The sequence below is a fragment of the Hydrogenophaga sp. H7 genome (assembly GCF_002025745.1).
GTDB lineage: Bacteria > Pseudomonadota > Gammaproteobacteria > Burkholderiales > Burkholderiaceae_C > Hydrogenophaga > Hydrogenophaga pseudoflava.
This window is the reverse complement of sequence record NZ_MCIC01000016.1, coordinates 1-57,671: the sequence shown is the minus strand read 5'-3', so window position 1 is coordinate 57,671 and position 57,671 is coordinate 1. Positions and strand designations below refer to the sequence as shown.

The window sequence follows — 57,671 nt, the reverse complement described above, 5'->3', positions numbered from 1 at the left end:
GCTGCTGAGTACGAAGCCTGACAGACACGGCTTCCTTGAGTGCTCGGGCCCAGAACTGTTTTCATGTCGTGTCTCTGAAGGAACAGTGGAATATGCAGCTTTGCTCCTTGACGCGGTGGAGAAGGCACTGCCCGAAGTCCAAGCGAAGCTGGTCAAAGGCGAAAAGGCCCTTGAGTTTGAGCATGACGGCCAGCGCGTCTCGTTCCGACTTTTCGAGCAACATTCAAGAGCTGAGGCGCCCGTGCAGGACCCGTTCTACAAGCGCTTGGGAGGCACTGAATATGTCTATACCTTTACCGGGAAGCTGAGCCTAGAAATCACCAGCTACTTTGACGGGCGCAAGAAGTGGGGTGATGGCGCTCGCGAGTCTTTGAGCGACAAACTCGGCTCGTTCGTCCAAGGTCTTGTGGACGCTGCAAGAGCCCTGAAGAAGCGCGCTCAAGAAATGGAAGCGCAACGGTTGAGATGGGCTGAAGAAGCGAGAGTTCGCGAAGAGCGGGAACGCGAAAATCGTGCGTTGGAGGACTTCAGGCAGAAGCTCTTGGCCGAGGCCAGAGCATCGAACGACAGTCAGTTGATGCTGGCGTACCTGCTTCGCATTCAGGAGCGGTTGGCAGAATCAGATACGCCCCTGGAAAAGCACGCTCATGAATGGCTGCAAAGAGCGCAGCGCATAGCTGAACAAGCGAACCCCGAACTTCGTCGTGTCCGGCGACTCACCGCTGGCGGGGAACCGGACCCCTTCAGTGGCTACTTCGGGCGAGCTTTGATTTGACCGTCTGAACCATGCGTCTCAGACGCATGTCTCCCCTTGCTGCGGGCCCGGCTGTTGGTTGCTGATGCTCCAGAGGGCCCTGCGGTAGTACTGGAGCCAACGCTAGTGCAGAAACGAGCCCGCTTCTTTACCTGCTAGGGAATTGAGGTCGCAGTTTCCTTTCCTTTTGCCACTGCGACCTGGGTGCGCGATAGCACTGCTACCCCGTGAAAGGACGCATCTGTACTGCGGGTATCGGAATAAAAACAGATAGCCTCAAAGGTATTTGTTGCTCTCAAACTCGGGCAGCGCATAGAGTCGTTGTCCGATGGAAGGAGCGCGAAATGCGAGTCCCAAACTGGATTTGTGATGACGGAACTGCCATCTCCTTGGTGCAGATGAGCACTGCACACATTCTGAATGCGCGGACCTATCTTCTGACTGGTACTGGCCCACACGGGCCGATGCTTCGCGCCGAGTGTTCTGGCTTCACCAACGCAGAGTGGGTTCGACTGTTTGAAGCAGAGATTCTGCGTCGCTTAAGAACCTCTCCCGCACCCTCTGGTGGCTGCAGGTGAGTTCATCTCAAGGACAAGGGAGTCATGGCGCCTGGAACTGAGCCAGTTTGTGATTCTTAATCAGTGCGACTGCATAGATTTTTTGGTTTACAGCCCATTTTGAAGGGTAATCTATGCAAACTGATAGATATCGTCTCTGGCGGACCATCTCATAGCGGAATATATGCGTAGACATAGAAAATAGTGACTCGGCGGCGCACTTGACGTACTATCTATGCATCCACATAGATAACCTCCATGCGCATTCCCGTCGACTCCCCAGCTCAGATTGGTGCCGTCTTGCGCCTTGTTCGAAAGACCCAGGGCGTACGCTCTGATGATTTGGCTGGCTCTGCAGGTGTCGGGCCGGTTTTCGTGCTCGACGTTGAGAAGGGCAAGCCGACCATCCAGCTCGGCAAGGTGCTCCTCCTACTGCAGGAGGCGGGCATCAAGGTGAACCTGGAAATCCCGGACAACCTCAACCTGGATGCCCTTCCCAAGGGCCCCAAAAAACGCACGGTCTGGCAGAGCTTGATGGCCATCCTTGGTCGAAACGGTTCCGAGGCATGGGCTCAGTCGGTCGCGCAGTCCATTGCCAAGGGCGCACAGGCTGAGCTCGACACGGCGACTTCCAAGAGTTCCGCGCGGGGCGAGCGCCATGACTGAAGAAGCTCGCGCCGCAGCGGAGATGGCCGCAGTACTGCAACCCTTGGCGCCGACCAACGACACAGCGGCGGAGTATGAACAAGAGAGAACGGCTTCTCTCGAGCTCATCGATTTTCTCAAGCGGCGGACCAGCATCTCCAACCACAGCCCTGCATTGCTGGACAGCTTGCAGGCGAGCCTGAACAAGGGTGAACGTCCTCGCGCCCTTGAGCTTCGCATCGACACCAACCGTGTGGGATGGCTTTTCGATGTGAACGACGTCTGGGTCCTCCAGTACGACGTGAGCTGGGTTTCGAAGGAAGGGGCCTTTGCGCTTTCTCCAAGTCTTGGATTGCGCGAGGATGCCTACGTCGACGGGTCGTCAACTCGACCGGTGCAATGGTTTTTCGACAACCTTTTGCCCGAGGAAGAGCTGCGAAAGTCGCTCGCGAAAGAAGCCCAACTGGCGTTCGAGGATGTTTTCGGGCTCTTGCGCCATTACGGGTCGGAGTCGGCCGGCTCACTCGTCCTGCACCCGCTGGGGCGCCCTCCTGCACAGGAGGGCTTGCGTGAGCTCGCACCAGAGGAACTCAGCGCTCGCATCCGCAACCTTCCCATCGCGCCTCTCACGCAAGGGTCTCCAAAGCGCATGTCCCTGGCCGGTGCTCAACACAAAATGGTCGTGGTCGCCTACTCCAACGAAAAGGGTGAGCTCGAGCCAACCCTTTTTGAACCTTTGCCCGCGACGCCATCCACCCACATCCTCAAGCCAAACTCTGTCGCAGCTGCGTATCCGCATTCAGTAGCCAACGAGTACTTCTCGATGAGGCTCGCCCAACGGCTCAAGCTTGACGTGCCCCCGGTGTTCAGGCTGTATGTCCCCGAGCCCGTTTACCTCATCACACGGTTTGACCGCGCGCAGGACAAGCACACGCGCCACGTCTCACGACTGCACGTCATCGATACGTGCCAGTTGCTCAATCGCTCGCGAGTCCTGAAATACGACCTGGCTCGCCTAGAAACTTTGGCTGAAGCCGTTGAGATGACCCGCTCCAAAGCGCTGGCTCGGCGCAAGCTGTTTCAGTGGATGGTCTTCAACACACTGCTTGGCAACGGCGACTCGCACTTGAAGAACCTGTCGTTTCTCGTCACGCGCTCTGGCATAGAGCTTGCGCCTGGTTACGACATGCTCTGCACAGCGGTCTACGACACACCGGCATTCGCGGACCAGAACGCCATTTGGCCCAGGACCGGTCTGGCTACAACTATCCCCGGCGCGAACAGGTTTGACCAAGTCACCTATGCAGGGCTTCTGGAAGCAGGCATTGCACTTGGCCTCGGAGCCGCAACAGCCCAGCGTCTCCTAGATGGAATGCTCGACCGCATTGAGCCAGCGGCCGACTACCTACTTGAGTCCCTAGCAAAGGAGTACGCCGAAACGGTGGCTCGGCTGGGCACTGGTCATCCCCAGGCACCCCAACCCGCCGTCGAAGCGGGTGAGGGGCGTCTGTTGCGTGCCATCCGACACATCGTCATTTCGAGCATGGTGCAACAGGTCCGGCAGAGCCGTCACGCGAAGCAATGAAGTAACGCCCCCGGGCGCTCTGGTGTCTCGACGACCTGAGAGGACTCCGGGTGAAAGGTCAGACCAGTGCAAGGGTCTTGGGAACCACCTGAAATCTGCTCAACCGATTCTGTCTGGGCTAAACAGAGTGCTCACCTCCAGCCCACATTGCATGCAGCAGGGACTCCAAGTAGCCTCTGCGGGAATGAAAGCTAGTGCACGAACCCCCGAAGCATTCGTACAGCAACTGCAGGCTCTTCCGCCGCTGCCGAATGTGTTCAATCCTTGGCGCGACTTCGATGAGGTCAATGACTCAAGTACTTCCGCACCCAGACAGCGTGCGGAGCAACTGAGGAGCTACCTTGCGCAGCGCTTGAGGACCACGCGCTTGGTGCTAGTTGCCGAGGCGCCGTCTTGGCGTGGTGCGAAGTTCACCGGCATTGCGATGACGTCCGAGCGCATTCTGCTCAACGAGCACCCAAACGTTCCCGCGTCTGCAGTGTTGCCTTCCATCGGCGAGAGGACAAGTAGCGAAAGGCAGTTCCCGAGATGTTTGGCGGAGCAGACCGCCACCATCGTTTGGTCGCATCTTTTGAAGAACGAATTCAGGTCCGATGAGTTTGTGCTTTGGAACGCGTTCCCTTGCCACCCCTATGAAGCCGGCAATCCATGTTCGAATCGCAAGCCAGGGCTTGATGAATTGAAGGTCACCGCTGATGTCCTTCCGAGCTTGTTAGCACTGCTCGGCAAGCCTAAGGTGGTGCCCGTGGGCAAGGTGGCCGAAAGGGCACTGAAAAAGCTGGGCGTTTCGGTGCCAGCTGTTCGGCACCCCGCCAAGGGTGGTGCAAAGAGCTTTCGCGACGAAATTACGCAGTTTGTCGAAGACTTCCCACGTCAGGACGTACCCGCAGAGACTCAACGCGCCTAGCGGATGCCAAGCCTGCGTTGGCCTCCACACTGTCATGTGTCTCTCCCCTGTGCCGTAGCTTCGGGCGTCGCGGTAGACAACAACCATGCAGTCACATCCGCCTGAGCTTGCTCGTCAGAGATGCCGCGCTGGGAATCAAGCAACAGCAAGTTCACCGCAGTACCCGAAAATTCCCGTGCGTCGTCGTCGAGCACCAAGTGATGCTCAATCGCTCGGTTCGCCTGTAGCACTGTCTCAATCGCTTGCTCACGTGGAGCACGAGGTGCACTTCCAGCGAACCTCATGCCTAGCGGACCCAGCAATGCACGTAGTTCAGGGTTTGTGTACTCGTAGCGCCAGGTCGAGTGAACAACGATTTGAACGTCATCGTGACCGCTCAACAAGCTAGTGAGAACCGGCAGCCAACAAAATCGCTCGAGCCCCAAAGACTCTGGCTCCAGCGGGTGAAGGACCCCATCAAAGTCGAGAAAAATCAAACGCATGGCTTTTCCAACCTAGTTCGACGTGTCTGTTGGCGGCGCTTGGACGGCCTGTCCGATGCGGACGAGTTCATCCTCAGGGACAGCTTGCTCAACACCCACTAGACCTCGGCAGAAGGGCAGGCACTAGCTCTTGGGAGGTGGGTCTATTGCGGGTCATTCGACGCATGTTGGAAATGCAACAACCTCGTCTTCAGCGCATCGAGCACACCAGGCGCACTGAGTCCAAGAACGCTATCACAGTGAATCAAATGGTCCCTGTACTCTGGCATCCAACCCTCTGCATCGTCGTCTAGCGCCACCCATCGGCGAGGCTTTCTGCGGGCGACATCGTTGAGGACTTGCATGCCCCGTGGGAGCGCTTCAAAGTCGGACCGATTCATCATTGTGTGAAAAGTCGCCCCGATGACCCGCTCTCTCAGTGCGGGGCTGAGGCGCTTGACGGCACGGCTGTAACGGAGCACTCGAACCCAGGACGTCGACAAAACAATGCGAACTGCTGGGAAAGGTGAGAGCGCATCTTCGAGTAAGTCGGTGTGCTCGAACAGCGCATACCCAGGCGTGTTTATGTAGGCGCCGCGGCGCCAGTGCCACCACACGTCCTCGTGGTGGAGCACACCGTCATAGTCTAGATACAGCACCACCTCACCCTTGCCACGCAGTGTTTTCATGTGTACCTCACTTGAAAGCTGTTCATGGACAGGCGTGGTCTCAGAAGTTGTCACGCAACAGGAACGTCAACGACACAGGCGTGCTCGAACGCGATGGCGCCAGCCGCGCGCCCGATGTCACCCGCAAGAACCAGCACATCGGCTTGACGTGCGGGTCGAATCAAGGCTTCGCTTGGGAACTCGCGTGCCAGGTGTTCCAGGTGCAAATCCGAAGCAAGTTGAATCTGCATGGCGAAATTCTTTCTGAGGGGTCCTTTGAACTGGCTGCTCACGCGCAGCGAGCCTCTTCCCTTAGGGCCGGAAGCAGTGCCGCCTGCGCGAGGTCCGAAAGGCGAACGAGTGCTCCGCGCACCGCACCATTTGGCAGAGGCTTTCCGCCGAACGTTTTGATGCTCCCAAGTCGCTCCAATAGCTCAGATGAGCGGGCATTGAGCGAATGAGCCAGCGATGCCAAGGGAACGAAGTTACTGCTAAATTTGATGAGATGTTCTGGCAACACCACCCGACACGGTTGCCCCCTAAGTACCGTTGGGACCGACTCCAGCAGGCCTTCGTCTATCCAGTGGCTGATGGATTCCCACTTCCATCCCGTTGCCTTTGATAGTGCCTGAACCGAAAGACCGGCCTCGACGGCTTTGGAGTCAAAGAACGTTGCCACGTCGGCTTGAAGGAACTCCAAGTCACCAACGGAACCTGAGCGTCCTACAGGCCGGACATCGCCCTTCTCGATTGCCTTGAGCAAGCGAACAATGGCTTGTCTATCCCCGAGCTTTCGAGCATTCAAGTCCCTCAATTGCAAGCGCTCACCATCGCTGCAACCCTCTCTCAGACAACCCTCGGCCAACCGTGTACTAAGGCGCTCAAGGGCGGCTCGCTCAATGGGAGCTCCCCTGCGAATATCTTGGCGCGCAGCGTAGTCAGGAACCACCAGTCCCGCCTGCACGATGCTCTTGAAGACGGATTCCGGTACGTTCAAAAAATCACGGGCATCCCTCTCGCTTATCCACCCCTGTCTGGATGCCGCGATGGCCTCCACTTCAGCAATGGGTATCTCTCTTGCAACACCCTGATTGGCATACGGTCGGATGACTGCGGCGACCTCCCCTGTTGCCACAGCCTTCACCAAAGTGGCTCGATGAACGCCTATGTGGGCGGCTGCCTCCGGGAGCATGAAGTGCGATGCGGTCCGCCCCTCAAGACCAGCCACGTGGTCAAGCGCCAATACCCCGGAGTACTCGTTAGCCGCTACTCGGTGTACGGCGTCCAGAAACGGATTCAAGGCACCCTCCAGACCGACATCCTTGAGCCGCAGATACCACTTGCCGAGTTTGGTGTTGAGGGTTCGACCATTGGGAGGGCCAAATGCAATTCGGTCGCGGACGTGCGCTTCAAACCCGCGAGGCCAGGCGTGAAGCAAGGATTCGAGAGGCTTCAGGAATTCGACCGACTCCTGAACAGTCTTGGGAGCCGCTGCGTTCTGTCGTGTCACCGTGAGTGCCGGGTCAAATAGCTGGCAGAGGTTTCGCACCAGCAGACTGAAGAGGTCGACATGGACGTCCAACAGGGCTGGGAGACAGTCGCCGCTGCCGGCACCCCGCGAGGAGACGATGGAAGCCACCCATAGCTGCGCACTGGTTGCTGGGTTGGTATGGCTTGTCAGAAGGTTGTGACCACACGCGCAAATGCCAATCTGTTCCCTTGTGTCAGACAGGCGCTGTCCGCAGCCGTCACACTTGTCGACGAGCAGCGTTTTGTGGGTCGAACAAGCGACCACGTACACGTGGTCCCAACTTAACCTGATGTGGGGGGACTCCTGGAGGCAGTGTGGGCAGATGGCGTCGAAACCTGCGCGGCGCAAACCTCGCCACCCCAGTGCAAGCTCTTCGCGAGAGCTCGCGGCATGGCAAGCCGCACTGTCAATGCCCAGCATCTTCGCCACATGCTCTGGGCGACTGAATAGGCTGCTGCGTGTACCTGAAACTTCGCTGAGTCTTGCCAGTTCTTTCCAGCCGTTGAGAGCATTGGCCTCAGACAGGCGGCGGTAGTAACCCAGACCCGACTCGTCGTTCAGCGGGGCGAAGGTCTTAAGTAGTCTCGTTTCCATACGGGTGTTCGTTAAATCAGTGGGTTCTTCTGTAGCGCACGCCAGCTTCGTTGAGCACAAAGGTGTGTGCCGCAAGCAATTTGACGGACGCGACGTCCTTTTCTTGAAAGGCAGGGTGGTTGATGTCGCCAGCAGCCTCAATGCGTGCTGCCGAAACTGCGCAATCCTCAAATGAGATGTTCCGGTCTTCCCGGCTCTTCAGGTCATAGGCCAGGCGGGACATGAACTTGGCCACAACGCCTATCAGTCCGCCAGACAACAGGTAGGTGTTGCGCACCAGGGCCTCGAACTCAAACGTGAAGTGGCTTCCCGATTGCTCAAAAATCTTCACGTAGGTGCGGATGCATGCTGCGAACTGTCGTTGCTCCGCGGTGGCGGCCCAGGAATATGGGTTGAAGCGCATGACCGCGCCAGCGCGGTACCGTAGTTGCTCGTTGCTCTCCAGCAGCCGCTCCAGTCGAGGAACACCGAAAAGCACCACGCTGATGTTGAGCTGGTCCATCAGTTGTTTGAACCAGTCGCCCGCCGCGCGGGGCGGCAGTCTGGTGCCAACGTCCACGATGTGACTGGCCTCGTCAAACAGAATGACGCGGGTGTCCGCCAGCCTCAATTGCCTTGCCATGCGCTCGAACATCAGCGCTGTACCTGCCACGGATGTGGGGAGGGGTGCGCCCAGTGCCTTGAGCACGCTGCGGGGCAACTGCTTGGGCGTTGCGGGGGTTGGGACTGGGACCACGAGCACGGGGACGTGGCGAACACCGTCTCGCACCGTTTCAGGAAATTGGCGCGCCAGGGAATGAATCAGCACGGACTTGCCCACGCGAGATGGCCCAATGACCGTGTCAATGGATGGCGGGTACCCTTCCAAGGCATCACAGACTCGCAGTTGCAGTGCCTCCAAGTGCTCTTCGAAGAACGCGTGCGGCAGCTCCCTTTCCTGAATCGCCTTTCGAAGGGCGGTGGCCTGGCTCATAGCAATGCTCCTGTCTTTCGGTCGCGTGGCAACAATTCGTCCACGTCATCCAAACGGATAGGAACAAGGTCACTTGAAGCTGTCGTTTTAGGTTTAGACGGTGGGAGCGGATGCCCTGCTGCTCGCTCTATGGCCTCCCTTTGCCTGGCTTTGTCGACTACCTCCTTTTTGGCGGTGCGACCAGGTGCCTTTTTAGGGCAGCCCGCGGTCGTTCCCTTCTGCATTGACCTTTTGTAAACGTCCTCGGTGAACGCGGCACTCCTTGCCGACTCCAGGTTCTGTTCTTTGATAGCAGCTTTGTTCTCGTTCGCGTACTCGAACGAATATGCGGGCGTGCATTCGCCTGCTGACTGATTGGTGAGTTCGACAAGCTCCCCACCATCAACAACGTACACACGGCGAAAATCCTCTGGGTCGTACAGCACGTCAACTCGCTTTGTCCCAAATCGTTCGATGAGGCGTTGAAGGTTGTCGCCTTTGAACTGGTAGTTCAGATGCGTGATGCCCGTGGACAGGTTGAGCTTGCGCGAGACGGCGTGGTACTTGATGCGAATCCAGTCGTCGCGGTTCGGGGGGAGTGGCAGGGGGTAGCCCAGGCGTTCAACGATGTTTTCATAACGCTGGCGTGGCGTGACGCCCAGGTCGCGGTTTTCAAACACTTCTTCGTCCACAAACCGGTCCAAAACGGTGTCCGCCCATTTGTCGAAATACCAGTGGACAACCCAGCGCTCGAGCTCCTTAAGGTCCATCAAGTCGTCGCCCAGTGCCACAGGGTCCCGTTTTCCGTCCTTACCGTCCATGCGTGTGCATCCAGGGAGGAGCTGCAGAGCCTCTTTCAGAGAGCGATTGAGCCGCTCTATAAACGGCTTCTTCTGCGGGTTACGTGCCTTGCAGTACTCGATGTCGACCGCGAGCTGCGCCAGTCGCCTGTACCGTTCGCCCCGTGCCTCCGCCCCGTTATCAAGTACCAGCAATGCAGGGACGCCATACAAGTCGTGAGAGTCCTCAATCCCGAAGTACGCGAAGGAGGTCCGCTTGGAGAACATGATGGATTCGATGCAACGAAGTCCGTCGGACTCATTGGGTGCCCCAACTTTCAGATGCCACCCGACAACGTTGCTGGTGGCACAGTCGATGGCATGAACCAGCCAGACGTCTGAGCAAGGACCATCCGGGGTCTTGACGACGAAAGGCAGGTGCACTGCATCTTGTTCGACTCGCTGAAGAATGCCCTCGATGCGGATTCGGTGACTGGCCACCGACGCCTTGGCAGCCCGGTCTTTGCTCAGATAGCGAGCGACCTCTGGCATGGCGTGGAGCCGGGTCTCGATGATTTTGCGGACGAACTTCTTGCTGAGAGGAGCTGTCGCACCGAGCAGTCCATTCGCAATGGCGGTCCTCCGGCTCTTGTCTGTCAGCGCATTGAGAGTCCATTGAGAACCCTCTTTCAGAAAGGTCGCTTCGGCCAGCGCGCAGATGAGTTCAACAAGCTCTTGCGAATGGCGCTCGGTCCGATTCCCTTTCAGGTGGTTCGGCATGACCAGCGGCGCATGGCATTTGTCCCGCTCAAGCAGGCGATAGACCGTAGCCAAGGAGGGGAACTGCCAGTCTGTGCACTCGGTCTCGAACTGCTTTCGCACTTCGGCGTACGCAGCATATGCGCTGACTTTGTGTCGCTTGCAGTATTCATTCAATGCGCGAACGATGCGGGTGGCGCGCGCAACAGAGGAAAGGTAGGAGTCTTCTGTCGACCCTGGCAGGCTCTGACGTGGTACCTTGCGCTTGCAGGTGGTCGGGTCTTTGCGGTCGAAGAAAACCGCCAAAGTGGGGTTGCCCTTGCGGCGGACTTCCAGTTCACCCTTTTCAATCTGGGCTCGAATTTCCTCGTAGGGAATCCATCGCTCTGCCTCGGCATTGACTTCCAGTACACGGACACGACCCAGCGTCTGTTTTGAGCTTGTGACCTCCATGGCCACGCATTTGGCTTTTGGGTCAAAGAGCTCGTCTCCAAGGTCCAGCGTTTTCATTGGGCGAGCCTCCGGACGAGTTGGAGATGGCTCAGGTCACCAAAGGCTGGGCCCGCAGGTGTTGCGTAGCAAAGGGCTTGTTCGACCACGTCCGCTCTGAGGAGACCAGACACGAGCAGCAGAGGGGACATGCGCGCGTCCAAATCCAATCCGCTGAGAAATGCCCCCATAGTCTCGGCTCCGGCTTCATGGAGCTCCAGGATTCGGTCTGCAATGGCGGGTGTTGGCCAGATGTCCTGGCGCATGTTTGCTTGGTGCAGCAACGGCAGGTTCGTGCGCAATGGGTGGCGCCAATCGCTGGGAGTGACCAACTGCAGGAACTCGAAGCCCTGTCCAAACAGGATGCTCCCCGAGAGCCTGAGTTTTCGCTGGTACTCAGCATTCCCAAGGAACCGGTCGAGCTTGACTTCAACGGCGGCTTGAACTCCCGAGGCCCAAACGATGCCGAAATCCGGGGTGTAGAAAACGGCTTTGCCGCCATGCCTTTTTGCGCGCGTGCGCAAGGTCTCTTTCTCTTCTTCGCTGTGGGCGATGGAGCTGGTGGTGAGTTCGACAGCAAACGGTTGCGCGCGGTATGACACCACGTCGGGGTCAATGTTGAGTATGTGAGTGACCAGGCGCTCGCTGTCGCTCTCAAGTGCAACGCCACCGTTGGCCTTCGACCCGTAGGTGAGCACGGTTGACCGTCCGAACGCACGGGAGACTTTTCGGGAGCCGCGGTCGAATGCCTTTAGGCCCCCGCGCTTTCCATACGTGGGCGCTTTCATGATGCGAGCCCTCGCAGCGATTCACCCCAAGAGGTGGCCTTCAACGCAAGCCGATTTGCGTAACAACGATTCATAGACATGGTTCTCCAGAAGATGCACAGAAAAATTCCTGTGCATGTCTAGCGACGTGCCCAATTGAAGGGTTGTTTAGAGCGCTTTAGATAGCCCGCCAATCGGCGTGGGCGGCAGCCATCAGGAATCTGATTTTCTAAGGCGAAATGACCCCGCACCATCCGGGTCAATGATGGCTTTTGGAAACGAAACAAGGCTGCGCATTGTGGATGCCACTTGCACTTCAGCAAGGGGATGGCGGGTGCCTGAAAGCAAAAGTGTGAGCACTTGCTCTCAGAAAAGTCACCGACTTTGAGCGCAGACGACCAGTGGTCTTGTCGACGGCCGTTTACCTTCATCTCCACCTCCTACCAACAAAGTGACCATGGGGAGGCGGAAGTTATTGCAAGCTATTCGAACTGCAAACACAATTCTTCTTATGTGATTTTGCTATTCGATTGGCGTGTCTAATTTTAGAAATCGGCTGGATTTTAGATGCATCCAGAATTTACAAATATCAGACGTTGATTGAATGCTTCTTTAAGGCCAATTGATGGGATGAAAGCAATCCGAAAACTCATCGATAAGTTTTCGCCAGTGGGCCTGGTTTTCAGGAACGCCGGTCAAGATGCACAGCATCTGTGTGGCCATCATCAGGATGCCGTTCGAGTTGCACAAGGAGTCGTAGACCAGCTTCGGGGGGTAGCCAGTAACGAACTTGGACAACGGATGCATGCCGCCATGGGTGAAGCTGTTCAAGGCCTTCCATGCGATGTCCTTGTAGGCCTGGAGTTGGGCAATGATGTGTTTCGGGGCTTCTGGCACAGCCTCCAGCCGCTTCAGCATGTCGGCCAGCATGGGCAGGTCGTCTCCGCGGCGCGCGGTCTCCACCGTCAGCGGCAAAGAAAGCTTTTCGACCTGTGATTCAGTAGCCGCGAACTTCAGCCACATGCCGCGCACAAGGCTTTCAAATTGGGGTCGAAGCAATGTGATGGCCGGGGCTGACATGCCGCTCTGCATCAACAGCATGGCTGCCGTGGCGTGTTCCATCGACAAGAGGCCTGACTGGAACGCGAGCTCAAAGCGCATCTCTGGGTATGGCTCGAAGTCATCGACTAAATCGTGAACTGCTTGGTGAAGGTCGATGCTCCTCGCCAGTGCATGTTCTAGCTGGTCTTTTGTGATGTGTTTCATGAGGTCATGAATGCGAAAGCAGGCCATATGCGCGCAAGAGCTCGGCAGACATCAGCTTCAGGACGGCGTCCACCTGTTCGCCAGAATCTGCTTTTCGAACTCTCCACTGCAAGGTGTTTCGCCTCGGGCCTACGAGAGGGTGGCGAAACCGGTCTCGATGAAATCGCAGCATTGGGGCGTTGAGCATGGTGCACGTGACCAGTGCTGGATATGCAATCGGAGCGGTAGAAAATAGTCGGGTCGCAAGCGACGCGAAATCCGCGAAGGCCTCCTCGTGAAAGTCTGAAACGACGAAGTGCGAAGCACCTTCCTGCGAGGGTATCGAGGGGAAGGTCCATAGCCCGGCAATCACGCCTCCATCGGAGTGGACTTCCGTCATCCACCCGAGGTCCTCACTAGCCTTGTGTGCCGCAAGACCGTCAAACACTGGCACTGGTCGTTGACCTGTTCGGAACCCATACCACCAGCTGTCTTGGTCCTTCTCCTCGCCCGCGCCTGCTTGCAGTGCCGCGCTCAACTCCTTGCTGCTCAGAAGCACTTCACACGACCCAACGGGAGTGCATTGCCAGACCAGCGCAGGCCTCACTTCAAGAGAGTGGTCGACGCAGAAGTTTTGTAGCTTTCTGCGAAGTACAGGGAAGTCATCAAGCTCTTCGTACAACCGCTGTTTCGTATCCATGTTTCTCCCCTGGCTGATGCGTGAGAATAAACAAAACGCCAATTTTGCGGAGGATGAATTTCAATGCGCGCCTTCATCTCGTACAGCCACAAGGATGAGTCCTTCAGAGCTGAGCTGGACAAACACCTGGCCCTGCTCAAGCGACAGCAGCTCATAGACGTATGGAGCGACCACTGCATACGACCGGGGGAGGCCTTTGACCCTGCAATTGCTGGCGCCCTGCAGGCGGCGGACATAGTATTGCTGCTGGTCAGTGCCGACTTCATGCATTCCGACTATTGTTTCGGCGTTGAAATGCAGCAAGCCATGAAGCGGCAGGAGGATGGCGAGGCGACCGTGATTCCCATCATTGTCCGGCCCTGCGATTGGATGAGCGCGCCCTTTGGCAGACTGAAGGCGCTACCAACCGACGGAAAGGCCATAGCGAAATGGACTTCTCTGGACGACGCGTTCGTGGATGTTGTGCAGCACCTTCGGAAGATGCTCTCAACAGAGAAGCGGGCGGAGTCCCCAATGGGTTTCAAACCCACTCCGACCCATCAGTCACCTCGAAGGGACGCTGCGGACTCCGGGCATTCACCACGGATGCCAAGGTCCAGCAACCTCACGCTTCCCAGGACCTTCACTGATGAGCAGCGGCACGACTTCGTCGTGCAGTGCTTCCAGTACGTCCAGAACTACTTCGAACAATCGCTTGTTGAGTTGCAGACCCGTAACCCGGGGGTCTCGGGCCGGTTGACTGTGACATCACAGCGTGGATTCACAGCAATCGTGTTTCGGGATGGCAAGCGACAGGCAGGGTGCTACATCCGCTTGGGCAGCGGCTTAGGGGCTGACACTATCGCGTATTCAGGGTCGGAGAACGCGCAGGAGAACAGCTATAACGAATTGCTAACTATCGAGGCGGACAAGCACATGCTCTTCTTTAGGGCAACCATGGGCATGTTCAATCGGGTTGGTGACGCTCGGCTCACCGACGAGGGAGCTGCTGAGCATCTTTGGACCATGTTCATCAGTGCGCTTCAACACTGACCGGAACTGCTCGTGACACGGGCCGATTGGGCTAATCGTATGCTCCGGTTCAATTCTTCAAAACGACAAAGAGTGGATGGTCCCCAATGTTGATGACTGAGTTGCTTGCCAAGTCAGGGGATGTTGTTGCCGGTTGGCTTGAGGCAAGACTTCCAGCGCTTAGCCCAAGCTGGTGGACAGACCAAGTAGTGGGTCGGCTGACGTTTCAACAGCAACGATTGGTGGAAGAGAAGCGTCTTACACGACTATCGCAACTAGACCTTGCCGGGTTGCTTCGCGTTCTGGACCAAAACTGGAACGAGCTTGCGGGTATCGAACCACTACCTCGCGAGGCGAGAACCTGGGTCAAAGAACTTCAAAACGTCCGCAACAGATGGGCTCATGCACCCGTAAGTGGCCTGAGCCCTACCGACGTTTACAGAGATGCAGACACGCTTGAGCGTTTGATTGCAGTTCTGGATTCAAAGACATCGGTGGTCGACGAGGTTGCTAGGTTTAAACAGGCACAGATTGCCAGACTTGCTTCGGCGGCCGAACCAATCACTGGCCCTACCTCGAGCGCACCTCAGCCTGCACATGTGTCAGCTTCATCGCACAAGTTCTCAATCGGACAACTGGTGTGCCTCAAATCAAACTGCGCTGCCGTCTTTCCTGTCCTTGAGGTGCTACCCGGTATGGGCGGTGAGAAGCGGTATCGAGTATTTGAGGGCGGGACAAAACAGGTGTACTACGAGAGTCAGCTGAAGCCGCTGGACGAACAACAAGAGGCGCGCAAGGTATTGACGACTGTAGAACTCTCCGCACTTTTGAGTGCCATTCAGCTGTCTTCCCCGACCGCCTCTTCTATCTACTCTTTGAACTCGGGTCGAGTTCGGTTCGTTCCATATCAGTATCGGCCGGTTTTGAAGCTCATAAGAGCAGACCGGCCACGTCTTTTGGTCGCAGACGAAGTTGGTGTCGGCAAGACTATTGAAGCTGGCCTCATCATTAAAGAGCTACAGGCCCGTAGCGACATCAAATCGGTTCTCATCATCTGCCCAAAGGCGCTGGTTGCGGAGCGCAAGTGGGAACTTGAGATGAGACGGTTCGACGAGACCTTCGTTCCACTTGATGGGGCCTTGCTTAGACACTGCCTCAAGGAAACGCATCTGAGCGGTGAATGGCCCGTACAGTACGAAAAGGTCATCCTCCCCACCTCGCTTTTCGACAACGACCTGTTGTTCGGTAAGTCGGGCAAGGGTAAGTCGCGTGACATAGGCCTTCTTGAGCTAGACCCTCCTCCAAAGTTCGACTTGGTCATCGTCGACGAGGCGCATCACATCCGTAACACCGAGACCTTTCTCCATCAAGGGGTGCGCTACTTTGCCGACAACGCCGAGGCTGTCGTCTTTCTTTCTGCGACACCTGTCCAACTGGGGCGAGACGACCTGTTCACACTGCTTAACGTTCTTCGGCCAGACGTCATCATCGACCCGGCCAGCTTTGGGCAGATGGCCGAGCCGAATCAGTTCATCAATACCGGGATTCAGGCCTGTAGACGGGGTGGCGCAGGCTGGGCAAAAGATGTTCGCGAGCAGCTCCGACTCGTCGCAGGAACTACTTGGGGTCGTGAGGTACTTTCAGTAAACCCAGGCTTCCAACACATCTACGATGGTCTCTCGGAAGGTCCGGACGACGGGGCATCACGAATAAAAACCATCTCCGCTTTGGAGGGGCTGTACACGTTCAGCTCGCTCATCAATCGAACGCGCCGACGTGACATTGGCGAGTTCACCACGCGTAAGGCTGAGACGGTCACTACAGGCTTCACGCCGAGCCAGAAGGAGTTGCACGATGACTTGCTGTCAGTCATCGCGCGCATCCTGACGCGGCTACATGGGAATCAGAACGTCAAATTCATGATGACCACAGTGAGTCGTCAGGCCGCAAGTAGCTTGTACGGTCTTGCTCCCACACTCGAGGACATCCTTGAGGGGAAGCTTGCGCAAATTGAATCAGAAGATGACGGCGCAGATGCCGAGGAGCGAGACCAAGCCTTTGTCCAGCAAATCCGAGGCGATATTGAGTCACTCATTCAACGGGCGAAGCGCCTAGACCCGCGCGACCCAAAGGCCGATGCCTTCATGCATGTTGTGTGCGACAAGCTTGGTATGTCGCGTAACAAGGTATTGGTCTTCAGCACATTCCGCCACACTCTGCGGTACTTGGTTGGAAAGCTGAACAACGCAGGGGTTCGGTTTGGCCTGGTTCATGGCGGCATTCCTGACGAGGAGCGAGCGGAGCTGCGTCGGCGCTTCTCTCTACAGAAGGAAGACGAATCTGCATTGGACATCCTGCTGTCCTCCGAGGTTGGTTGCGAAGGCTTGGACTTTCAGTTCTGCGACTGCCTTGTCAACTTTGATTTACCCTGGAACCCGATGCGCATCGAGCAGCGTATCGGCCGTATCGACCGCTACGGACAGACCAGTGAGGCTGTTGGTATTTTCAACTTTGTGACTCCTGGGACCATCGACGGAGAAATCTACAACCGGTGCCTCTCACGCATCGGTGTGTTCCAGCATGCGATTGGGGGCAACGAAGAGATTCTCGGTGACATCACTCGCGAGCTACACAGCATCGCGGAGACCTTCAGTCTGAGTGAGGATGAGCGGTCACGGCGCCTACAACAACTAGCCGACAACAAGATTCGCCAGATTGAGGAGGAGGAGCAGTTGGAACAGCGTCAGGGTGAGCTGTTCGGACTCAACATTGCTGCCGCAAGCTGGGAACAGAGATTGGCGCAGTCACGCAACTTTTGGCTGGAGCCATCAGCACTTGGAGTTGCGGTTACCTCATACCTCACGCGAAGGCTTGGCAAGGAGCAAGAGTACCTGCTTGGAGACAAGGCTTTGAAGACGCTTCGCGTTGGTGTTGAAGGTCGCGCCTCCCTGCTGGAGGACTACCGCAAGCTGCTTCGCTCGACAGACCCAATGAGCCGGGCTTGGGAAAGGTGGCTCAAGGGCACCGTTCCAACGCTCCAGGTTACGTTTGAGCAGGAAGCCGCTGTCGACAACCCGGCTGCAGTTCTACTGGCGCTTGGACATCCATTGCTTAGGCAGGCCGCCGCCTACCTTCATGAGCCTGAGGCCGTGGTCGTGAAGTTGCGTGTATTTCACGCCTCCCTCTCTGAGGGGATTCATCCGTTTGCGCTGTATCGCTGGACGCGACAAGGCGTACGCCGGGACGAAGAGCTCGTCCCCGTCGTTTCCGATGTGCAAGTGGCTTCTGCGCTTCTGGAACTCTTGCCGTTTTCATCCGATGCACAAGACCTCGAGGGGCCTGCACAGCACGTGTTGGATGAGTTGGACGCAGTTCATCACCAACAGTGGTTGACTCAGTCCACTCAGCATTCGGAAGACAACAGGCAACTCGTCGGTGTTCGAATTCAAAGTCTGACCGCGAGCTTCGGTGCAAGAAGGACCCTGCTCGAAGACCAAATTCGACGTGCCACAAACGACAAGATTCGGGTTATGAGGACCGCAGAACTGGAGCGTGCAACTGTCGACTATGGCGTTCGTGTTGCTGATTTGCGCCTTGCTGCTGAGAGTGGCGATATCAAGGCTGCGCCTGCCGTGTTCGGCGTGCTTGAAGTTAAGAGGGCCTCATGAGCCTTATCAAGGACATTGCTCAGCAACGACAGCTCCTGCTTGATGGCATTGAGGCCAATGGGGGGGACATCAACCTCCGAATTTTCGAAGACTTCTATCCAGACGAAGCGCATTTCATCTTCGAGCTTTTGCAGAACGCAGAGGACGCTGGAGCCACCGAAGTTGTGTTCGAGCTGAGTGCCCACGGATGCTCGTTCGAGCACAACGGGGTGCGTCATTTCAACGAGCAAGACATTCGTGGCATCACAGGAATCTTTAACAGCAGCAAGAGAGACAGCCATGACAAGATTGGCAAGTTCGGCGTGGGCTTCAAGTCAGTGTTTGTATACACCGACACCCCAGTCATCTACTCCAAGCTGCATAGCTTTCGCATCGAGCGTTTGGTACTTCCTGTAGAGGTTCCCCCCAAACCCTCACTTGGTGAACGTACTCGCTTCGAGTTCCCTTTCAACAACCCAAAAAAGAACGTCAAGGAGGCTTTTGCGGAGGTGAAAGCTGGCCTTGAGCAGCTCTCAGAGAACACGCTCCTCTTTCTTAGAAATTTGGGCTACATCAAATGGAAGGTCGGAACGGAGGAGGGGGCATTGCTCAGGGAGGAGCACACCGAGAACCATGTTGAAATTCTTAAGCAGCTTGACGGCAAGGAGGTTCTCAGCTCCCATTGGCTACGCTTCAGTGCGCCAGTCCAACTGGACAAGGCTTTCGCTGCGCCAGTTGACGGAGTCGAGCGGCAGCAGGTGGCTATAGCATTTGAGTTGACGTTCACAGGTGATTGGAAGTCATTCAACAAAAGTAAGGCCATCAGGGAGCAGCTGAAGGTTGTCCCAGCTTTGCCCGGTAAGGTCTCAGTCTTCTTCCCCGCAGACAAAGAGACTTCTGGTCTTCGCTTCCATATCCATGGCCCTTTTGTCCCCGAATTGAGCCGAGCAAGCATTAAGAATTCACCGGAAAATTTGCCACTCTTTGGGCAGCTTGCTGCGCTCAGTGCGAAGTCCTTGCATGCGGTCAAGAAGCTCGGACTGTTGAACGGAGAGTTCCTGGCAGTGCTCCCCAACGATGAAGACTCTCTACCAGAGCGATACAAGGTCATCAGAACCACCATCCTGGAAGAAATGAAGTCGTCGGCGTTGGTGCCAAAACATCGCGGCGGACACGCTCCAGCAACCAGGTTGCTCCAAGCCAAGGCCGCGTTCAAGGCGCTTCTTTCTTCCGAAGACCTAGCGTTCGTCACCTCGCGCCAAGACTGCCCGGATTGGGCCATTGGCGCAACGCAGAAGAACACCAACCAAGACCGATTCTTGACGAGTCTTGGTATTCGCGCATGGGAGACCGCCGACCTCATCGATTTTCTTGAGACGAAAGCAAGAAAGTCGACCCATTCGTGGGACCTATGCGAGCTCAACCAAGACGTCCTCGATTGGATTGCCAACAAGCCTTTCGAGTGGTTGCAAACGCTCTATGCTCATCTGCTCAAGTACTGTGAGGAGACGGACGACTTCGGCAACTTGGGAGAGGTCTATTTCGTTCCCCTGGCCTCAGGGAAGTGGGGCACAGGTTCGTTAGCCTACTTCCAGACTGGGACATGGAGCGAGTCAGACCCCCGCCCTCGTGTTGACGAGCGCGTGTTTAAGCAGTGGGGGAAGAAGTCGCTGCAACAAGATGCGCGAACATTTCTTGAGCAGATTGGCGTTCGCGAGCCGAACGAAGCGGATGACATGTCCTTGCTGTTGAGTACTCGCTACAAGGAGAGCGGCACCCCGCCTACCGATACAGAGTATCTCGCTGACCTCACGAGGATGCTGGACTTCTTCGACGGCCACCCACACTCGAAAGAGATGTTTGCCGGCGCGAGGGTCTTCAAGGTTGCTTCGCTGTCAACAAAGTGGGCCACCGCGAGAAATGTGTTCTTGGATGAGCCATTTACACGCACTGGACTGCACCTTCTGTATGAGTTGACCACTGACCCAAAGCTCAAGCGCTGGCCCCTCGATGCCTGGTACTCCACCTGCGGGATATCAGTGGAAAGAATCGTCAAGTTCGCAGTGGCTCTTGGTTGTCAACACGTGTTCGACAGACTCACCGTATTGGCCAATTGTGGCAACAATCCTAACTGGTGGTCCGTCCTGTCGAAGGCTCCAGGTGAACGGGCGGGGAATGTGGTGAATCAAGACTTTGCGCTCGCCCCAGAGGCAGAGCGCCTGCTGAAGTCGAAGGCCATTCCTGCGGTGCAGCTTGTTTGGAAGGCGTTGTGTCGGAGCGAATCTGTTCGACCAAACGTACTGGAGGCCGTGTATCAGCTGACCGACCGAGGTGGACCGAGAAGGTCGCTATCTCAACTTGTTTACTCACTGCGCGAGATACCCTGGGTACCGCAGACTGATGGAACTTTTGTGCAGCCTAGGTTTGCTGTCGCGCGAAAGCTTCCCAAAGGGTTGACAGTGGATGCGGGTTACAAGTGGATGGAGGCAGTCGAGTTTGGCAAGGAAGAGAAGCAGCGAAGTGCCGAAACAGCGGTTCGCGCTGAGCATCGGAAAGAGCTCGGATTTGACTCTGAAGACGAGCTGACCAGGGCACTTGAATTCAAAGCGCTGCCGAAAAGTGAGCAAGAGCGGATTCTTAGCGAAGCAAAGCAACGCCTGAGTGAGCCAATCGAACTCCCAGAGCGACCCCTGAGGAACCCAGAGCTTCGCCACGACCGTATCGTCGCTGACCTGCAAGCGACGCCCCAGAAGGCTTCTACGGTTCGCGAACGCTCGATTCAAACTGGAGTCAACGAAGCCAAAGTTGAGGCAAAAGCCTACTTGAGAGACCAGTACACCAATAGCAAAGGTCAGATGATTTGCCAGGTCTGTAAGGATGAGTTGCCTTTCAAATTGGCAAACGGGGCGTACTACTTTGAAGCAGTCGAGCTGATGGAGGACGCAGAGAAGAGGTATCGGGCAACATACTTGGCGCTTTGCCCTAACCATGCGGCCGCTTACCAGTATGCAAACGCTCAGAAGAATTCGATGAGCGAGGCAGTCGCCACTGCAGTATCTTGTGAAGTCGAGATTGCGTTGGGGGGTCGAGAGACCACTATCTATTTCACCCAGACACACTTGGCAGATGCAAAGGCTTGCCTGGGTGCAGTAGACGAAGAAGATTTGTGAGACTCAAGGTCTCTCGCGTTCTAGAGTTCAGAGGCGGCACTGACTTAATCGCCCCGGTCGCGTACCGCGTCAAACGGTTCCCCAACCTCTACTTCTGATTTGCTCAGAATTCGAGAGAGCTTCAAGGCAGCCTGGCCCTTCAAACATCGACGGGCCAGGCGCTGACGAGTCATCAGAGTACGTTTTTGACCTTGTTCAGCAAGGTTCCCAGGAACTGGCCCCAGTACTGCGTGAGGTCACCGTATTGCTCCACGGGGTTCGGGTGCATGGACTCGGCCTTCCCGTAGGCAACCAACAGCAGTGACATGGCCTCGACGCTGCGCCGAGCAGCCTTCACGGCTTCTTCTCCAGACACCGTGCCGGGGTCTCGCTGCGAGATGGCCTTCAGTGGCTCCCACATCTCGCGGTAGAACGGGTGGCGCGTGTTGAGGCGGATGATGACCTGGTCGGCCACGTGTGTGGTGCTCACGAAGATGTTGCCGGGGAAGCTTACAGACTCGATGACGAAAGGAAGCTTCTTTTTGTCCTCGATGTACTTCTGCTGCTCTTCGGCCTTGGTAAAGCCAGCGTCCTCTGCCAGCTCTTTCAGCGCGGCTTCTGCCGAGGGTGCATCCTGCTGGGGCTCGACACGCGGCTTGGGCATGACCGCGTCCACTTCCTTGATGGCGTCGAGGATGGCACCGTGCTCACCCGACGCTTCGTGTTGCTCACGCGCCGCCTCACCCCAGGTTTCATCGATGAGCTTTCGCGCCGTGGGAATGTGTTTCTGCAGCAGTTCGCGCAGCTTGTCTCGCAGTTCACCGTGGGGCTCAACGCCGCGCTTCACGTTGCGGATGCCAAAGTAGTCATCAAGTTCAGGGTCGAAGGACACTTCGATTCCAATGAATCGGTCAGTGTCTTTCACGCCACCTGGCAAGATGCGTGGCACGTTGGAATAGGCAACCTCGCGGTTCTTGCGCACAAAGCTCAACGCGCCTTCGTTTTCCGGAACGCGCAGGGACTTGGCCAGCGTGTCACCGCCCAAGCCACGGCGGCGCAAGACCTCCTTGGGGTAAAGCGTTACGCGCAAGCGCGCCGTGTGCTGCCCCACCTTAACAATGTCATCACCGATGGTTGTCGCACCGAAGTGCCTCAAGACTCCCTTCTTGAGGTCGTCTCGCTTGTGTTCCTTCTCCTTGTTCAGGACTGTGTCGGCCCAGGTGCGCTCCAGCAGCATCAACGGGTCGTGCGCGATGAGCGGCGAATCGTTGATGGAAATCTTGATGCCGCCATCCAAGAAGTGCCGGAAGATGCGCGACAGTTCCTTCTCAAGTTCCTGCCGGAGTTCATTGAAGTCGCGTGCGGCACGGCCTTCCTCTAGACGGTCCACGTTGGACCACAGCACCACGGTGCCGGTCTCCTTGGGGAAGTCCAGCTTCAGGTCAGCAGGGGGCTCCGCTGGGGAGGGAGCCTTCAACATCACAGACTTTCCAGAGCTCTCTTCGGCAAGCGCTTCATCCAAGTCGAAGTGAACGTGGAGCCAATCGGCGCCAGGCTGATTGCGGCTCCAGACATCGATTCGGCGGCCGAAGTTGAGCGCCGCCAGCTTTGCACCGACGCCGTACTTCCCGATGGTGTCCGAGCGCATGTAGCGGGATGAGTAGCCCAACACCAGGTACCGGTGCAGGATGTCAGCAGGCATGCCATCACCGTCGTCACGGATGGCGATGCGGTGGACGCGCTTTTTGCCGCGCTCTTCGCTTTGCTCAAGCAAGACCGAGATGTTGTTGGCGTTGGCCTCAATGCTGTTGTCGATGACCTCGCCCAGCGCGGTGGGCAGGCTGTGTCCGGAGTCTCGGAGTGACAGCAAGGCCTGCCCCGTCTGAATCATGGCAATGTCGGTAGGGGCGGTCATGGTGGTTGCGGTAGCGTTCATCTCGGTTCCTTAGGTTTTTGCGACCGTCGCCGTAGGGTCAACGGTCACCGTGGGCACAGCACTGATTTCCAGGGTGGGACGCATCAAATGCGCCCAGGCCTGGCAGTCCCCTGTGCTGCAGAAGGGGCAACTGTTGGGTGCCCCAGCCGGCCGGGCTGGGTGAATCTGGTTGGTAAGTTCAGCCGTCAGGCGAAGGGTGTGAAACCACGCTGACTCAAGCCGGTAGGCTTGGAGAGGGCTCGAACAGGTCTCCCATGCCACGTGGGTCGCCAAGGGCAGCAACGGGTGGCCGGCAAGGCGAGTCTGAACGCAGTTGTCTGACCGGCCCACGTAGAACGGCACGTCCTGGCGAAGAAGCATGTAAACGCCTGCCCAGCCCGGAGGCACGAGTGTTCTCACCACGGAGGCTGTGGCCAAAAAGGCCATCTGCCGTGGCTCGTCGAAAACCAGCTCAGCAGACTTGGACATGGCCGCCTCCGCTGCACTCTTCTGTAGTCAGCCAGAGCTCTGCCTGGACAAACTTTTCAGCAACGCGCGGGCGCAACGGTCCGCGCCAGGCCAAGTAGCGGCGGCGAACGGGCTCACGCTCAGAAGAAGCAGTGGGGGTCGGGCATGCGGCCGGCTCAACAAGCAGCTTGGCTCGGACCTGGCGCTCGATAACGTCCTCGGCCTCCGACAGCAGTTCCTCTTTTGTGGTCACGCCACGCGCGGATGTGCTGGTGAACGCCAAATCGAGGGCGCGTTCAGCGATGCGGTAGGGGGAGGAGCCAGGACTGTGCTTCGAGAGAAGTGCCTGGATGGATGACACGGCGCGAGAATGCGCCTCGACATCAGAGATGGTCATAGTTCGCCTTTGTGTGCACAACCGCCCCAGTGGGTGCAGCCACGCCTTACTCAACTTCATACCGCCCTGTTTCTGCCGCTCCGCCCCCAAAAGGCAAAGCAACCCGGTCAGCAGTTCTTACTTTAGAAGATGTTTTTTGGTCCGTCAACACTGGCAGTTGCGGTAACCAACACCGTCAGTAGCTGTAACGGCCGCTGGCGACCTCGTTGCTTTCACACCCGCTTCGCCGCTGTGGCTTGCACATCGGGCGCGCCTGAGGGCATACTGATATTTTGTACAGTATCGATGGCGGGGTGCTAGGGTGGCGAGGGCCTTCGATTCGTTTATACGAATAAGTTTCCTTATGCAGTAGACAAACTCTATTCAAAGAGACGTCTTGGGGCTTAGTGACGATGCGAGAGGTTGTCTTGACCGGACTGGCGAGGTCATCCAGTTAAACTATTTGCCAAATGATTCAGCTACCTTCCGAAGCCCCGCCGCAGTTTTCGGGGCACGAAACTTTTCCGTTGCGACAGCTCTGGCTGCGCAAGGCTTATGACGCGGTTGCTCAGTACGAGGGGCCTGCGCCTCGGACCGTCTTCGCCGACGAAGAAGCCATCGTGCGGTTCGGCGTCGGCAAGAACATGGCCATGTCGATTCGCTTTTGGGCGACCGCCTGCGGCATTATCGAAGACGAAGGCGGCTACGTTCCCACGCGTCTTGGCTCCCTACTATTCAATCAAAAGAACGGTCTAGACGAGTACTGCGAACACCCCGCGACCACTTGGTTGATGCATTGGCAAGTGGCGAGTACGCACGAAAAGACAACGACGTGGTGGTTTCTCTTCAATCACGTTGTGCAGCAGGTCTTCGACCGCGAGTTTATTGTGAGTTCTCTGTCTGGCTTGGTCATCGAGCACAAACTGAGAATTTCAATGGCGACGCTCAAGCGAGATGTTGAGTGCTGCATCCGCAGTTACGTGCCTAGGCTAGGAGGAGACTCTCCTGAAGAGATGAGTGAGCCATTGCTCGGCGAGCTTGGCTTGATTCAGCAAAACGCAAAGGGCTCATTCGAGTTCCGCCGCGGTTTGAAGCGGTCTCTGCCGGACGGCGTCTTTGCCTATGCCCTGCTCGACTACTGGGAGCGGATGCCCCACGCAGGTGCCGTGATGGCCTTTGACCGTGTTGCCCACGACTACGGCTCACCTGGCCGAGTCTTCAAGCTCGATGAAAACGCGGTCGCTGACCGACTGATGGCTCTTGAGGACCTAACTCGCGGGGAGATTCAATGGACTGAACAAGCGGGCATTCGACAGGTGACTCGCAAGGATATGGCACTTAAGAGCCTTGCCGACTACAAGTACAAACTTCTCGAAAGTGCCTATGCGTAAGCAGTCTCGACCTGCCGGCGCCGAACGGCGGATGCTCTCTGACGTTGTCACCATCTCGCGTCAGTTTCTTCGCTCAGTTCGCATTGACACTGACTTCGGGCGCGAGGATGCCCTTTCGGGCTATATCTGCCAGGGCACTGCAAGCTCTCTTTTGGAGAGTATGGCTCGGCAGATAACGGAAACTCGTCAACGCGCTTTCACCTGGACGGGACCCTACGGTGGGGGCAAATCGTCGCTGGCGCTGATACTGTGCTCGCTCGTTGGTGCACAGACAAAGGTTCGCACCAAAGCAAAGCAGCTTCTTGGCTTTCCTGACGAAAGTCCTGTCCACAAGGCGTTTGAGGCTAAAGGAGATGGCTGGCTCGTCGTGCCTGTGGTTGGCAAGCGGGCAGAGGTCACTCAAGAGCTCAGCGCAGCTTTGGCCAAGGCTCGCGGGCTTGCTCCCAGTCGCAAGAAGCAACCTGATGTGGTCGGCGAGCTGGTGGAAGCGGCCGAACGGCACCCACAGGGTGTGCTTGTCGTCGTTGATGAACTGGGCAAGTTCTTGGAGGCTTCGGCTCAGGAAGGTGGCGACATCTACTTCTTCCAAGAGCTGGCGGAAGCCGCTAGTCGCTGCCGAGGCAAGCTCGTCATAGTCGGCATCCTTCATCAGACCTTCGAGGCTTACGCTTCACGCCTGGGTCGCCAGTCCCGCGATGAGTGGGCCAAGGTCCAAGGACGGTTCGTAGACATCCCACTCGTTGCGGCAGCTGACGAAGTTATCGAGTTGGTCGGCAAGGCCATCACGGTCGAGAACCCTCCGCCTTTGGCCGATGCAGCAAAGCTCGCGGAAAGAATCGCCGACGCGATTCGTACTCGGCGCCCGGGTACTCCGGCGACCCTGGCGGACTCTCTCAAGGCGTGCTGGCCCTTGCACCCCGTTACAGCCGCTTTGCTGGGTCCCATCTCGCGGCGCAGGTTTGGTCAGAACGAGCGCAGCACCTTCGGTTTTCTTGCGTCGAGAGAGCCCCTGGGCTTCGTGGAGTTCCTGGACGGATATGAGGCCGACTGGTTCCGCATGTACGGCCCGGCCGCCTACTGGGACTATCTTCGCGCTAATCTGGAGCCCGCCATCGCCGCGTCACCGGATGGGCATCGCTGGGCTCAGTGCACGGATGCTGTTGAGCGGGCTGAAGCCAAAGGCACTGACGTCCATGTCAAGCTGACCAAGACCATCGCCCTGATTGAGATGTTCCGCAATGGGTCTGGCCTGGTGGCGGAAGAGTCTGTTCTCGCAGTGTCTACTCCGAGCGTGGATGAGGCGCAGATTCGCAAGGCCCTTGAGGAGCTATCTGACTGGAAAGTCCTAATCGAGCGCAAGCATCTTGGTGCTTGGGGCATCTTCGCAGGCTCGGACTTCGACATCGAAGGGGCCATTAACCTGGCCCGAGGCGAGATTGGCGAGCCTGACTTGGAGCGCATCTCCACCCTCAGCGACCTGCAGCCGGTTTTGGCGAAGCGGCACTACCAGAAGACCGGAACGATGCGGTGGTTCACACGCGGCATTGCTCGCTTGGAGGACATCGAGAAGGTCGTCGAGTCCTTTGAGTTCAAGGGTGCCAGTGCTGGCGCATTCGTTCTGTGCCTGCCGCCGCCTGGGCAGTCGGTACGTTCCGCTGAGCACAGGGTGCGGCATGCGAGCATGGCCACAGAGTTCGAAACGCTGTTGCTGGGCACACCCAAGAACGCAGAGCGAATCATTGATTTGAGCCTTGAGTTGGCGGCGGCGGAACGCGTCATGAAGACGCGGCCCGAGCTGCATGGCGACTCTGTTGCACGTCGAGAAATCGTTGGGCGTATTGAGGCTGTGCGTTCCTCTCTCGAAGAGGAGCTTGCTGATGCTTTCGAGTTGTCCAAGTGGTATAGCCACGGCACGGCGCTGGAGACAAAGGGCTCGGTTGTTTTGTCCGTGATTGCTTCAGACCTCGCAGAGGAGGTCTACGACAAGGCGCCTTTCATCTTCAGCGAACTCATCAACCGCGAAGAGCCGTCGAGCAATTCCAACAAGGCGCGCAAGGACCTCATGAATCGGATGGTGACCCACGGGCACCTGCCGAAGCTTGGCTACGAAGGCTTCCCTGCAGACGCGGGTCTTTACTTCACCATCCTCAATGACCCTGGCCTTCACCGTCCACGGGGGGATGAAGGCTGGGGTTTCGGTGACCCAAACTTCAACACCCGCGGAAAGTCCTTCGAGGCGTTGTGGTGGCGCACCACGAGCGACCTGCTTTCCGAAGGCAAGTCGCTGACCTTGAAGGAGCTTTACGTCGCCTGGGCACGCCCTCCCTTCGGATTGCGCGCCGGGGTGATGCCTGTGCTTTCGCTGGCGATATTCCTGGCCAACCGCTCGTCGTTGGCACTGTACGTGAACGGTACGTTCACCCCGGATGTCACCGACGCTGTCGTCGATGAGTGGACGCTCGACCCGAGCCGAATTCGCTTCCAGCACGTCGAGGCGTCCAAGGACAAAACCAAACTGGTCAACGCCTTGGCGAAGACCGTGTCCGAGCGGGCCAGCGCCGACGTTGGGGCAGCACCGCTGGATGTCGCACGCGGACTTGTGGGTCTTGTCGTTGGTCTGCCTGGCTGGACCAAGCGGACGTCAGCTGTCTCCCCCCGAGCACAGCAAGTACGCACTATGTTGCTCAAGGCTAGCGACCCACTGCGTGTTCTATTTTCAGACCTGCCTACACTCCTTGAAGCCCAAGACCCGACCATATTGAACACTCGTGTTCAAGAGGTCACAGACGAACTGTCTGGCGCCTATCAGCACATGCTGGCGGGTGTTCGCGCCCACGTTTTGGAAGCCCTTGACCACGGGAGCCGGCCAGAAGCTGAGCTGCGCAAACGCGCTGCTACCGTGAAGGGCCTGACAGGTGACTTCAAGCTTGATGCGTTTGCCACTCGATTGGAGACCTATGACCAGTCTGCCGAAACCATAGAAGCCCTTATCAGCCTCGCTGTCGACAAGCCGCAGGCTGTTTGGGTCGACCGAGACGTCGATGCGGCAATGGCCAAGTTGGCCGACTGGTCGGTTGACTTCCGCAAGGCGGAGTCGATGGCCCCTCTCCGCGGGCGGCCATCGACGCGCCGAGTGATTGGCGTGGTCTTCGGTGCGAGTCACGGTCAGGACGCTACCGGCTATGTCGACATCTCAGATGCGGACACCCCCGCAGTGGACCGGCTTGTGAAGCAGTTCCTGGCTTATGCGCAAGGCGAACGCAAAGAGGTCATCTTGGCCGCGCTCGCCGAGGCAGGCGCCATGATGGTTAAGCAACAGAGCAAGGGAGAAAAGAATGGCTGAACGACACGTACTTGGTCTGTCGGGCGGGAAGGACAGCGCAGCGCTTGCCGTGTATATGAGTCTGCACCACCCGGAAATCCCGCTCGAGTTCTTCTTCACCGACACCGGCAAAGAGCTGCCTGAGGTCTACGCCTTTCTCGGCCAGCTTGAGGGTTTCGTCGGTCGCAAGATTCACTACCTAAACCCGCATCGAGACTTCGACTTCTGGCTTCGCACCTACAACAGCTACCTACCTTCACCGAAGACTCGCTGGTGCACCCGCAAGTTGAAGTTGGAGCCCTTCAAGCAGTGGGTTAAGCCGTCCCTCGATGCAGGAGACAAGGTGTACAGCTATGTCGCTATCCGTGCAGACGAAGAGCACCGGGAAGGCATGGTCGCTCAGCATGAGAACTTGATTGTTCGCATGCCGTTCCGAGAACACGGCATCGACAAGGCGGGTGTTTTTGAGCTCCTTGAAGGTTCAGGCCTTGGGCTTCCAAAGTACTACAACTGGCGCTCACGGAGCGGATGCACGTTTTGCTTCTTTCAGCAGAAAGTCGAGTGGGTTAGGCTAAAGGAGAACCATCCGGACGCATTTGAGGACGCAAAGGCGTATGAGAAGAACGCGCTTGAGCACGGCTCGCCGTTTACCTGGAGCCAGGGCGAACCTTTGACTGAACTGGAAAAGCCGGAGCGGGTGGCTGAAATCTTGGCGGACTTTGAGGTCCGCAAGCAACGCGAACTTGCACGCCGCAAACCGAACCCATTGCGCGTCATCCCCATTGAGCCGATTGACATCGACGACCTGTACCTTGAGGACGAGGGTGGCGGCGCCTGCCTCGTGTGCCACAAGTAACTCGAACATCAGGAGAAAATTGAGTGCCGAGTCCTGGACAAAAAATATTCGACGCTGAGTCGGAAGGTCTCTACGACTTTGTGTCGAAGAATGGTCGCGGGCTATATATCCCGCCCTACCAGCGCGATTACGCCTGGGACAAGACGAACGTCGAGCGCCTCATCGACGACACCATTCAGGGACTGAACGCGCTGCTCAAGCGCCCCGATGAGTCCATCACGTTCATCGGGACCATCATCGCGATGAACGACTCCAAGAAGTCGACCATCAGCCCCTTGGTCAAGAACCAGGTCTACACGCAGGTCATGTCAGTCATCGACGGCCAGCAGCGCCTGACGACCTTGCTGATGCTGTGCTTGGCCCTACTTCTCGAAATTGAGGTCCAGTGGGCAGAGCTCAAGAAAGGCAAGGCTAAGGACAGCGACGACGCCCGCCAGTGGCTGGAAACACGTGTGAACGACATGCGTGGCCTGCTCTCGCAGATGTTGTCCGAGCGACAGAATAATGGCGAGGGCGAGTTCCGGCATTTCCCTAAGATGATTCGCGCCTTCGTGGACACTTGGTCCTATGAGGCGGACAAAGCGACATACAACTCGCCTATCTCCTGGCTACTGTTCGAGTATGTCCGGTTCCGAGAACAACAGGAACCCAATTGGGCCAAGTTCCCCAACGCCCTGAAAGAGACGGCGGACGGGGCCGCGAACGAGGGGCAGCGAAAGCACTTCATGAAGATGCTGAAGGTGATGCGCGACAAGTTGCGCAACCTTCCAGGCGATGATGAGTTTCCGGAACTGCTTGGCATCGTTCAAGACGACGACAAACAAGACACCCTCTTCGGAGAGGAGTTCCCGGATTCGATGAAGGCGGCGTTGGAGTTTGTTCTCTCTCCTCAGTTCCTGCTTGCTCAAGCCGCTGCGAATGCAGGCGAGAAGCTCAGTGCGGAAGAGTCCCGTTCGAGAAAATGGTGGGAAGCCTCGACCAACCTGGTTTCACTGCTCTTCTTTGCGAAGTTTGCACTGGAGCGCATTACCTTAGTGGTCGTCACCGCGACCACTGAAGACTTTGCGTTCGACGTCTTTGAGGCCTTGAACACCACAGGCCAACCGCTAACTGCCCTCGAAACCTTTGTCCCAAAGGTTGTCCAGTCTGTCGGCATGACGAAGTACAACTCGTCAGAGGAAAAGAAGCAACTTGAGATTGCCGGAGACTACATACGCAAGGTCAATCGCGCTGATGAGCGTCAAAAGAGGTCCGCCGACCTGCTGGTTGCTTTCGCTTTGGCCGAGTTGGGAGAGAAGCGCTCGAAGAACCTGGCGGACCAGCGGCGCTTTATGCGTGAAGCATTTGATTCATACAGCGACCGCAAGCAACAGCAAGAGTTCATACGCCACCTCGCAGAGCTTTCACGTTTTTTCGACACCGTCTGGGTTAATGGCTCAGACAAGCCTAAGGTGGACGGCCTGCAGCTTCCTGAGCCGGCGGCGTTGTGCTTGCGCTTCCTGGTGGATTTCGGACACACCATTACGGCGCCCCTCCTTGCTCAGTACGCAGCCGACGTCGGCCTCCAGAAGGACGCCACCGACCGAAGGAAGGCGCTCAACACCTTTTGTGAGGTGGTGCAGGCAGTCACAGCATTCACTGTTCTCTGGCGCGCGTCGCGCAGCACCACGGACCGCATCGACGAGGTCTACCGGTCTTTGATGGGTGAAGGTTCGGTCGAACACGACGTGCCTGCGCTTGCGCGAGGCAAGCGTGGGGACGGACCGCTGCCAACCGTCCAGGCCTTGCAGGCAGCGTTAGCGTCCCGTCTGCAGGCAGACCGCAAGAGTAAGAAGCACGGTGCCAACATTGCCGGGAAAGCGGAGTGGATTGAGAAGACGGTCGCGCAGCCGCTGTGGGAAGTCAACACGACCTTGGCAAGATTCGTATTGCTACTGGCATTCCACGATGTCGTGGAGGGCCCGGATGGGCACCTCACCCGCGGCAAGGCCGGAAGCAACCCGACGCTCACTCTTGATGCTTGGGTTGGTGAGCAGTTCGCCTCTATCGAGCACATTGCTCCGCGTTCTAAAGCCAAAGGCTGGTCCCAGGACCTGTATCAAGACGAAGAGTTCGAGCGCTTGGGCAATTTGACTCTGGTCCCTACACGCTGCAACTCATCGCTTAGCGACCGTCCTTGGGACCAAAAGCGCTCACTTTTTGCTGCACTGTCAGCTAAGACCGAGGACGAAGCAAAGACCATCCTCAAGACGATGGCCGATTCGGGCATCGACGTCACAGAGGTGGCCGGAAACCTGTACGCGGGCCAATACTTGCCTCATGTCCATGCCATCGGTAACGTTAAGGGTGACTGGAACCTAGAGGCGGTCAACGCAAGAGGCAGGGAGCTCGCAGAACTCGTTTGGCAGCGCATTGCACCTTGGACAGGGTTGCAGCCTTAGCAACCAACTGACCGCACGAATTGCGTGGGCAGTCTGACCCGCCCCTGATTTTCAAGAGGTGTGCGTATCCAGGTGAGCCCGGCGCGCATGGAAACCCGCGGCGCGGTGGGTACTCGCTTACTTCGCCTTCAATGCTGCCACTAGCTCAAAGTTCTGGTTAGCTGCGAGGTCTGCAGATGTGATGAACCCATTGCTTTTCCACCGCACCTGCCGCACGGCTTCAACGAAACACGTCGCAGGGGACACCTTCATGGTCTGCGGTAGTCCGCGACCACCATCTCCAAGGACACTCGAGCCATGAGAAGTGGTCTTCTCCCGCCCCCTCCTTCACCGTCAGCATTCGGATGGGGCAGTATCTTCAATTCAGTTTCCGCGTGACCAAAAGGCGTTCCAGATGAAGTCGATTTGGCTGCGCATTCGCCCGTGAGAATGCCTGTCCCTGAAATGGTGGGAATCAGGGACGCGGCTTCCATCCCAGCGAGTCTCAGAGATAGGAACCAGAGAACAGGGTTTGCCTAGGCAAAAACAACTGAAACAAAGAGGCCCATAAATTTCTCAATTTATGGGCCTCGGTTTCTCAGCTTATGTGTCTCTCTACACTGACATTAAACGTCAATGTTGCCGGCTCTGAGCGCGTTGGTTTCGATGAAATCCCGCCGCGGCTCCACCTCATCCCCCATCAACATGGTGAACACGCGGTCGGCCTCGATCGCGTCGTCGATCTGCACGCGCAGCAGGCGGCGCACCTGCGGGTCCATGGTGGTTTCCCACAGCTGCTCGGGGTTCATTTCGCCCAGGCCTTTGTAGCGCTGGCGGCTGGTGGTGCGTTCGGCTTCGCTGATCAGCCATTGCATGGCCTGGCGGAAGTCGCTCACACGTTCTTCCTTCTGCTTGTCGCCTTCGCCGCGCTGCGCCTTGGCACCTTCGCCCAGCAGGCCGCGGAAGGTGTCGGCCGCGGTGGCCAGGGCGGCGTAGTCGGCGCCGTGCACGAAGTCCTGCGTGAGGATGCTGCTCTTGACGTTGCCGTGGTGGCGGCGGCTGATGCGCAGGATGGGTTTGTCGCTGCGCGCATCGAATTCGCCGGCCACTTCGGGCGGCACGCCGGTGGTGCTCAGCTCGGCCAGCTTGGCCTGCATGGCGACGGCGCTGGCTTCGGCCTCTTCCACGGTGTCGAGCTTGACGCTCACGCCGTCGGCGATGGCGCGCAGGGCTTCGGCGTCCATGAAGTTGGAGAGACGCTCGATCACGCGCTCGGCCGCCTGGTGCTTGCGCGCCAGCTCGGCCAGCGTGTCGCCTTCGAGCACGGTGTTGGCGGCGCCACCGGTCTGCACCTTGGCGCCGTTCAGGGCGATGCGCAGCAGGTACTGGTCCAGCGCGGGTGCGTCCTTCAGGTACAGCTCTTCCTTGCCGTTCTTCACCTTGTACAGCGGCGGTTGCGCGATGTAGATGTGGCCGCGTTCGACCAGTTCGGGCATCTGGCGGTAGAAGAAGGTCAGCAGCAGGGTGCGGATGTGGGCGCCGTCGACGTCGGCGTCGGTCATGATGATGATGCGGTGGTAGCGCAGCTTGGCGACGTCGAAGTCGTCCTTGCCTTCACCGCCCGACCCCTCGCCGCCTGCCTTGCCGATGCCGGTGCCCAGCGCGGTGATGAGGGTCAGGATTTCGTTGGAGCTCAGCAGCTTCTCGTAGCGCGCCTTCTCCACGTTCAGGATCTTGCCGCGCAGCGGCAGGATCGCCTGGAACTTGCGGTCGCGGCCCTGCTTGGCGGAGCCACCGGCGGAGTCGCCCTCGACGATGTAGATCTCGCACAGGGCGGGGTCTTTCTCCTGGCAGTCGGCCAGCTTGCCGGGCAGGCCCATGCCGTCGAGCACGCCCTTGCGGCGTGTCATTTCGCGCGCCTTGCGGGCGGCTTCGCGGGCCTTGGCGGCTTCGACGATCTTGCCGCAGATGATCTTGGCGTCGTTGGGCTTTTCCTGCAGGTAGTCGGTCAGCAGGCGGGCCACCACGTCTTCCACCGGGCCGCGCACCTCGCTGGATACCAGCTTGTCCTTGGTCTGGCTGGAGAACTTGGGCTCGGGCACCTTGACCGACAGCACGCAGCACAGGCCTTCGCGCATGTCGTCGCCCGTCACTTCCACCTTGGCCTTCTTGGCCAGGTCGTTCTCTTCGATGTACTTGTTGATGACACGGGTCATCGCGGCGCGCAGGCCGGTGAGGTGGGTGCCGCCGTCGCGCTGCGGGATGTTGTTGGTGAAGCAGAGCACCTGCTCGTTGTAGCCGCTGTTCCACTGCATGGCCACCTCGACACCGATGTTGGTGCCCTGGTCGCTTTGCCGGTCGCCGATGGCGTGGAAGCAGTTGGGGTGCAGGACCTGCTTGCCCTTGTTGATGAACTCCACAAAGCCCTTGACGCCACCGGCGCCGGAGAAGTCGTCTTCCTTGCCGCTGCGTTCGTCCTTGAGGCGGATGCGCACGCCGTTGTTCAGGAACGAGAGTTCGCGCAGGCGCTTGGCCAGGATCTCGTAGTGGAAGTCGTTGTTCTCTTTGAAGATCTCGGTATCGGGCAGGAAGTGCACCTCGGTGCCGCGCTTCTCGGTCGCGCCGATCACCTTCATCGGCGAGATCTCGACGCCGTCGCGCTGCTCGACGAGGCGGTTCTGCACGAAGCCGCGCGCGAACTCGATCTGGTGCACCTGGCCTTCGCGGCGCACCGTCAGGCGCAGCCACACGGACAGCGCGTTCACGCAGGACACGCCCACGCCGTGCAGGCCGCCCGAGACCTTGTAGCTGTTCTGGTTGAACTTGCCGCCCGCGTGCAGCTCGGTCAGCGCGATTTCGGCGGCCGAGCGCCTGGGCTCGTGCTTGTCGTCCATCTTCACACCGGTCGGGATGCCGCGGCCGTTGTCGGTCACGCTGATCGAGTTGTCGGTGTGGATGGTGACGACGATGTCGTCGCAGTGGCCGGCCAGGGCTTCGTCGATGGAGTTGTCCACCACTTCGAAGACGAGGTGGTGCAGGCCGGTGCCGTCGGAGGTGTCGCCGATGTACATGCCCGGGCGCTTGCGAACGGCCTCCAGGCCTTCCAGGATCTGGATCGCCCCCTCGCCATAGCCTTCACTGGCGCCGGCCTGGTTCGCGTCGATCTTGGGCTGGAAATTGGAGCTGTCGGCGCCTGCTTCACCGGTGTGAACGGCGTCTTTTCCGGAATCGGCGGGCTTGTTGGCTTCGGACATGGTGAATTTCTCTGACTTCTAGAAACGCCAAACCCGCTGATCAGCGGGTTGGCATGCAAGTTGGCTGCGGGTGTTGCGGATCAGATCCGCATGGGCATGACCACGTACTTGAACGCGTTGTCTTCGGGGTTGGTGATCAGCGCGGAGCTGTTGCCGTCCTGCAGTTCGATGCGGACCATTTCCTGGCCCATGTTCTGCAGCGCATCGATCAGGTAGGTGACGTTGAAGCCGATTTCGATGGCGTCGCCGCCGTAGTCGATGTCGAGCTCGTCGACCGCCTCTTCCTGTTCGGCGTTGCTGGACGCCACGCGCAGCGTGCCCGGCTCGACGTTCAGGCGCACGCCCTTGAACTTCTCGCTGGTCATGATGGCGGTGCGTTGCAGGCTGGCCAGCAGCGGCTGGCGGCCCAGCGTGACGATGTTCTTGTGGTTCTTGGGGATGACGCGGTTGTAGTCGGGGAACTTGCCCTCGACCAGCTTGGTGACGAACTCCATGCCGTCGAAGCTGAACTTGGCCTGGTTGGCCGCGAACTGCATCTCGATCGCGCCTTCCTTGTCGGACAGCAGGCGCTGCAGCTCCAGCACGGTCTTGCGCGGCAGGATCACTTCCTGCTTGGGCACTTCCACGTCCAGCTCGGCACTGGCAAACGCGAGGCGGTGGCCATCGGTGGCGACCAGCGAGAGCTTCGTACCCTCGGCCACGAACAGGATGCCGTTGAGGTAGTAGCGGATGTCGTGCACCGCCATCGCAAACGACACCTGGCCCAGCAGGCTCTTGAGCGTCTTTTGCGGCACCGAGAACACGGGGCCGAAGCTGGCCGACTCCTGCACCAGTGGGAAGTCTTCGGGCGGCATGCTCTGCAGCGTGAAGCGGCTCTTGCCGCCCTTGAGAATGGTCTTGCCACCGGTGTGCTCCAGGCTCACAGCCTGGTCGGCCGGCATGGTGCGCAGGATGTCGATCAGCTTGCGCGCGCCGATCGTGGTGGCGAAGCTGCCGTCGTCGCCGCCCAGTTCGGCCGTGGTGCGGATCTGGATTTCCAGGTCGCTGGTGGTCAGCTGCACCTGGCCTCCGGTCTTGCGCAGCAGCACGTTGGCCAGGATGGGCAGCGTGTGACGCCGCTCGACGATGCCGGCGACCGACTGCAGCGCGGCCAGCACCTGGGCCTGGGAAGACTTCAAAACGATCATGTCAGACTCTTTCGTCACTGGTTGACTGGCGCTCTGTCGCGGCGCTCTCCTCGGGCATGCCTCTCAGCCCCCTCGAAACCCAAAACGTAGCTATTTTCACCTGTTTTTACAGACCGCTCCGGGTGCCCCCGGTCAGCCTTTCAGGGTCTGCTCCAGCACGTGCAGCTGCTGGTTCAGCTCCGTGTTGGTCTGGCGCTCGGCCGCGATCTTGCGCACTGCGTGCAGCACCGTCGTGTGGTCCCGGCCGCCGAACAGCTCGCCGATCTCGGGCAGGCTTTTCTGGGTCAGCTCCTTGGCCAGGAACATCGCGATCTGGCGCGGCCGGGCGATGCTGGCCGGGCGCTTCTTGCTGTACATGTCCGCGACCTTGATCTTGTAGTAGTCGGCCACCGTCTTCTGGATGTTCTCGACCGAGATCTGGCGGTTCTGGATCGACAGCAGGTCCTTCAGGGCGTCGCGCGCCAGCTGGATCGATATCTCTTTCTGGTTGAAGCGGCTGTAGGCCAGGATCTTGCGCAGCGCGCCTTCGAGTTCGCGCACGTTCGAACGCACGTTCTTGGCGACGAAGAAGGCGACCTCCTCGGGCATCACGGCATTCTCGGCCGCGGCCTTGTTGATCAGGATCGCCACGCGCATTTCCAGTTCGGGCGGTTCGATGGCCACCGTCAGGCCCGAATCGAAGCGAGAAACCAGGCGCTCGTGGATGTCGGCCAGACCCTTGGGATAGGTGTCGCTGGTCAGCACGATGTGGCTCTTGCGGGCCAGCAGCGCCTCGAACGCGTTGAAGAACTCTTCCTGCGTGCGTTCCTTGTTGGCGAAGAACTGCACGTCGTCGATCAGCAGCAGATCGAGCGAGTGGTAACGCTCCTTGAACTCGTCAAACGTCTTGCGCTGGTAGGACTTGACCACATCCGAGACGAACTGCTCGGCGTGGATGTACAGAACCTTGGCCTGCGGCTTGTCGGCCAGCAGCTGGTTGCCAATGGCGTGCACCAGGTGGGTCTTGCCCAGACCGACGCCGCCATAAATGAACAGCGGGTTGTAGAGCTGGCCCAGGCTACCGGCCACGTGCATCGCGGCGGCGCGCGCCATGCGGTTGGCCGAGCCTTCAACCAGCGTGGCGAAGGTCAGCGCCGGGTTCAGGCGGCTGCGCGGTCCGGTGGCTGCGGTGGGCTCGGCGGGCGCCACATCGGGCAGCTCGGCCAGCACCTGTTCCTGCACGGTGCGCGACGATGGAGTGCTTCGGATGGTGGCTTCGCGAGGAGCAAGCGCTAACTCCAGTACCACGGGAGCACCCTGGATGCCCTCCAGCAAGGCGGTGATCCGGGCCGCGTACTGCGCCCGGATCCAGTCCATCTTGAAGCGGTTGGCGACCGCCACGGTGACGCGCGACCCGTCGGGCGCGACCGTGGCCGAGAGCGGACGGATCCAGGTGTTGAACTGCTGCTCGGGGATTTCCTGGGCGAGACGGTCGACGCAGGACAGCCAGAGCGACGAGGCGTCGCTGGCAGCAGAAAGGGGGGAATGGCCCTCGATCATGAAACGGGAAGGAAAGATTGTTCTTGTGGACAAACGGCTCGGGGCTGGACCGGCATTGTAGGCCCGCCGAAAAGTTATCCACACCCCTCGGGCGACTGTTACATGTTCGTCCCAAAGAGTCGCAAATCAGCCCTCAACCAAGCCTGGCGACGGCAGCGCTTGCTGCTTTGGGTCTTTCTCGGCGATAATTGCGGGTTTCCCTCCAACTTGAATCGCCCTGGCCTTGCCTGGGCCGCACTGCCATGGCAATGAAACGCACCTACCAGCCTTCGAAGATCAAGCGCGCCCGTACCCACGGTTTCCTCGTGCGCATGAAGACCCGCGGTGGCCGCGCCGTCATCAACGCACGCCGCGCCAAGGGCCGCAAGCGTCTGGCCGTCTGAGCCTGATCCGCCCTGCCGCATCGATCAGTCCTTGGTCGGCCGGGCCCACGCTCTCCAGCGCGCCTGTGACTCCGGTCGTCTGATGCAGCGCATCCGGACCCGGCCCCAGTTCCAGGCTGCCATGGCGGGTGCCATCGTGGCCAAAACCCCTCATTTCGCCCTGCACCGGTTGGCACTGCCAGGCCCGGAGCACGGGCGTTTGCTGTTTCCGGTGTCCGGCACCTGGGTTGGCGTTGTGCTGCCCAAGCGCTGGGCCAAGCGGGCGGTCACCCGCAACGCCATCCGGCGCCAGGTGTACGAGGCCACCCGCCTGGCCGCGAGCCAGTTGCCGCCGGCGGCGCTGGTCGTGCGGCTGCGCAGCGGGTTCAGCCGCGAGCAGTTCGTGAGCGCCACTTCCGATGTGCTCAAACGGGCGGTGCGCGCCGAACTGACCCAGTTGCTGGGCCGCATCGCCGCACGGCCGGAGGTTGCGGCATGATGCGCGACTGGCCGCGTCAGGTCCTGATCGGACTGGTCAAGGGCTACCGCCTGTTGCTCAGTCCCTGGCTGGGCGGCAGTTGCCGTTTCGAGCCTACCTGCTCGGTCTACGCGCTGGGGGCCTTGCAGCGCCACGGCGCTCTGGCCGGTGGGTATCTGATGCTCAGGCGCATCGGGCGCTGTGGTCCCTGGTGCGAGGGCGGTTGCGACCCGGTGCCCGACGCGGCGCCCGCACTGTTCTCTCACCTGATTCCTGTTTCCTCAGAAAAGAAGAACCCTTCATGAACGACATCCGCCGTTCCATCCTCTGGGTGGTTTTTGGTTTTTCGATGGTCCTGATCTGGGACAAGTGGCAGATCCACAACGGCAAGGCACCGACGTTCTTCCCGTCGTCGGCCGCGACCGCGCCGGCTGAGCAGAAAGCGGCGCCGGCGGCCGATGCCAGCGTGCCGGCCGCCACCTCCGCCAGTGCTTCCGCCGCTTCCGGAGCGGCGGCGCCCGATGCGGGTGCGCCCGCTCCGGCGGCCGTGCGCCACGAGGTGACCACCGATGTGTTCAAGCTGACCTTCAACAGCGAAGGCGGTTCGCTGATCGGCGCGACGCTGCTGAAGCACGCCAGCAAGCAGCTGGGCTCCGAGCCGTTCCAGCTGCTGGCCCAGAACGACCAGCACACCTACATCGCGCAGACCGGCCTGATCGGCGGCAGCTTCCCGACGCACAAGACGCCGATGGCGCTGGTGCCCGGACCCAACTCGCTGGCCGATGGTCAGGACACGCTGGCGGTGAAGTTCGAGTCGGCCGACGTCGGCGGCGTCAAGCTGGTCAAGACCTACACGCTCAAGCGTGGCAGCTACACCATCGACGTCGCGCACGAGGTGGTCAACACCGGCGCCGCGCCGGTGACACCGCAGCTCTACGTGCAGCTGGTGCGAGACGGCAACAAGACCGACAGCGAGACGCCGTTCTATTCGACCTTCACCGGTCCGGCGGTCTACACCTCGGCCCAGAAGTACCAGAAGATCGAATTCGGCCAGATCACCGACAACAAGGCCACCTTCGAGAAGAGCGCCACGGACGGCTACGTGGCCATGGTGCAGCACTATTTCACCTCCGCCTGGCTGCTGCCCGAGGGCGCGGCGCGCGAGAACTTCGCCCGCCGAATCGACAACAACCTGTTCTCCATCGGCGCGATCAGCACCTTGCCCGCCATCGCCCCCGGCCAGAGCCAGAAGCTCGACGCGCGTCTGTTCGTGGGTCCGCAACTGGAGAAGGTGCTGGAGACCACGGCCCCCGGTCTGGAGCTGGTCAAGGACTACGGCTGGCTGACCATCATTGCCAAGCCGCTGTACTGGCTGCTGGAGAAGATCCACGGCTTCGTGGGCAACTGGGGCTGGGCGATCGTGCTGCTGGTGGTGCTGCTCAAGGCGGCGTTCTACTGGCTCAACGCCAGCGCATACCGCTCGATGGCCAAGATGAAGGCCATCAACCCGCGCATCACGGAAATGCGTGAGCGCCTGAAGGGCAACCCGCAGCTGATGCAGCAGGAGATGATGAAGATCTACCGGGAGGAGAAGGTCAACCCGCTGGGTGGTTGTTTCCCCATCCTGATCCAGATTCCGGTGTTCATCGCGCTGTACTGGGTGCTGCTGTCGTCGGTGGAGATGCGCAACGCGCCGTGGATGGGCTGGATCACCGACCTCTCGACCAAGGACCCGTTCTACGTGCTGCCGTTCGTGATGACGCTGACCACGATCGTGCAGACCGCGCTGAACCCGCTGCCGCCCGATCCGCTGCAGGCCAAGATGATGTGGCTGATGCCGCTGATGTTCTCGGTCATGTTCTTCTTCTTCCCGGCCGGTCTGGTGCTGTACTGGATCACGAACAACCTGCTGACCATCGCCCAGCAGGCGTACATCAACAGCAAGATGGGCGTGCCGCTGAAGATCACCAATCCGATCACCCTGTTCAAGAGCTGAACAACGGGTTGAACCATCCGATGGGCCTGCGATGCAGGCCCATTGTTTTTCCGCCTATCCTTTTGCCCATGCTCGCTGCGTCCCGTGACCCCATCGCCGCCATCGCCACCGCACCCGGTCGCGGGGCGGTGGGCATCGTGCGGGTGTCGGGCCAGGGGCTGGCAGCGTTCGTGCGGGCGCTGCTCGGGCGCTCGCTGAAAGCCCGTGAGGCGACCTATCTGCCGTTTGCCGACGCCGCCGGCCAGCCCATCGACCACGGGCTGGCACTGTGGTTTCCGGGGCCGCACTCGTACACCGGCGAGGACGTGCTGGAACTGCAGGGCCACGGCGGGCCGGTGGTGCTGCAGCTGCTGCTGGCGCGCTGCCTGCAGGTGGCGCAGTCTCCGGGAGACGATGGCCAGCCGCTGCTGCGCGGCCTGCGCCCGGCGCGAGCGGGCGAGTTCACCGAGCGCGCGTTCCTGAACGACAAGCTGGACCTGGCGCAGGCCGAGGCGGTGGCCGACCTGATCGACGCCAGCACCGAGGCTGCAGCGCGCAGTGCCAGCCGGTCGCTGGCGGGTGTGTTCTCCGAGCGCATCCACGCGCTGCGCGACGCGCTGGTGAACCTGCGCATGCTGGTCGAGGCGACGCTGGACTTTCCCGAGGAAGAAATCGATTTCCTGCAGAAGGCCGACGCCAGCGGCCAACTGCACCGGCTGCGCGCCGGGCTGGACGCGGTGCTGGCCGAGGCGCGCCAGGGTGCGCTGCTGCGCGACGGCCTGAAGGTGGTGATCGCCGGTCAGCCCAACGCGGGCAAGAGTTCGCTGCTCAATGCACTGGCCGGGGCCGAGCTGGCCATCGTGACCCCCATTGCCGGCACCACGCGCGACCTGGTGCAGCAGACCATCCAGATCGAAGGCGTGCCGCTGCACGTGATCGACACCGCGGGCCTGCGCCACGGCGCCGACGTGGACGAGGTGGAGCAGATCGGCATCCAGCGCGCCTGGGGCCAGATCGAACAGGCCGATGCGGTGCTGTTTCTGCACGACCTCAGCCGCGCCGACCAGGCCGACTACCAGGCGGCCGACGCGGCCATCGCTGCCGACTTGCCCGCGGGTGTGACGCTACTGCCGGTGTGGAACAAGCGGGACCAGTGCAGCGCGGGCGCGATGCCCTTGAAGGCGCGCGCCGAGGCGGTCGGCGAACTGGTCATCTCGGCCAAGCAGGGCGAAGGCCTGGAGGCGCTGCGCCAGCGCCTGCTCGATCTGGCCGGCTGGCAGCACGCGGGCGACGGCCTGTTCATGGCCCGCGAGCGGCACCTGCAGGCGTTGCGCCGCGTGGGCGAGCACCTGGCGCTGGCGCACGAGCACCTGGCGGCGCAGGCCGAGCACCTGGACCTGCTGGCCGAAGAGCTGCGGCTGGCGCAGGTGGCGCTGGGCGAGATCACTGGCGAGTTCAGCGCCGACGACCTGCTGGGCGAGATCTTTTCCAGGTTCTGCATTGGGAAGTGAGCACCGGCGGGCCGCTGGCTTGGGTACAAAATCTCACACTTGTACCCACCCCACCGGACAGGCCCGCGATGAGTGCTTCCGAGTTCGATACCGACGCGACGACCACGGCGCCCACGCTGGAGGCCGGGCGCCTGCCCGTCGTGCACGGACCCGGTGTGGCGTCTGCCCTGGCCGAGCTGGGCCGCACCGAGGACGTGCACCTGTCGCCTGACAACCGGCGGCTGGCCATTGCGGGTCACCTGAGCAATCGTGTGCTGGTCCTGGGCATCGACATCGACTGGGGCGCAAAGGGCCCCCATGTGCGCCTGCACAGTCCCCAGCCATTCGTCTCGCGCGAGTTTTCCTACCCCCATGGTCTGTTCTGGAGCAGCGACGACACCCTGCTGGTGGCCAATCGCCAGGGTGGTGTGCCGGTGTTCCACATTCCACCGCCCACCGGGGGCGCGACACCCCGTGAACTTCAACCGCTGCTGCGCCTTGAGACAGTCCATCCGGGGCTGGTGGAGACGCCGGGGTCCGTCAGCGCCCGCCCCATGGCGTGCGGTTGCCTGGATGTGCTGGTCTGCAACAACTACACGCACCAGGTGACCCAGCACCTGGTGGATCTGGGCGGTGTCCGACCAGGCGCTCTCGCGGGTTCTCCTCTGCTGGCCCGGGGGCTGGACATACCCGACGGGGTGGCCCACAGCCCCGACGGACGATGGATCGCTGTCAGCAACCACAACGAGCATTGCGTGCGCCTGTACGACACCAGCCGGCCGCTCGGGCCGGATGCCGAGCCCGATGCCCGCCTGCTGGGTGTCGACTATCCCCACGGCCTGCGTTTCGTGGAGAACTCGCGGCGCATCCTGGTGGCCGACGCTGGTGCGCCGTTCGTACACATCTACACCTGTCCCGATGGTCGTTGGCGGGGGGAGCAGCGGCACGGCTGCCGGCTGCGGGTGCTGGACGAGGACACCTTTCTGCAGGGGCGTTCCAACCCACAGGAGGGAGGGCCCAAGGGGCTGGACCTGGACCGCTCGGGGCACCTGATGGTGATCACCAACGAGATGGTCCCGCTGGACTTCTTTGATCTTCGGTCGCTGCCCGGGCTTTCGCTGGAGGATGGGCGGGCGGGCCCGTGTCCGGCGGGGGTCCGGCCGATGCAGGATGCCCAGGTCTGGCGACGCCAGGTGCAGGGACTCGCGCGCACACTCGGGCGTCTGGAAGAGCGGTTGCAGTCGCAGGTCGCCTTGGCGGCGGACCTGGCGCGGAAGAACGCTCAGCTGTCGCAACGGGAAGACCACTGCCGGCTGGTGGAACGGGCCCTTGCACAGTCGCAGGCTGCATTGGCCGAAAGCCAGCGAGGGATGGCCGAGCTCTTGGCCAGCCGGTCGTGGCGGTTGATGGCGCCTTACCGCCTGGCCGGCCGCGTGTTCCGGCGCTGGTTCTCGGGCGCCAAAGTGTGACGGGGCGTTAACAGGCCCACCGCTGGCCTCCTTTAGGACGCCACCGGGAGCCAAAGCGTAAGCAACGGTAACCATGGCTTGTGGGGCCATGGCTCCCACCGGTATGGTGCAGGAATGAATGCCCGAGTACCCACCGATCCGCGGTTCGACGTGCTGGCGCTGGCGCAAGCCATGCGCACCAGCAACGCGCTGGATGCGGTGCCGGTGAACCTTTCGGATGCGCAATGGCAGTTGCTGGGCGATTACCTGCAGCCGGTGACCCTCAGCCAGGGGCAGGTTCTCATTGAGCAGGGCGTCAAGGACCGGACGGTCTACTTTGTCGAAAGCGGCAGCCTCACCGTGCATTACGAAGACGACAAGGACCGTGTGCGCATCGCCATGGTCGGCGCGGGTTCGGTGCTGGGCGAAGGGGCGTTCTTCAGTCACCTGCCCCGCAGCGCGACGGTGAACGCCGGTGGCCACAGCCGGCTGTGGTGCCTGACCCCGTTGCGGTTCCGCGAGCTGTCCGCCCGCTTCCCTGTCATTGCACTGGAACTGACCGTGGCCATGGCGGCAGTGCTGGCCCGGCGCATGTACAACAAGCCCAAGCGCGTGGCCGTCACCTGATGCGGGTGCACGACTTCCGGCGACCGGTGCTGAGAGTCTGTCCCGCTGCAGCCGTCACAAGTCAACGTTCCTGAAGGCATACTTCGCCCATGTCCCTCCTACGCTGGCTGCAAGCCAAAAAGTCCGACGCCGGAGCCACTGGCGGGCGCAAGCCCCGTCGCTCCTTCGGCCAGACCACATTGCCCCTGATCTCCCCGCGGCGGGGACGGCGCATCCTGCGCCGCGAGCAGCTGTTTTCGGTCGTGCGCGAGTCCCTGATCCGCGCGGGCGTGCTGTCCACCAGCTACGAGTTCAAAGTGCTGGCACTGGACTCCACGGGCGACGGCTTCCTGGTGCTGATCAACCTTACGCTGCCAGCCGACGTGATGCCCGACGAGTACCTGCTGGAGATTGAGCGCTGGATCCAGGGCAGCGCCCGCTCGCGCCATTCCATGCAGGTGCAGGCGGTGTACTGGCGCCGCCAGCCGGTGCACGATCTGCGGGGCGTGGCGCTCAAGGCCTCGGTGGCGGCGCAGACCCGGCGCGAGGGCGCGGCGGCATCCGGTTCTGCGCGCCCGCTGGCCCCCGAACAGGTGGCGGCATTCCGCTCGGCCCTGGAGACCCCGGCGTTGCCTGCACACCGCATGGAGGCTCCGGCCGTGGCCCAGATGGAGCAACCGCCGGAAGTCCACAGCGATTTTGCCGGACTGAGCGAAACCCAATACGGCAGGCTCTGACCGGCCTGGCGGGCCGCGCTCAATGACCCTCGAAATGCACCAGCGTGAAGAGGGGCAGGCCGGAGTCGAGCAGTTTGCGTGAACCGCCGAGTTCCGGCAGGTCCACGATGGCCGCCCCTTCGATCACCTCGGCCCCCAGCTTCTCCAGCAGGCGGCGACCAGCCATCATGGTGCCGCCGGTGGCGATCAGGTCGTCGATCAGCAGCACACGGTCGCCGGACTTCACCGCGTCGGTGTGCAGTTCGACCGTGGCGCTGCCGTATTCCAGCTCGTAGGTCTCCTCCACCGTGGTGAAGGGCAGCTTGCCCTTCTTGCGGATCGGCACGAAGCCGACACCCAGCTCGTAGGCCAGCACCGAACCGATGATGAAGCCGCGGGCATCAAGCCCCGCCACCACGGAGGGCCGCAGCGACGGCTCCATGTAGCGGTGCACGAAGGTGTCGATCAGCACCCGGAAGACCCGCGGGTCCTGCAGCAGCGGCGTGATGTCACGGAACTGCACGCCCGGCGCGGGCCAGTCGGGCACGGTGCGGATGTGGCTCTTGAGAAAGGCGGTGGTGTCCATGGAAGCCATTATGAAGACACCGCCGCCGCGCTCAGGCGACGGGTTTGAACTGGTAGCCGCTGCCCGCGGTCTCGATGGTGCCCAACGCCGGGAACGGGAAGTGGTAGCCGCCTGCCGTCACCTTGTCCTTGACCAGCATGTCGAACACGCGGCGGCGGGTCTGGCGGGCCAGTTCGGCGTCCATGTCGAACTGCACCGCCCAGTCGGGGCTGCGCGCGAACAGCGAGGGCACGTTGGTCAGGTCGGCCACGTACATGAACTTCTGGCCTTCGGACTGCACCGACACCATGCTCATGCCGGGCGTGTGACCGAACGCCGCCTCGGCCTTGATACCGGGCGCGAGTTCCTGGCCGGGCTCGTACTTCACCAGGATGTCGGCCGGCAGGCTGCCGATGACTTTGCGAGCGTTCTCGAAGGCGCCTTTGGCGGCCGGGGGCGCCGCGTTCATCTTCGCGTCGTCGAACCAGAAGGCGTGTTCCGGCGCCGGCACGTGCACCTTGGCCTTGGGAAAGGCCAGCGAACCGTCCTTCTTGCGCAGACCGTTGATGTGGTCGCCGTGGTAGTGACTGATGACCACGTGGTCGACGTCTTCGGGCTTGAAGCCGGCGGCGGCCAGCTGCGCTGCGAGCTTGCCGGTGGTCGGCGGTCCGTTGTCGGCAAAGCCGGTGTCCAGCAGGAAGCGGCCGGCCGGCGTCACCACCAGAAACGGCGTGAACGGGATGTCGACGTAGTCGGTGGGCAGGTTCTGAGAGGCCAGCAGCGACTTGACCTGCTCCAGCGGCACGTTGCGCACGAACTCCTCGCCCAACGGGCGGCGCAGCGCGCCATCGTTGAGCGCGATCACTTCCATGGCACCCAGCTTCATGCGCTTGACGCCGGTGGCCGGCAGCGTCGGCGGACCGAAGTTCGGGGTCGCCTGTTGCGACCACACGGACGAGAAGGTCAAGGCAGCGGTGCCGGCGATGCCGGCGCCCAGAAAGGCGCGTCGATCCAACATTTCGGTCTCCAGTGGGGTGGGTGCAAAGACCGCATTAAAGACCGACCGGTTGCAAGCGAAACCGTATGGTCACAAAAACATTACGGTAATAAGGACTTTTGCGGTCGGCCGCCTTAGGCCTTGCCGGAGAGGAGCTTTTCCTCGGCCAGGGCGAGCGCGGGTGCCTTGCCGCTGAGCACCAGGGTGTCGCCGCCATCGAGCACGGTGGTGTCGTCAAACGGCGTGTTCTGGCCTCCGGCGCGACGCAGGCTGGCCACGCGCACGCCCATGGCCTCCAGCGCCACACTGCCCAGCGTTCGACCCACCTTGCGCCCGCCCGGCGGAATCGTCACCGTCGACAGCCGTTCGTGTTCGGCTTCCTCCGCACTGCCGTCATCGGCGCCGTGGAAGTAGCCCTTGAGCAGGCTGTAGCGGGCGTCGCGCTGGTCCTGCACCACCCGGATCACGCGCCGCATGGGCACGCCCACCAGCGCCAGCGCGTGGCTGGCCAGCATCAGGCTGGCCTCGATCGCTTCGGGCACCACCTCGGTCGCGCCGGCGGCGCGCAGCTTGCCGTCGTCGACATCATCGATGGTGCGCACCACCACCGGCACCTGCGGTGCGTGTTCGTGCGCGTGATGCAGGACTTTGAGCGCGCTGGCGGTCTCGATGTAGGTGATGACCACCGCGCTGGCGCGGTGCAGGCCGGCGGCCATGAGCGCCTGCAGCCGTGCCGCGTCACCGAACACCACGGAATGGCCGGCGGCGGCGGCCTGGCGCACCCGGTCCGGGTCCAGGTCCAGCGCCATGTAGGGGATGCCTTCGGCCTCCAGCAGCCGCGCCAGGTTCTGGCCGCAGCGGCCGTAGCCGCAGATGATCACGTGCTTGTCGGCGTTGATCGAGCGGCGCGCGATGCTGGTCATCTGCACCGACTGCATCAGCCAGTCGCTGCCCACCACGCGGGTGACGATGTCGTTCGTGTACTGGATGATGAAGGGCGTGGCGAGCATGGAAATCACCATGCTCGCCAGGATGGGGTTGAACAGCGCGGGCGGCACCAGCTGGTGCTGCCCGGCCAGCGACAGCAGCACCAGGCCGAACTCGCCGGCCTGGCACAGGTAGAGGCCGGTGCGCAGGGCGGTGCCCATGGGTGCGCCGAACAGCCGCGTCAGGCTGGTGATCATGCCGATCTTGAACGCCAGCGAGAGCGAGAGCAGCAGCAGCACGAGCGGCCAGCGCTCCAGCACCAGCCGCCAGTCCAGCAGCATGCCGATGGTGATGAAGAACAGGCCCAGCAGCACGTCGTGGAAGGGCCGGATGTCGGTTTCCACCTGGTGCTTGTATTCGGTCTCCGAGATCAGCATGCCGGCGACGAAGGCGCCCAGCGCCAGCGACAGGCCGGCGTGTTCGGTCATCCACGCCAGGCCCAGCGTGATCAGCAGCAGGTTGAGCATGAACAGCTCGTCGCTCTTGCGGCGCGCCACCTGGGTCAGCCACCAGCGCATCAGCTTCTGCCCGCCGGTCAGCAGGATGCCCAGCAGCACGGCGGCCTTGAGCAGGGCGATGCCCAGCGCCTTGAACAGCTCGTCGGGCGGTGAACCCAGGGCCGGAATCAGCACCAGCAGCGGCACCACGGCCAGGTCCTGGAACAGCAGGATGCCGACCACGCGCTTGCCATGCTCGGACTCCAGCTCCAGCCGCTCGGCCACCAGCTTGATCACGATGGCGGTGCTGCTCATGGCCATCACGCCGCCCAGGGCCAGCGCCATCTGCCATTCCATCTTCCACCAGGTCGGCAGGAACCAGCCCAGCGCCAGCGAGGCCAGGGTGGTCAGCAGCACGGTCAGCACCACCTGGGACAGGCCCAGCCCGAACACGTGGCGCTTCATGGCGCGCAGCTTGGGCAGGCTGAACTCCAGTCCGATCACGAACATCAGGAACACCACGCCGAACTCGGCCAGGTAGCGCAGGCCCTGCGAGTTCTGGGCCAGCGCCAGCGCATTCGGACCGATCACCACGCCGACCACCAGATAACCCAGCATGGGCGGCAGCCGCAGCATGCGGCAGCCGACCACGCCCAGCACGGCCGCCAGCAGGTACAGCAGGGTGATGTCCAGTGAATTCATGCGCCCTGATGGTAATGGGTGCCCCACGCGATAATTCGCCCATGAGCACGGCCCTTTCCCCAGAAGCCACGCGCCTGCTGGCGATGGCGCGCGAAACCCTTCAGATCGAGGCGGAGGCCGTGGCGGCATTGGCCGGCCGGCTCGACGAGCGCTTTGCCGATGCGGTGCGCTGCCTGCTGGCCTGCACCGGCCGCGTGGTGGTCACCGGCATGGGCAAGAGCGGTCACATCGGCCGCAAGCTCGCCGCCACTCTGGCCTCGACCGGCACGCCGGCCATGTTCGTGCACCCGGCCGAAGCCAGCCACGGCGACCTGGGCATGATCACCCCGGCCGACGTGGTGCTGGGCATCAGCAACAGCGGCGAGAGCGACGAGCTGTCGGCCATCCTGCCGCTGATCAAGCGCATGGGTGTGCCCTTGGTCGCCTTCACCGGCCGGCCGGATTCGACCCTGGCCCGCCACGCCGATGTGGTGCTGGACACCGCGGTCGCGCGGGAGGCCTGTCCGCACAACCTCGCGCCCACGGCCAGCACCACCGCACAGCTGGCGCTGGGCGACGCGCTCGCGGTGGCGCTGCTGAACGCCCGGGGCTTCAAGGCCGACGACTTCGCCCGTTCCCACCCGGGCGGATCGCTGGGGCGCAAGCTGCTGACCCATGTCAGCGACGTGATGCGCAGCGGCGACGACGTGCCGCGTGTGACCCTTGATGTGCCGCTGATGGGCCTGATGCGCGAGATGAGCGCCAAGGGGCTGGGCATGAGCGCCGTGGTCGACGGGGCCGGGCAGGTGCTGGGCATCTTCACCGACGGCGACCTGCGGCGGGTCATCGAGCGCACCGGCAACAGCACCGACCTGCGGGCGTTGAGCGCCGGGGACGTGATGCATCCGAACCCGCGCACCGTGCGTGCCGATGCGCTGGCGGTCGAAGCGGCCGACCTGATGGAAGCCAGCCGCATCACCAGCGTGCTGGTGGTCGACGACACCGGCGCCCTGGTGGGCGCCCTCAACAGCAACGACCTGATGCGGGCGAAAGTCATCTGAGCCGGCCACCCGTTAGCATTGCCGGATGTCCGAGAACCTGCCGCCCTTGCGCCCCGTGCTGAACATTGATCCCGAGTTGCTGCTGCGGGCGCAGCCGGTGCGCGTGGTGTTCTTCGATGTCGATGGGGTGCTCACCGACGGCGGCCTGTATTTCGGCGAGTCGGGCGAAGCGCTCAAGCGCTTTCACACGCTCGATGGCCACGGCATCAAGCTGCTGCAGCGCGCGGGCATCACGCCTGCCGTGGTCAGCGGCCGCGACTCCCTGGCGCTGCGGGCCCGGTTGTCCGCCCTGGGCGTGCGCCACACCCGCTTTGGCACCGAGGACAAGCGCCCCGCCGCCGAGGCCATCCTGGCCGAACTGGGCCTGGACTGGTCGGCCGCTGCCGCCATGGGGGACGACTGGCCGGACCTGCCCATGCTGCGCCGTGTGGCCTTCGCCTGCGTCCCGCCGACCGCCCATCCCGAGGTGCTGGCGCTGGCCCATCATGTGACGCAGCGCCTGCCCGGTGCCGGGGCCGTGCGCGAGCTGTGCGACCTGCTGCTGGTGGCGCGAGGTGCCTATGCGGTGGAGCTGGAGGCGGCGGCGCGATGAACACCGCAACCCTGCCGGGGGCCTCTTCTGGCCGCCACAGCTTCTCTCGCTGGTGGGACCGGATGTCCATCTACCTGCCCGTGCTGCTCATGATGCTGCTGGCGCTGGCCTCGTACTGGCTGTTGCGGGCGACCCCGATCCCCGAAGAGCCCGGGCCCAAGCCCGAGGTGACCCATGAGCCTGATTACTTCATGCAGCGCTTCTCGGTCAAGGTGTTCGAGCCGAGCGGGACACTGAAGACCGAGCTGTACGGTACGGCGGCGCGGCACCACCCCGACGTCGGGACCCTGGTGGTGGATGCCGCCCGCGTGCGCTCCTTCGGGCAGCAGCGCCAGCTCTCCACCGCCACGGCCCGGCAGATCACCAGCAACGACGAGGGCACGGTGTTTGTGCTGGAGGGCAACGCCGCCGTAGTCCGTCAGGCCGGCAAAGGCGTCAACGGGGAACCGTTGCCGCGGCTGGAATTTCACGGCGAGTACCTGCGGGTGAGCACCGAGCCGGAGCACATCATGTCCGACCAGCCCGTGCTGCTGGTGCGCGATCAGGACCAGATCACGGCCGACAACCTCGACTATGCGGGCGACGCCCGTGTGGCGGTGCTCACGGGCCACGTGCGCGCCTTGTTCGCCCCCCGCCCATGAGCAGCGTGCCAGGCACCAGCGCGCCGCTGGCCTTCATCACCGGCGCTTCCAGCGGCATCGGTCAGGCGCTTGCCTTGCGCTGTGCCCGCGCCGGTTACCGGCTGGCTCTGGTGGCCCGGCGCAGCGAAGAGCTGCAGGCCTGGGTGGACGCGCAGGGCTGGGACGCCCAGCGCTGCCGCGTCTACCGGGCCGATGTGGCCGACATCGATGGCATCGTGCAGGCCGGCCTGAGCTGCCTCGAGCAGCAGGGCGTGCCCGAGGTGGTGGTGGCCAACGCCGGCATCAGCATCGGCATGGACACCACCGAGCGCGAGGATCTGGCGGTGATGGCGCGCACCTTTGCCACCAACAACACCGGGATGGCCGCCACCTTCCATCCCTTCGTGGCGGCCATGCGCGCGCGCGGCAGCGGGCGGCTGGTCGGCATCGCCAGCGTGGCGGCGATCCGGGGCCTGCCGGGGCACGGGGCCTACTGCGCCAGCAAGGCCGCCGTGGTGGCCTATTGCGAAAGCCTGCGCGGTGAGTTGCGGGGCAGTGGTGTGCGGGTGGTGACCTTGCTGCCGGGCTATGTGGACACGCCGCTGACCCGCGAGAACCGCTATGCGATGCCGTTTCTGCTCAGCCCCGAGGTGTTTGCCGACCGGGCCTTCGCCGCGATCGAGGCCGGCAGCAGCTACCGCGTCATTCCCTGGCAGATGGGGATGGTGGCCAAGCTGTTGCGGCTGTTGCCCAACGCCTGGTTCGACCGGCTGCTGGCGGGGCGTGCGCGCAAGCACCGCCAGGGCCAGGGCAAGCCGGCGTCCTGACGCTGTTGGTTCACGGCGCCCCGGCATGAAAAAAGCCCCTCGTCGAGGGGCTTTTGTTCGGGGGCTTGCAGGCCTGTGTGGAGACCGGCCTGCCTGAGGGAAATCAGTAACCGCCGCGACCGCCACCGCCTTCACGACGGCCGCCGTTGCCGTAGGGGCTGCGGAAACCGCCGTCGCCACCGCCACCGCCGTAGCCGCCTTCACGACGGCCGCCGCCGAAACCACCGCCACCGGAGCGGGGGGGGCGCGGTTCCATGGGACGGGCTTCGTTGACCACCAGGCTGCGGCCGCCCAGCGACTGGCCGTTCATGCCCTGGATGGCGGCCTGAGCTTCGGCATCGCTGCCCATCTCGACAAAGCCGAAACCCTTGGAGCGACCAGTGTCGCGCTCCATCATGACCTTGGCGCTGTTGACAGAGCCGAAGGCGCTGAAGGACTGTTGCAGGTCTTCGTCGCGCACGCTGTAGGGCAGGTTGCCCACGTACAGTTTGTTGCCCATGGTTGGGACTCCTAGAAACACAGAAAAAGATAGCGATGGAGCCCCGGCAGCAAACAATTCTGTAGCACGCGAAACCAACCGATCACTTGTTTTGCGCGCGTTTTGGACGCTCGCCGGGCCATTATGCGCCGTTTGTCTGAAAGCAAGTTCTTTTTTTGGGGGCGCCTCAAGCCGCCCTCCGCGCTGGTGCGCATTTGCAACACCGGATCTCCGCCAGGACCCTGTTGCGCGACAGAACATGGGTCGTGGCCTTCCCTCTATACTGCTTCCCAGCGCCGATTTGTCCGGATTGCGGGCGCTCTACAAATACCGCTAAAGGGGGGACTCCCGGTCTCGCACCTTGCGGCACCGGGATTTCTGTTTTTGGGGCTTTGCCAGCCCCCGAGGTGAACCACCGTGATCGTCACACCACAAACCCAGCGCTTCGATGAGCCCCTGCCGCTCCGGAGTGGCGCGGTCCTGCCGGCCTACGAGCTGGTCTATGAAACCTACGGCACCCTCAACGCCGACCGGTCCAACGCCGTGCTGATCTGCCACGCCCTGAACGCCAGCCACCACGTGGCCGGGCTGCACGCCGACGAGCGTGGCCAGCCGATCGCGCGCAGCGAGGGGTGGTGGCACAACATGATCGGCCCGGGCAAGGCGGTGGACACGAACCGCTGGTTCGTGATCGGCGTGAACAACATCGGCTCCTGCTTCGGCAGCACCGGCCCGACCCACACCAACCCGGCCACCGGCCAGCCCTGGGGCGCCGACTTTCCGGTGGTGACGGTCGAGGACTGGGTCGATGCCCAGGCCCGGCTGCTCGACATCCTGGGCATCGGGCAGCTCGCCGCGGTCATGGGTGGCAGCCTGGGGGGCATGCAGACGCTGTCCTGGACGCTGCAGTACCCCGAACGTGTGCGCCACGCGGTGGTGGTGGCCAGCGCGCCCAACCTCACGGCCGAGAACATTGCCTTCAACGAGGTGGCGCGCCGCGCCATCGTCACCGACCCGGACTTCCATGGCGGCCACTACCTGCGCGCGGGCACGCTGCCGCGTCGCGGCCTGCGCATCGCCCGCATGATCGGCCACATCACCTACCTGAGCGACGACGTGATGAACGAGAAGTTCGGTCGCACGTTGCGGGCCGCCGATGGCGAAGACCCTGCCGCTGCTGCCGAACTGGCCTACCGGTATTCCACTCAAGACGTGGAGTTCCAGATCGAGAGCTACCTGCGCTACCAGGGCGACAAGTTCAGCGAGTACTTCGACGCCAACACCTACCTGCTGATCACCCGCGCGCTGGACTACTTCGACCCGGCCCGCGAGTTTGACGGCAACCTCAGCGCGGCGCTGGCGCGGGCCAGGGCCAAGTTCCTGCTGGTGAGCTTCACCACCGACTGGCGCTTCTCGCCCGCGCGCTCGCGCGAGATCGTCAAGGCGCTGCTGGAGAACCGGCGCGACGTGAGCTACGCCGAGATCGACGCGCCGCACGGGCACGACGCTTTCCTGCTCGACGACCCGCGTTACCACGCGGCCGTGAAGGGCTACTTCGAACAGACCATCGCCGGAGGTGTGCAATGAGCGAGCGCCACCTGCTCGAATCCATCGCCCGGCTGGTGCCGCCGGGCTCGCGCGTGCTCGACCTCGGTTGCGGTGACGGCGCCCTGCTGGCCCACCTGCAGGCCACGCGCCAGTGCAGCGGCTATGGCGTCGAGATCGACGACGCCAAGGTGCACGCCTGCATCCGGCGGGGGGTCAACGTGCTGCAGCTCAACCTGGAGGACGGCCTCTCCATGTTCGGGGACGACGCCTTCGACGTGGTGCTGCAGATCGACACCCTGCAGCACCTGCGCAACGCCGAAACCATGCTGCGCGAGACCGCCCGCGTGGGCCGCATCGGCATCGTGGCCTTTCCCAACTTCGCCCACTGGCCCAACCGGCTGGCGGTGCTGCAGGGCCGCATGCCCGTGACCCGGCGCCTGCCCTACCAGTGGTACGACACGCCCAACATCCGTGTCGGCACCTACGCCGATTTCGAGGTGCTGGCGCGCAGCTGTGGCCTGACCGTGGACGACAGCTTCGGTCTGCAGGAGGACCGCGAGGTGCGCTTTGCGCCCAACCTGCTGGCCAGCACGGCGGTCTTCAAGTTCTCCAACTGAGTCCCCGGGCCGGCGCTCAGCCGGCTCAGGTGCCGCTTTCCCGGGCCGCGTCCTGCGCAAAGTCGGCCGTGCCCACGTCCGGCGCCTGCGTCCAGAACGGATACAGCTCGGCGAACGTGGCCCGGATGGCGGCCAGCGGCAGGTCGTCGAACTGCCCGCGCTCGTTCACATATTCCATGTGCCGCTGCCCCGCGCGGTCGTAGGGTTGGTAGAGCGAGTCGCTGACGCCATCGAATTCCAGCGGCAGCAGGCCGAACTTCTCGCACAGCGACAGGTTGAACGCGGGTGTCGCCTTGCGCCAGGCGCCGTCGATCCAGAGCGCGGTGTAGCCGTGCCAGGCGAAGACGTCGGTCTTCATGGTCTGGCGCAGGCGTTCGGTGGACAGGTGGTTGCGCACGTCGGCAAACCCCAGCCGGGCCGGAATGCCCGCGGCGCGCGCCACCGCCGCCAGCGCCACCGCCTTGGGCACGCACCAGCCGAATCCTTGCGACAGCGCCGTGCTCGCCCGCATGCCCGGTGCCGACAGATCGATGCGGTAGGGGTCGTAGCGCAGGCGGTCGCGCACCGCCAGGTACAGCGACACTGCCCGCTCGCGCTCGGTCTGGCCGGCGGCGTGTTCGCGCGCGAAGGCCAGGACCAGCGGGTGGTCGCTGTCGATGGCGGTGCTGGGCTGCAGGCAGGCTGCAGAAGGCGCTGAGGGAGGCGTGTGCGGGCTGGACATGGACCCAAGGTAGCAGACCTTGCCGGTCGATGGCGATCACCGGCGCGACGGATGCGTGGGATCTGGGGTCGAATTGCACTCTTTTTTCGCACTTCAGCTTGTGCCCGGCGCGCCGATAGTGCTGGGGACACCGTGTGTCGCTGCAGATCCGGCACGCCATCCTGGCCCGGCAGGCGGTGTCCGTGTTCAGGCGCTTCGGTGCGGGCGTGCGCTGAAGAGGTCCCCCAAACTCAACGCGTCCATCCTCAGGCGAGGTGTTCATGAGCATTTTCAACAATCTCAAGCTGGGTCACCGGTTGGCCCTGGGCTTTGGCCTGGTGATGTCGCTGATGGCGGCGCTCACGCTTGCGGCCTATGTGGGCCTGAGCGACACGAACGACGACCTGCACAGCATCGCGGACAACACGGTGCCGTCGCTGCAGGTGGCGGCCGATCTCAAGAGCACGTCCCTGAATCTGCGCCGCTTCGAATACAACCACCTGGTGTCCGAAGACCCGAGCCGGCTGCTGGTGCTGGAAGCCGACATCGCGAAACAGCAGGCCGATCTGCTGCAGACATTCAAGGCGTATGAGCCGCTGATCAGCGGCGACGAGGATCGCGCCCTGTGGCAGGAAGCCCAGGCCGATGCGCTGCGCTACGTGAGTCAGTGGGGCGCCATCCAGGCCCTGTCCGGACAGATCGGTGGCGCCGGCAAGTCGGTGGCCGAAGAGCGCCTGACCGGCCCGTCGCGCGAGTACTTCGAGCAACTGCAGGCCAAGCTGGACAAGCTCTGGACTTTCAATGTGAACCATGCGGACCAGGTCAAGAAGGAGTCGGCCGCTTCCTATCGGCGGGTCCTGCTGACGGTGCTGGTGCTGGCCGCTGCGGCCATGGCCATCGGCCTGCTGGCGGCGGTGCTGATCACGCGCTCCATCGTGCGGCCGATCACCGATGCCGTGGGCATCGCCGATCACATCGCCAGCGGCGATCTCACACAGAAGATCGTGGTCAGCGGTCGCGACGAGACCAGCCAGCTGCTGACCGCCATGCAAAAGATGCAGCAGGCCCTGAGCTCGCTGGTCAGCTCCGTGCGCCAGGGCGCCGAGGGCGTGGCCACGGCCAGCGCGCAGATCGCCCAGGGCAACCAGGACCTGTCCAGCCGCACCGAGCAGCAGGCCTCGGCGCTGGAGCAAACCTCCGCGTCCATGGAAGAGATGGGCTCGACCGCGCAACAGAACGCCGACAACGCCCGCGCCGCCAGCCAGCTGGCCGCCAGCGCCAGCAGCGTGGCTGTGCAGGGCGGCGAGGTGGTGGGCCAGGTGGTGTCGACCATGCGCGAGATCCAGCACAGCAGCCAGAAGATCAGCGACATCATCGGCGTGATCGACGGCATTGCCTTTCAGACCAACATCCTGGCGCTCAACGCGGCGGTGGAAGCCGCGCGCGCGGGCGAGCAGGGCCGCGGCTTTGCCGTGGTGGCCGGCGAGGTGCGCACGCTGGCGCAGCGCAGCGCCGAGGCGGCCAAGGAGATCAAGCAGCTGATCAACGCCAGTGTCGAGCGCGTCGAGCAGGGCACGACCCTGGTGGACCGGGCCGGATCGACCATGCAGGAGGTGGTGCAGTCGATCCAGCGCGTGACCGACATCGTGGGCGAGATCAGCAGCGCCAGCCAGGAGCAGAACGCCGGAGTGAACCAGGTGGCCGAGGCCGTGACCAGCATGGACCAGACCACGCAGCAGAACGCCGCGCTGGTGGAAGAAAGCGCCTCGGCCGCGACCTCCCTGCAACAGCAGGCCGACCAGCTGCTGAAGTCGGTGAGCGTGTTCCGGGTGAACGGCGGGGGGGCGATGCCGGTGCACAAGCCGGCGCCTGTGCCCGCGGCCGCCGCACCGGCCAGGGCGCCTGTCCACCCCCCCATGCCCCCGTCGCCTGCCAGGGCCCTGCGCCCGGCACCTGCGACCCCGCCGGCTCCAATCCCCAAGACCTTGACCGCCGGCGCTGGCGCCAGCGACGACTGGGAAAGCTTCTGAACCCGCCTCCGAGGACCCGACCATGGACATGCACTCTCCCTCCACCGCTGCCGGCGATGCCCGCCACGTCGCAGGCCAGCAAGGCGCCCATGCCGAATTCCTGACCTTCCGCCTGGGTGCGGAGGAATACGGGATCGACATCCTGCGGGTGCAGGAGATCCGCTCCTACGAGGAGCCTACGCGGATCGCGAACGCGCCGCACTTCATCAAGGGCGTGGTGAACCTGCGCGGGGTGATCGTGCCGGTGGTGGACCTGCGCATCAAGCTGGGCTGCGAGAAGGTGGAATACAACGGCTTCACGGTGGTGATCGTGCTCAACGTGCGCGGCCGGGTGGTCGGTGCGGTGGTCGATTCGGTCTCGGACGTGCTGGAGCTGGCCAGCGAGCTGATCAAGCCGGCGCCGGAGATGAACACCTCGATGGACACGAGCTTCATCACGGGCATTGCCAGCGTGGGCGAGCGCATGCTGATCCTGATGGACATCGAGGCGCTGATGAGCAGTCCCGACATGGGGCTGATGGACAGCAG

At 61.6% G+C, this 57,671-nt stretch carries 46 protein-coding genes (1 of these 46 running past the window's edge); 27 read left to right on the top strand and 19 right to left on the bottom strand.

The window, feature by feature from the left end; translation table 11 throughout:
• The 4 genes from BC358_RS21895 to BC358_RS13810 form a co-directional block, all read left to right on the top strand.
• Positions 1 to 775: the 3' portion of a hypothetical protein gene (locus tag BC358_RS21895; protein ID WP_143434307.1), read on the top strand. 347 nt of this gene lie to the left of the window's left edge; the window shows 775 of its 1,122 coding nt (coding positions 348–1,122); its start codon lies off the left edge, out of view; its stop codon occupies positions 773 to 775.
• Between the two features lie 794 nt (positions 776 to 1,569).
• Positions 1,570 to 1,977, top strand: a complete 408-nt coding sequence (locus BC358_RS22200) for a hypothetical protein (protein WP_218669493.1) — start codon at positions 1,570 to 1,572, stop codon at positions 1,975 to 1,977.
• Complete coding sequence (locus tag BC358_RS13815; protein WP_256861517.1) at positions 1,970 to 3,541, top strand: HipA domain-containing protein; 1,572 nt, start codon at positions 1,970 to 1,972, stop codon at positions 3,539 to 3,541. Before BC358_RS22200 ends, BC358_RS13815 begins: the two co-directional genes overlap by 8 nt.
• Before the next feature lie 184 nt (positions 3,542 to 3,725).
• Positions 3,726 to 4,448: a uracil-DNA glycosylase gene (locus BC358_RS13810; RefSeq protein WP_143434306.1), complete on the top strand. Its 723-nt coding sequence runs from the start codon at positions 3,726 to 3,728 to the stop codon at positions 4,446 to 4,448.
• Between the two features lie 32 nt (positions 4,449 to 4,480).
• Here BC358_RS13810 and BC358_RS13805 read toward each other — a convergent pair whose 3' ends face one another.
• The 9 genes from BC358_RS13805 to BC358_RS21890 form a co-directional block, all read right to left on the bottom strand.
• Positions 4,481 to 4,930 carry an HAD domain-containing protein gene (locus tag BC358_RS13805; RefSeq protein ID WP_079366268.1) on the bottom strand — a complete coding sequence of 150 codons (450 nt, stop codon included), beginning with the start codon at positions 4,928 to 4,930 and terminating at the stop codon, positions 4,481 to 4,483.
• A gap of 143 nt (positions 4,931 to 5,073) precedes the next feature.
• On the bottom strand, positions 5,074 to 5,598 hold the full coding sequence (locus BC358_RS13800; protein WP_079366267.1) for an HAD domain-containing protein: 525 nt from the start codon (positions 5,596 to 5,598) through the stop codon (positions 5,074 to 5,076).
• Positions 5,599 to 5,648: 50 nt separating this feature from the next.
• Positions 5,649 to 5,828 carry a hypothetical protein gene (locus tag BC358_RS13795; protein ID WP_079366266.1) on the bottom strand — a complete coding sequence of 60 codons (180 nt, stop codon included), beginning with the start codon at positions 5,826 to 5,828 and terminating at the stop codon, positions 5,649 to 5,651.
• Between the two features lie 38 nt (positions 5,829 to 5,866).
• Complete coding sequence (locus BC358_RS13790; RefSeq protein ID WP_079366265.1) at positions 5,867 to 7,702, bottom strand: TniQ family protein; 1,836 nt, start codon at positions 7,700 to 7,702, stop codon at positions 5,867 to 5,869.
• 16 nt (positions 7,703 to 7,718) lie between these two features.
• Complete coding sequence (locus BC358_RS13785) at positions 7,719 to 8,675, bottom strand: TniB family NTP-binding protein (protein WP_079366264.1); 957 nt, start codon at positions 8,673 to 8,675, stop codon at positions 7,719 to 7,721.
• Positions 8,672 to 10,702, bottom strand: coding sequence for a Mu transposase C-terminal domain-containing protein (locus BC358_RS13780; RefSeq protein ID WP_079366263.1), 2,031 nt, complete (start codon positions 10,700 to 10,702; stop codon positions 8,672 to 8,674). Before BC358_RS13780 ends, BC358_RS13785 begins: the two co-directional genes overlap by 4 nt.
• On the bottom strand, positions 10,699 to 11,469 hold the full coding sequence (locus BC358_RS13775; RefSeq protein WP_143434305.1) for a TnsA endonuclease N-terminal domain-containing protein: 771 nt from the start codon (positions 11,467 to 11,469) through the stop codon (positions 10,699 to 10,701). Before BC358_RS13775 ends, BC358_RS13780 begins: the two co-directional genes overlap by 4 nt.
• Positions 11,470 to 12,060: 591 nt before the next feature.
• Positions 12,061 to 12,714 (bottom strand): hypothetical protein, encoded by a 654-nt coding sequence (locus BC358_RS13770; protein ID WP_256861516.1) that lies wholly within the window; start codon positions 12,712 to 12,714, stop codon positions 12,061 to 12,063.
• Between the two features lie 4 nt (positions 12,715 to 12,718).
• Positions 12,719 to 13,393: a hypothetical protein gene (locus BC358_RS21890; RefSeq protein WP_143434304.1), complete on the bottom strand. Its 675-nt coding sequence runs from the start codon at positions 13,391 to 13,393 to the stop codon at positions 12,719 to 12,721.
• Between the two features lie 63 nt (positions 13,394 to 13,456).
• Between BC358_RS21890 and BC358_RS13765 the strand changes: the two genes are divergently transcribed.
• The 3 genes from BC358_RS13765 (at position 13,457) to BC358_RS13755 (ending at position 21,221) form a co-directional block, all read left to right on the top strand.
• Positions 13,457 to 14,425 (top strand): toll/interleukin-1 receptor domain-containing protein, encoded by a 969-nt coding sequence (locus BC358_RS13765; protein ID WP_079366261.1) that lies wholly within the window; start codon positions 13,457 to 13,459, stop codon positions 14,423 to 14,425.
• A gap of 92 nt (positions 14,426 to 14,517) precedes the next feature.
• Entirely contained in the window at positions 14,518 to 18,072 is a 3,555-nt protein-coding gene (locus tag BC358_RS13760) for a DEAD/DEAH box helicase (protein WP_079366548.1), read from the top strand.
• Positions 18,069 to 21,221, top strand: a complete 3,153-nt coding sequence (locus BC358_RS13755) for a sacsin N-terminal ATP-binding-like domain-containing protein (RefSeq protein WP_079366260.1) — start codon at positions 18,069 to 18,071, stop codon at positions 21,219 to 21,221. Before BC358_RS13760 ends, BC358_RS13755 begins: the two co-directional genes overlap by 4 nt.
• A 172-nt stretch (positions 21,222 to 21,393) precedes the next feature.
• On the opposite strand, the gene BC358_RS13750 is transcribed toward BC358_RS13755, so the two are convergent.
• Together BC358_RS13750 and BC358_RS21885 are read right to left on the bottom strand one after the other, a co-directional pair.
• The gene (locus BC358_RS13750) at positions 21,394 to 23,136 is read right to left on the bottom strand and encodes an ATP-binding protein (RefSeq protein ID WP_079366259.1); all 1,743 of its coding nucleotides are present in this window, start codon (positions 23,134 to 23,136) and stop codon (positions 21,394 to 21,396) included.
• A gap of 451 nt (positions 23,137 to 23,587) precedes the next feature.
• On the bottom strand, positions 23,588 to 23,980 hold the full coding sequence (locus BC358_RS21885; RefSeq protein ID WP_143434303.1) for a hypothetical protein: 393 nt from the start codon (positions 23,978 to 23,980) through the stop codon (positions 23,588 to 23,590).
• Between the two features lie 449 nt (positions 23,981 to 24,429).
• On the opposite strand from BC358_RS21885, the gene BC358_RS13740 reads away from it, so the two are divergent.
• From BC358_RS13740 to BC358_RS13725, 4 genes are read left to right on the top strand one after another with little or no spacing between them, the layout of a single operon-like run.
• Positions 24,430 to 25,350, top strand: coding sequence for a DUF4007 family protein (locus BC358_RS13740; RefSeq protein WP_079366257.1), 921 nt, complete (start codon positions 24,430 to 24,432; stop codon positions 25,348 to 25,350).
• Positions 25,343 to 28,693: an ATP-binding protein gene (locus BC358_RS13735; RefSeq protein ID WP_256861515.1), complete on the top strand. Its 3,351-nt coding sequence runs from the start codon at positions 25,343 to 25,345 to the stop codon at positions 28,691 to 28,693. Before BC358_RS13740 ends, BC358_RS13735 begins: the two co-directional genes overlap by 8 nt.
• On the top strand, positions 28,686 to 29,528 hold the full coding sequence (locus BC358_RS13730) for a phosphoadenosine phosphosulfate reductase family protein (protein ID WP_079366256.1): 843 nt from the start codon (positions 28,686 to 28,688) through the stop codon (positions 29,526 to 29,528). The genes BC358_RS13735 and BC358_RS13730 overlap by 8 nt, the downstream gene beginning before the upstream one ends.
• 23 nt (positions 29,529 to 29,551) lie before the next feature.
• Complete coding sequence (locus BC358_RS13725; RefSeq protein ID WP_079366255.1) at positions 29,552 to 31,969, top strand: DUF262 domain-containing protein; 2,418 nt, start codon at positions 29,552 to 29,554, stop codon at positions 31,967 to 31,969.
• Between the two features lie 605 nt (positions 31,970 to 32,574).
• Here BC358_RS13725 and gyrB read toward each other — a convergent pair.
• The 3 genes from gyrB to dnaA all read right to left on the bottom strand — a co-directional run bounded on the left by gyrB (position 32,575) and on the right by dnaA (position 37,928).
• Positions 32,575 to 35,202, bottom strand: a complete 2,628-nt coding sequence (gene gyrB, locus BC358_RS13720; RefSeq protein ID WP_079366254.1) for a DNA topoisomerase (ATP-hydrolyzing) subunit B — start codon at positions 35,200 to 35,202, stop codon at positions 32,575 to 32,577.
• A gap of 80 nt (positions 35,203 to 35,282) precedes the next feature.
• A complete protein-coding gene (gene dnaN, locus BC358_RS13715; RefSeq protein ID WP_066160732.1) occupies positions 35,283 to 36,389 on the bottom strand; it encodes a DNA polymerase III subunit beta in 1,107 nt (368 codons plus the stop codon).
• 132 nt (positions 36,390 to 36,521) lie between these two features.
• Positions 36,522 to 37,928 (bottom strand): chromosomal replication initiator protein DnaA, encoded by a 1,407-nt coding sequence (dnaA, locus tag BC358_RS13710; protein ID WP_079366253.1) that lies wholly within the window; start codon positions 37,926 to 37,928, stop codon positions 36,522 to 36,524.
• Positions 37,929 to 38,176: 248 nt separating this feature from the next.
• On the opposite strand from dnaA, the gene rpmH reads away from it, so the two are divergent.
• The 8 genes from rpmH to BC358_RS13670 all read left to right on the top strand — a co-directional run bounded on the left by rpmH (position 38,177) and on the right by BC358_RS13670 (position 45,024).
• Positions 38,177 to 38,311 carry a 50S ribosomal protein L34 gene (gene rpmH / locus BC358_RS13705; protein ID WP_066096666.1) on the top strand — a complete coding sequence of 45 codons (135 nt, stop codon included), beginning with the start codon at positions 38,177 to 38,179 and terminating at the stop codon, positions 38,309 to 38,311.
• Between the two features lie 82 nt (positions 38,312 to 38,393).
• Positions 38,394 to 38,789 carry a ribonuclease P protein component gene (locus tag BC358_RS13700; RefSeq protein WP_079366252.1) on the top strand — a complete coding sequence of 132 codons (396 nt, stop codon included), beginning with the start codon at positions 38,394 to 38,396 and terminating at the stop codon, positions 38,787 to 38,789.
• Entirely contained in the window at positions 38,786 to 39,073 is a 288-nt protein-coding gene (yidD, locus tag BC358_RS13695) for a membrane protein insertion efficiency factor YidD (protein WP_079366251.1), read from the top strand. Before BC358_RS13700 ends, yidD begins: the two co-directional genes overlap by 4 nt.
• A complete protein-coding gene (gene yidC / locus BC358_RS13690) occupies positions 39,070 to 40,764 on the top strand; it encodes a membrane protein insertase YidC (protein WP_066160744.1) in 1,695 nt (564 codons plus the stop codon). Before yidD ends, yidC begins: the two co-directional genes overlap by 4 nt.
• Positions 40,765 to 40,832: 68 nt before the next feature.
• Complete coding sequence (gene mnmE, locus BC358_RS13685) at positions 40,833 to 42,254, top strand: tRNA uridine-5-carboxymethylaminomethyl(34) synthesis GTPase MnmE (RefSeq protein WP_066160747.1); 1,422 nt, start codon at positions 40,833 to 40,835, stop codon at positions 42,252 to 42,254.
• A gap of 68 nt (positions 42,255 to 42,322) precedes the next feature.
• Entirely contained in the window at positions 42,323 to 43,702 is a 1,380-nt protein-coding gene (locus BC358_RS13680) for an LpqB family beta-propeller domain-containing protein (RefSeq protein ID WP_079366250.1), read from the top strand.
• Positions 43,703 to 43,816: 114 nt separating this feature from the next.
• The gene (locus BC358_RS13675) at positions 43,817 to 44,308 is read left to right on the top strand and encodes a Crp/Fnr family transcriptional regulator (RefSeq protein ID WP_066160753.1); all 492 of its coding nucleotides are present in this window, start codon (positions 43,817 to 43,819) and stop codon (positions 44,306 to 44,308) included.
• Between the two features lie 89 nt (positions 44,309 to 44,397).
• Positions 44,398 to 45,024 carry a hypothetical protein gene (locus BC358_RS13670; protein ID WP_143434302.1) on the top strand — a complete coding sequence of 209 codons (627 nt, stop codon included), beginning with the start codon at positions 44,398 to 44,400 and terminating at the stop codon, positions 45,022 to 45,024.
• 19 nt (positions 45,025 to 45,043) lie between these two features.
• Here the strand turns inward: BC358_RS13670 and BC358_RS13665 are convergent, their stop codons facing one another.
• The 3 genes from BC358_RS13665 to BC358_RS13655 form a co-directional block, all read right to left on the bottom strand.
• Complete coding sequence (locus BC358_RS13665; RefSeq protein ID WP_179130083.1) at positions 45,044 to 45,589, bottom strand: adenine phosphoribosyltransferase; 546 nt, start codon at positions 45,587 to 45,589, stop codon at positions 45,044 to 45,046.
• A gap of 31 nt (positions 45,590 to 45,620) precedes the next feature.
• Positions 45,621 to 46,586 (bottom strand): MBL fold metallo-hydrolase, encoded by a 966-nt coding sequence (locus tag BC358_RS13660; protein ID WP_079366247.1) that lies wholly within the window; start codon positions 46,584 to 46,586, stop codon positions 45,621 to 45,623.
• A gap of 113 nt (positions 46,587 to 46,699) precedes the next feature.
• Entirely contained in the window at positions 46,700 to 48,691 is a 1,992-nt protein-coding gene (locus tag BC358_RS13655) for a monovalent cation:proton antiporter family protein (protein ID WP_079366246.1), read from the bottom strand.
• 41 nt (positions 48,692 to 48,732) lie between these two features.
• Here BC358_RS13655 and BC358_RS13650 point away from each other — a divergent pair, with 41 nt between their 5' ends.
• Genes BC358_RS13650 through BC358_RS13635 form a run of 4 tightly spaced genes read left to right on the top strand, consistent with a single transcriptional unit; the run spans position 48,733 to position 51,770 of the window.
• Entirely contained in the window at positions 48,733 to 49,731 is a 999-nt protein-coding gene (locus BC358_RS13650) for an SIS domain-containing protein (protein WP_079366245.1), read from the top strand.
• Between the two features lie 25 nt (positions 49,732 to 49,756).
• Positions 49,757 to 50,323 (top strand): HAD family hydrolase, encoded by a 567-nt coding sequence (locus BC358_RS13645; protein WP_066160767.1) that lies wholly within the window; start codon positions 49,757 to 49,759, stop codon positions 50,321 to 50,323.
• A complete protein-coding gene (gene lptC, locus BC358_RS13640; protein ID WP_066160770.1) occupies positions 50,320 to 50,964 on the top strand; it encodes an LPS export ABC transporter periplasmic protein LptC in 645 nt (214 codons plus the stop codon). The genes BC358_RS13645 and lptC overlap by 4 nt, the downstream gene beginning before the upstream one ends.
• Entirely contained in the window at positions 50,961 to 51,770 is an 810-nt protein-coding gene (locus BC358_RS13635) for an SDR family oxidoreductase (RefSeq protein ID WP_079366244.1), read from the top strand. Before lptC ends, BC358_RS13635 begins: the two co-directional genes overlap by 4 nt.
• Positions 51,771 to 51,873: 103 nt before the next feature.
• On the opposite strand, the gene BC358_RS13630 is transcribed toward BC358_RS13635, so the two are convergent.
• Positions 51,874 to 52,269 (bottom strand): RNA-binding protein, encoded by a 396-nt coding sequence (locus BC358_RS13630; protein WP_066160776.1) that lies wholly within the window; start codon positions 52,267 to 52,269, stop codon positions 51,874 to 51,876.
• Between the two features lie 396 nt (positions 52,270 to 52,665).
• On the opposite strand from BC358_RS13630, the gene BC358_RS13625 reads away from it, so the two are divergent.
• Complete coding sequence (locus tag BC358_RS13625) at positions 52,666 to 53,835, top strand: homoserine O-acetyltransferase (protein WP_079366243.1); 1,170 nt, start codon at positions 52,666 to 52,668, stop codon at positions 53,833 to 53,835.
• Positions 53,832 to 54,413 carry a methionine biosynthesis protein MetW gene (gene metW / locus BC358_RS13620; protein WP_066160783.1) on the top strand — a complete coding sequence of 194 codons (582 nt, stop codon included), beginning with the start codon at positions 53,832 to 53,834 and terminating at the stop codon, positions 54,411 to 54,413. The genes BC358_RS13625 and metW overlap by 4 nt, the downstream gene beginning before the upstream one ends.
• 25 nt (positions 54,414 to 54,438) lie before the next feature.
• Here the strand turns inward: metW and BC358_RS13615 are convergent, their stop codons facing one another.
• Positions 54,439 to 55,134 carry a transglutaminase family protein gene (locus BC358_RS13615; RefSeq protein ID WP_079366242.1) on the bottom strand — a complete coding sequence of 232 codons (696 nt, stop codon included), beginning with the start codon at positions 55,132 to 55,134 and terminating at the stop codon, positions 54,439 to 54,441.
• 260 nt (positions 55,135 to 55,394) lie between these two features.
• On the opposite strand from BC358_RS13615, the gene BC358_RS22450 reads away from it, so the two are divergent.
• Positions 55,395 to 57,143: a methyl-accepting chemotaxis protein gene (locus BC358_RS22450; RefSeq protein ID WP_079366241.1), complete on the top strand. Its 1,749-nt coding sequence runs from the start codon at positions 55,395 to 55,397 to the stop codon at positions 57,141 to 57,143.
• A gap of 28 nt (positions 57,144 to 57,171) precedes the next feature.
• The coding region (locus BC358_RS13605; RefSeq protein ID WP_143434246.1) for a chemotaxis protein CheW at positions 57,172 to 57,671 on the top strand (500 nt) is incomplete at its 3' end.

Excerpts from the sequence above, each read along its gene's own strand:
- BC358_RS13740 (WP_079366257.1), top strand. The coding sequence starts at position 24,430 with ATGATTCAGCTACCTTCCGAAGCCCCGCCGCAGTTTTCGGGGCACGAA.
- BC358_RS13790 (WP_079366265.1), bottom strand. The coding sequence starts at position 7,702 with ATGGAAACGAGACTACTTAAGACCTTCGCCCCGCTGAACGACGAGTCG.
- BC358_RS13630 (WP_066160776.1), bottom strand. The coding sequence starts at position 52,269 with ATGGGCAACAAACTGTACGTGGGCAACCTGCCCTACAGCGTGCGCGAC.
- BC358_RS13760 (WP_079366548.1), top strand. The coding sequence starts at position 14,518 with ATGACTGAGTTGCTTGCCAAGTCAGGGGATGTTGTTGCCGGTTGGCTT.
- BC358_RS13660 (WP_079366247.1), bottom strand. The coding sequence starts at position 46,586 with ATGTTGGATCGACGCGCCTTTCTGGGCGCCGGCATCGCCGGCACCGCT.
- BC358_RS13765 (WP_079366261.1), top strand. The coding sequence starts at position 13,457 with ATGCGCGCCTTCATCTCGTACAGCCACAAGGATGAGTCCTTCAGAGCT.
- BC358_RS13665 (WP_179130083.1), bottom strand. The coding sequence starts at position 45,589 with ATGGACACCACCGCCTTTCTCAAGAGCCACATCCGCACCGTGCCCGAC.
- BC358_RS13650 (WP_079366245.1), top strand. The coding sequence starts at position 48,733 with ATGAGCACGGCCCTTTCCCCAGAAGCCACGCGCCTGCTGGCGATGGCG.
- BC358_RS13700 (WP_079366252.1), top strand. The coding sequence starts at position 38,394 with ATGCAGCGCATCCGGACCCGGCCCCAGTTCCAGGCTGCCATGGCGGGT.
- BC358_RS13775 (WP_143434305.1), bottom strand. The coding sequence starts at position 11,469 with ATGAAAGCGCCCACGTATGGAAAGCGCGGGGGCCTAAAGGCATTCGAC.
- BC358_RS13635 (WP_079366244.1), top strand. The coding sequence starts at position 50,961 with ATGAGCAGCGTGCCAGGCACCAGCGCGCCGCTGGCCTTCATCACCGGC.
- lptC (WP_066160770.1), top strand. The coding sequence starts at position 50,320 with ATGAACACCGCAACCCTGCCGGGGGCCTCTTCTGGCCGCCACAGCTTC.
- yidD (WP_079366251.1), top strand. The coding sequence starts at position 38,786 with ATGATGCGCGACTGGCCGCGTCAGGTCCTGATCGGACTGGTCAAGGGC.
- BC358_RS21890 (WP_143434304.1), bottom strand. The coding sequence starts at position 13,393 with ATGGATACGAAACAGCGGTTGTACGAAGAGCTTGATGACTTCCCTGTA.
- BC358_RS13645 (WP_066160767.1), top strand. The coding sequence starts at position 49,757 with ATGTCCGAGAACCTGCCGCCCTTGCGCCCCGTGCTGAACATTGATCCC.
- BC358_RS13815 (WP_256861517.1), top strand. The coding sequence starts at position 1,970 with ATGACTGAAGAAGCTCGCGCCGCAGCGGAGATGGCCGCAGTACTGCAA.
- BC358_RS13780 (WP_079366263.1), bottom strand. The coding sequence starts at position 10,702 with ATGAAAACGCTGGACCTTGGAGACGAGCTCTTTGACCCAAAAGCCAAA.
- yidC (WP_066160744.1), top strand. The coding sequence starts at position 39,070 with ATGAACGACATCCGCCGTTCCATCCTCTGGGTGGTTTTTGGTTTTTCG.
- BC358_RS13680 (WP_079366250.1), top strand. The coding sequence starts at position 42,323 with ATGAGTGCTTCCGAGTTCGATACCGACGCGACGACCACGGCGCCCACG.
- rpmH (WP_066096666.1), top strand. The coding sequence starts at position 38,177 with ATGAAACGCACCTACCAGCCTTCGAAGATCAAGCGCGCCCGTACCCAC.
- BC358_RS13670 (WP_143434302.1), top strand. The coding sequence starts at position 44,398 with ATGTCCCTCCTACGCTGGCTGCAAGCCAAAAAGTCCGACGCCGGAGCC.
- BC358_RS13735 (WP_256861515.1), top strand. The coding sequence starts at position 25,343 with ATGCGTAAGCAGTCTCGACCTGCCGGCGCCGAACGGCGGATGCTCTCT.
- BC358_RS22450 (WP_079366241.1), top strand. The coding sequence starts at position 55,395 with ATGAGCATTTTCAACAATCTCAAGCTGGGTCACCGGTTGGCCCTGGGC.
- gyrB (WP_079366254.1), bottom strand. The coding sequence starts at position 35,202 with ATGTCCGAAGCCAACAAGCCCGCCGATTCCGGAAAAGACGCCGTTCAC.
- BC358_RS13755 (WP_079366260.1), top strand. The coding sequence starts at position 18,069 with ATGAGCCTTATCAAGGACATTGCTCAGCAACGACAGCTCCTGCTTGAT.
- BC358_RS13730 (WP_079366256.1), top strand. The coding sequence starts at position 28,686 with ATGGCTGAACGACACGTACTTGGTCTGTCGGGCGGGAAGGACAGCGCA.
- BC358_RS13615 (WP_079366242.1), bottom strand. The coding sequence starts at position 55,134 with ATGTCCAGCCCGCACACGCCTCCCTCAGCGCCTTCTGCAGCCTGCCTG.
- BC358_RS21885 (WP_143434303.1), bottom strand. The coding sequence starts at position 23,980 with ATGACCATCTCTGATGTCGAGGCGCATTCTCGCGCCGTGTCATCCATC.
- BC358_RS13750 (WP_079366259.1), bottom strand. The coding sequence starts at position 23,136 with ATGAACGCTACCGCAACCACCATGACCGCCCCTACCGACATTGCCATG.
- dnaN (WP_066160732.1), bottom strand. The coding sequence starts at position 36,389 with ATGATCGTTTTGAAGTCTTCCCAGGCCCAGGTGCTGGCCGCGCTGCAG.
- mnmE (WP_066160747.1), top strand. The coding sequence starts at position 40,833 with ATGCTCGCTGCGTCCCGTGACCCCATCGCCGCCATCGCCACCGCACCC.
- BC358_RS13655 (WP_079366246.1), bottom strand. The coding sequence starts at position 48,691 with ATGAATTCACTGGACATCACCCTGCTGTACCTGCTGGCGGCCGTGCTG.
- metW (WP_066160783.1), top strand. The coding sequence starts at position 53,832 with ATGAGCGAGCGCCACCTGCTCGAATCCATCGCCCGGCTGGTGCCGCCG.
- BC358_RS13785 (WP_079366264.1), bottom strand. The coding sequence starts at position 8,675 with ATGAGCCAGGCCACCGCCCTTCGAAAGGCGATTCAGGAAAGGGAGCTG.
- BC358_RS13800 (WP_079366267.1), bottom strand. The coding sequence starts at position 5,598 with ATGAAAACACTGCGTGGCAAGGGTGAGGTGGTGCTGTATCTAGACTAT.
- BC358_RS13675 (WP_066160753.1), top strand. The coding sequence starts at position 43,817 with ATGAATGCCCGAGTACCCACCGATCCGCGGTTCGACGTGCTGGCGCTG.
- BC358_RS13795 (WP_079366266.1), bottom strand. The coding sequence starts at position 5,828 with ATGCAGATTCAACTTGCTTCGGATTTGCACCTGGAACACCTGGCACGC.
- BC358_RS13810 (WP_143434306.1), top strand. The coding sequence starts at position 3,726 with ATGAAAGCTAGTGCACGAACCCCCGAAGCATTCGTACAGCAACTGCAG.
- BC358_RS13770 (WP_256861516.1), bottom strand. The coding sequence starts at position 12,714 with ATGAAACACATCACAAAAGACCAGCTAGAACATGCACTGGCGAGGAGC.
- BC358_RS22200 (WP_218669493.1), top strand. The coding sequence starts at position 1,570 with ATGCGCATTCCCGTCGACTCCCCAGCTCAGATTGGTGCCGTCTTGCGC.
- dnaA (WP_079366253.1), bottom strand. The coding sequence starts at position 37,928 with ATGATCGAGGGCCATTCCCCCCTTTCTGCTGCCAGCGACGCCTCGTCG.
- BC358_RS13805 (WP_079366268.1), bottom strand. The coding sequence starts at position 4,930 with ATGCGTTTGATTTTTCTCGACTTTGATGGGGTCCTTCACCCGCTGGAG.